Origin of the sequence: Shewanella sp. CAL98-MNA-CIBAN-0140, from assembly GCF_040309905.1 — a bacterium.
In the GTDB taxonomy this organism is placed as follows: domain Bacteria; phylum Pseudomonadota; class Gammaproteobacteria; order Enterobacterales; family Shewanellaceae; genus Shewanella; species Shewanella psychromarinicola.
Map to the genome: position 1 here is coordinate 1 of NZ_JBEOPI010000015.1, position 57,671 is coordinate 57,671.

The 57,671-nt window shown below is 41.3% G+C and carries 42 protein-coding genes; 17 read left to right on the plus strand and 25 right to left on the minus strand.

Annotated features, from left to right (window positions below; genetic code table 11):
• Positions 1-1,022: 1,022 nt before the first annotated feature.
• The 5 genes from AAEY93_RS09515 to AAEY93_RS09535 form a co-directional block, all read right to left on the minus strand.
• Positions 1,023-2,804, minus strand: coding sequence for a M1 family metallopeptidase (locus AAEY93_RS09515; protein WP_351076390.1), 1,782 nt, complete (start codon positions 2,802-2,804; stop codon positions 1,023-1,025).
• 404 nt (positions 2,805-3,208) lie between these two features.
• Complete coding sequence (locus AAEY93_RS09520; protein WP_351076393.1) at positions 3,209-4,180, minus strand: PstS family phosphate ABC transporter substrate-binding protein; 972 nt, start codon at positions 4,178-4,180, stop codon at positions 3,209-3,211.
• 698 nt (positions 4,181-4,878) lie between these two features.
• On the minus strand, positions 4,879-6,174 hold the full coding sequence (phoR, locus tag AAEY93_RS09525) for a phosphate regulon sensor histidine kinase PhoR (RefSeq protein WP_351076396.1): 1,296 nt from the start codon (positions 6,172-6,174) through the stop codon (positions 4,879-4,881).
• 176 nt (positions 6,175-6,350) lie between these two features.
• Complete coding sequence (phoB, locus tag AAEY93_RS09530) at positions 6,351-7,040, minus strand: phosphate regulon transcriptional regulator PhoB (protein ID WP_335689258.1); 690 nt, start codon at positions 7,038-7,040, stop codon at positions 6,351-6,353.
• Between the two features lie 442 nt (positions 7,041-7,482).
• Complete coding sequence (locus AAEY93_RS09535; RefSeq protein ID WP_351076400.1) at positions 7,483-8,427, minus strand: porin; 945 nt, start codon at positions 8,425-8,427, stop codon at positions 7,483-7,485.
• Positions 8,428-8,743: 316 nt separating this feature from the next.
• Here AAEY93_RS09535 and rdgC point away from each other — a divergent pair, with 316 nt between their 5' ends.
• Positions 8,744-9,655 carry a recombination-associated protein RdgC gene (rdgC, locus tag AAEY93_RS09540; protein WP_124014113.1) on the plus strand — a complete coding sequence of 304 codons (912 nt, stop codon included), beginning with the start codon at positions 8,744-8,746 and terminating at the stop codon, positions 9,653-9,655.
• A gap of 18 nt (positions 9,656-9,673) precedes the next feature.
• A complete protein-coding gene (locus tag AAEY93_RS09545) occupies positions 9,674-10,231 on the plus strand; it encodes a glutathione S-transferase family protein (RefSeq protein ID WP_124014114.1) in 558 nt (185 codons plus the stop codon).
• A gap of 409 nt (positions 10,232-10,640) precedes the next feature.
• On the opposite strand, the gene AAEY93_RS09550 is transcribed toward AAEY93_RS09545, so the two are convergent.
• A complete protein-coding gene (locus AAEY93_RS09550; RefSeq protein ID WP_351076405.1) occupies positions 10,641-12,467 on the minus strand; it encodes a M61 family metallopeptidase in 1,827 nt (608 codons plus the stop codon).
• Between the two features lie 340 nt (positions 12,468-12,807).
• On the opposite strand from AAEY93_RS09550, the gene AAEY93_RS09555 reads away from it, so the two are divergent.
• The 5 genes from AAEY93_RS09555 to AAEY93_RS09575 all read left to right on the plus strand — a co-directional run bounded on the left by AAEY93_RS09555 (position 12,808) and on the right by AAEY93_RS09575 (position 19,299).
• Positions 12,808-14,817, plus strand: a complete 2,010-nt coding sequence (locus AAEY93_RS09555) for a tetratricopeptide repeat protein (protein ID WP_351076408.1) — start codon at positions 12,808-12,810, stop codon at positions 14,815-14,817.
• A 251-nt stretch (positions 14,818-15,068) separates the two neighbouring features.
• Positions 15,069-16,625, plus strand: coding sequence for a sensor domain-containing diguanylate cyclase (locus tag AAEY93_RS09560; RefSeq protein WP_351076411.1), 1,557 nt, complete (start codon positions 15,069-15,071; stop codon positions 16,623-16,625).
• Positions 16,626-16,687: 62 nt separating this feature from the next.
• Entirely contained in the window at positions 16,688-18,052 is a 1,365-nt protein-coding gene (ppnN, locus tag AAEY93_RS09565; RefSeq protein ID WP_351076414.1) for a nucleotide 5'-monophosphate nucleosidase PpnN, read from the plus strand.
• Positions 18,045-18,812: a flap endonuclease Xni gene (xni, locus tag AAEY93_RS09570; RefSeq protein ID WP_335689272.1), complete on the plus strand. Its 768-nt coding sequence runs from the start codon at positions 18,045-18,047 to the stop codon at positions 18,810-18,812. Before ppnN ends, xni begins: the two co-directional genes overlap by 8 nt.
• An 85-nt stretch (positions 18,813-18,897) precedes the next feature.
• The gene (locus tag AAEY93_RS09575) at positions 18,898-19,299 is read left to right on the plus strand and encodes a DUF3192 domain-containing protein (RefSeq protein WP_124014119.1); all 402 of its coding nucleotides are present in this window, start codon (positions 18,898-18,900) and stop codon (positions 19,297-19,299) included.
• Positions 19,300-19,430: 131 nt separating this feature from the next.
• Here AAEY93_RS09575 and AAEY93_RS09580 read toward each other — a convergent pair whose 3' ends face one another.
• Positions 19,431-22,307 carry a prolyl oligopeptidase family serine peptidase gene (locus tag AAEY93_RS09580; RefSeq protein ID WP_351076419.1) on the minus strand — a complete coding sequence of 959 codons (2,877 nt, stop codon included), beginning with the start codon at positions 22,305-22,307 and terminating at the stop codon, positions 19,431-19,433.
• Positions 22,308-22,716: 409 nt separating this feature from the next.
• Between AAEY93_RS09580 and AAEY93_RS09585 the strand changes: the two genes are divergently transcribed.
• Positions 22,717-23,727, plus strand: coding sequence for an isocitrate dehydrogenase (locus AAEY93_RS09585; RefSeq protein ID WP_124014121.1), 1,011 nt, complete (start codon positions 22,717-22,719; stop codon positions 23,725-23,727).
• Positions 23,728-23,830: 103 nt separating this feature from the next.
• Here the strand turns inward: AAEY93_RS09585 and rlmM are convergent, their stop codons facing one another.
• The 7 genes from rlmM to pomA all read right to left on the minus strand — a co-directional run bounded on the left by rlmM (position 23,831) and on the right by pomA (position 31,248).
• A complete protein-coding gene (rlmM, locus tag AAEY93_RS09590) occupies positions 23,831-24,919 on the minus strand; it encodes a 23S rRNA (cytidine(2498)-2'-O)-methyltransferase RlmM (RefSeq protein WP_351076422.1) in 1,089 nt (362 codons plus the stop codon).
• A gap of 96 nt (positions 24,920-25,015) precedes the next feature.
• On the minus strand, positions 25,016-25,396 hold the full coding sequence (locus AAEY93_RS09595; protein ID WP_124014123.1) for a DUF423 domain-containing protein: 381 nt from the start codon (positions 25,394-25,396) through the stop codon (positions 25,016-25,018).
• Positions 25,397-25,571: 175 nt separating this feature from the next.
• Positions 25,572-26,282 (minus strand): alpha/beta family hydrolase, encoded by a 711-nt coding sequence (locus tag AAEY93_RS09600; RefSeq protein ID WP_124014124.1) that lies wholly within the window; start codon positions 26,280-26,282, stop codon positions 25,572-25,574.
• On the minus strand, positions 26,263-27,174 hold the full coding sequence (locus AAEY93_RS09605; RefSeq protein ID WP_124014125.1) for a transcriptional regulator GcvA: 912 nt from the start codon (positions 27,172-27,174) through the stop codon (positions 26,263-26,265). The genes AAEY93_RS09600 and AAEY93_RS09605 overlap by 20 nt, the downstream gene beginning before the upstream one ends.
• A gap of 607 nt (positions 27,175-27,781) precedes the next feature.
• On the minus strand, positions 27,782-29,236 hold the full coding sequence (gene thiI, locus AAEY93_RS09610; protein WP_124014126.1) for a tRNA uracil 4-sulfurtransferase ThiI: 1,455 nt from the start codon (positions 29,234-29,236) through the stop codon (positions 27,782-27,784).
• 314 nt (positions 29,237-29,550) lie between these two features.
• Positions 29,551-30,477, minus strand: a complete 927-nt coding sequence (locus AAEY93_RS09615; RefSeq protein ID WP_351076429.1) for a flagellar motor protein MotB — start codon at positions 30,475-30,477, stop codon at positions 29,551-29,553.
• A 3-nt stretch (positions 30,478-30,480) separates the two neighbouring features.
• Complete coding sequence (pomA, locus tag AAEY93_RS09620; RefSeq protein WP_351076432.1) at positions 30,481-31,248, minus strand: flagellar motor protein PomA; 768 nt, start codon at positions 31,246-31,248, stop codon at positions 30,481-30,483.
• 337 nt (positions 31,249-31,585) lie between these two features.
• On the opposite strand from pomA, the gene xseB reads away from it, so the two are divergent.
• The 3 genes from xseB to dxs are packed head-to-tail and all read left to right on the plus strand — an operon-like array spanning position 31,586 to position 34,630.
• On the plus strand, positions 31,586-31,822 hold the full coding sequence (xseB, locus tag AAEY93_RS09625) for an exodeoxyribonuclease VII small subunit (RefSeq protein WP_124014129.1): 237 nt from the start codon (positions 31,586-31,588) through the stop codon (positions 31,820-31,822).
• A 38-nt stretch (positions 31,823-31,860) separates the two neighbouring features.
• Positions 31,861-32,742, plus strand: coding sequence for a (2E,6E)-farnesyl diphosphate synthase (gene ispA / locus AAEY93_RS09630; protein WP_351076436.1), 882 nt, complete (start codon positions 31,861-31,863; stop codon positions 32,740-32,742).
• A gap of 22 nt (positions 32,743-32,764) precedes the next feature.
• The gene (gene dxs, locus AAEY93_RS09635) at positions 32,765-34,630 is read left to right on the plus strand and encodes a 1-deoxy-D-xylulose-5-phosphate synthase (RefSeq protein WP_124014131.1); all 1,866 of its coding nucleotides are present in this window, start codon (positions 32,765-32,767) and stop codon (positions 34,628-34,630) included.
• 140 nt (positions 34,631-34,770) lie between these two features.
• On the opposite strand, the gene grpE is transcribed toward dxs, so the two are convergent.
• Entirely contained in the window at positions 34,771-35,376 is a 606-nt protein-coding gene (grpE, locus tag AAEY93_RS09640) for a nucleotide exchange factor GrpE (RefSeq protein ID WP_124013956.1), read from the minus strand.
• A 163-nt stretch (positions 35,377-35,539) separates the two neighbouring features.
• On the opposite strand from grpE, the gene nadK reads away from it, so the two are divergent.
• From nadK to AAEY93_RS09655, 3 genes are all read left to right on the plus strand, one after another.
• Positions 35,540-36,418: an NAD(+) kinase gene (gene nadK / locus AAEY93_RS09645; protein ID WP_124013957.1), complete on the plus strand. Its 879-nt coding sequence runs from the start codon at positions 35,540-35,542 to the stop codon at positions 36,416-36,418.
• 326 nt (positions 36,419-36,744) lie between these two features.
• On the plus strand, positions 36,745-38,397 hold the full coding sequence (locus AAEY93_RS09650) for an L-lactate permease (protein ID WP_335688855.1): 1,653 nt from the start codon (positions 36,745-36,747) through the stop codon (positions 38,395-38,397).
• Between the two features lie 100 nt (positions 38,398-38,497).
• A complete protein-coding gene (locus AAEY93_RS09655; RefSeq protein WP_351076442.1) occupies positions 38,498-41,305 on the plus strand; it encodes an FAD-binding and (Fe-S)-binding domain-containing protein in 2,808 nt (935 codons plus the stop codon).
• Positions 41,306-41,463: 158 nt separating this feature from the next.
• Here AAEY93_RS09655 and AAEY93_RS09660 read toward each other — a convergent pair whose 3' ends face one another.
• From AAEY93_RS09660 to AAEY93_RS09670, 3 genes are all read right to left on the minus strand, one after another.
• Positions 41,464-42,564 (minus strand): CobW family GTP-binding protein, encoded by a 1,101-nt coding sequence (locus AAEY93_RS09660; RefSeq protein WP_351076445.1) that lies wholly within the window; start codon positions 42,562-42,564, stop codon positions 41,464-41,466.
• Positions 42,561-43,832, minus strand: a complete 1,272-nt coding sequence (locus AAEY93_RS09665) for a DEAD/DEAH box helicase (RefSeq protein ID WP_351076448.1) — start codon at positions 43,830-43,832, stop codon at positions 42,561-42,563. The genes AAEY93_RS09660 and AAEY93_RS09665 overlap by 4 nt, the downstream gene beginning before the upstream one ends.
• A 161-nt stretch (positions 43,833-43,993) precedes the next feature.
• Positions 43,994-47,044 carry an EAL domain-containing protein gene (locus AAEY93_RS09670; protein ID WP_351076451.1) on the minus strand — a complete coding sequence of 1,017 codons (3,051 nt, stop codon included), beginning with the start codon at positions 47,042-47,044 and terminating at the stop codon, positions 43,994-43,996.
• A 349-nt stretch (positions 47,045-47,393) separates the two neighbouring features.
• Here AAEY93_RS09670 and yiaY point away from each other — a divergent pair, with 349 nt between their 5' ends.
• Both yiaY and AAEY93_RS09680 read left to right on the plus strand, forming a co-directional pair.
• Positions 47,394-48,542: an L-threonine dehydrogenase gene (yiaY, locus tag AAEY93_RS09675; protein WP_124013963.1), complete on the plus strand. Its 1,149-nt coding sequence runs from the start codon at positions 47,394-47,396 to the stop codon at positions 48,540-48,542.
• A gap of 207 nt (positions 48,543-48,749) precedes the next feature.
• Positions 48,750-49,115: a cytoplasmic protein gene (locus AAEY93_RS09680; protein ID WP_124013964.1), complete on the plus strand. Its 366-nt coding sequence runs from the start codon at positions 48,750-48,752 to the stop codon at positions 49,113-49,115.
• Positions 49,116-49,245: 130 nt separating this feature from the next.
• On the opposite strand, the gene AAEY93_RS09685 is transcribed toward AAEY93_RS09680, so the two are convergent.
• The 5 genes from AAEY93_RS09685 to AAEY93_RS09705 all read right to left on the minus strand — a co-directional run bounded on the left by AAEY93_RS09685 (position 49,246) and on the right by AAEY93_RS09705 (position 53,060).
• Complete coding sequence (locus tag AAEY93_RS09685) at positions 49,246-49,614, minus strand: acyl-CoA thioesterase (protein WP_124013965.1); 369 nt, start codon at positions 49,612-49,614, stop codon at positions 49,246-49,248.
• A gap of 222 nt (positions 49,615-49,836) precedes the next feature.
• On the minus strand, positions 49,837-50,847 hold the full coding sequence (gene ltaE, locus AAEY93_RS09690) for a low-specificity L-threonine aldolase (protein WP_351076456.1): 1,011 nt from the start codon (positions 50,845-50,847) through the stop codon (positions 49,837-49,839).
• A 46-nt stretch (positions 50,848-50,893) separates the two neighbouring features.
• Positions 50,894-51,487 (minus strand): thiol peroxidase, encoded by a 594-nt coding sequence (gene tpx / locus AAEY93_RS09695; protein ID WP_351076459.1) that lies wholly within the window; start codon positions 51,485-51,487, stop codon positions 50,894-50,896.
• Between the two features lie 66 nt (positions 51,488-51,553).
• Positions 51,554-52,387, minus strand: coding sequence for a mechanosensitive ion channel family protein (locus tag AAEY93_RS09700; RefSeq protein WP_351076462.1), 834 nt, complete (start codon positions 52,385-52,387; stop codon positions 51,554-51,556).
• A 25-nt stretch (positions 52,388-52,412) separates the two neighbouring features.
• Positions 52,413-53,060, minus strand: a complete 648-nt coding sequence (locus AAEY93_RS09705) for an OmpA family protein (RefSeq protein WP_351076466.1) — start codon at positions 53,058-53,060, stop codon at positions 52,413-52,415.
• 532 nt (positions 53,061-53,592) lie between these two features.
• Between AAEY93_RS09705 and AAEY93_RS09710 the strand changes: the two genes are divergently transcribed.
• A complete protein-coding gene (locus tag AAEY93_RS09710) occupies positions 53,593-55,062 on the plus strand; it encodes a peptide MFS transporter (protein ID WP_351076469.1) in 1,470 nt (489 codons plus the stop codon).
• A gap of 459 nt (positions 55,063-55,521) precedes the next feature.
• Here the strand turns inward: AAEY93_RS09710 and AAEY93_RS09715 are convergent, their stop codons facing one another.
• A complete protein-coding gene (locus AAEY93_RS09715; protein ID WP_351076472.1) occupies positions 55,522-56,643 on the minus strand; it encodes a response regulator in 1,122 nt (373 codons plus the stop codon).
• 64 nt (positions 56,644-56,707) lie between these two features.
• On the minus strand, positions 56,708-57,487 hold the full coding sequence (locus tag AAEY93_RS09720) for an MlaA family lipoprotein (protein ID WP_351076475.1): 780 nt from the start codon (positions 57,485-57,487) through the stop codon (positions 56,708-56,710).
• Positions 57,488-57,671: the final 184 nt, after the last annotated feature.

Sequence of the window (57,671 nt, forward strand, 5' to 3'; positions counted from 1 at the left end):
CGATTAACAACGTATTGTTATTAATAATTATTTAATAAGATTAATGCGTATTCCATAAGACTCATGATTATTTTTAGCTCAATAAATTTTGCCCGATAAAATTTATTAAAAAAAATCTCTCTTTCGGTGAACTTTCCTGATGACGCCCAGTCTGATTAATTGTACGGAATAAGATTTAGTTTGAAGTAAGTGCAGCGTCATGAGTTAATCTTCTCCCCCGAAAGTTAATTGAGTAAACTGCTTAGTGATTTATCTTACTTACCTCAAGCTTCAGTTAGGATTGAGTTACTGCTACACCGTTTTATGTTTATTGTTCATCATCATCCCTATTTGGGGAGTGTTAACACGCTAGCGCACCGTTAATCACAACCCACAAAGAACGACTTAGGCAACCACATTGGTTGCCCTTTTTTTAGGTTAATTTTGTGAATTCTCTTTACGTATTGGTATAAACCAAGCCAAAAGTCATCATCGACGGCTACCATAACCAACCGCAAGCCCCATTTGCTCTCGGGAAAAACCAACAGGTTGAATGTAGACATTATGATCTTGGTATAACGATTAACAACGTATTGTTATTAATAATTATTTAATAAGATTAATGCGTATTCCATAAGACTCATGATTATTTTTAGTTCAATATATTTTAGCTATGTACAATTTATTAAAAAAAATCTCTCTTTCGGTGAACTTTCCTGATAACGCCCAGTCTGATTAATTGTACGAGTAAGTATGTACGGAACAAAATGCAGTTTGAAGTAAGTGCAGCGTGATGAGTTAACCTTCTCCCCGGGAGCTAATTGTTCACACTGTTTAGTGGTTTATCCTACTTCCATCAAGCTTCAGTTAGGATTGAGTTACTGCTACACCGTTTATTGTTCATCATCATCCCCATTGGGAAGCATTAACACGCTAGCGCACCGTTAATGGCAACCCGTAAAGAGTTATTTTGGCAGCCAATATGGCTGCCATTTTTTTTCATTTTTTGATGTTAAATTGTTAATACTAAAGCAGTTAACTTGCTAAAGGTTAAGTAAATTGTCTAGCTGCACTTGCAATGAAGGATGATAACCAGGGCGAGCTTTAACATAAATATTGACTAATTCTTGCTGGTAACCGGCTATTTGTAATTCAACAAATAATGGCCTAACAAACTTTCCTCGGCCGATCCGGCATAAGTAGTCTTTTAGCGCAGGCAACACGGGATCAAAATGATTACGAATGGCGACTCGATACCAATCACATGCTATTTCGGCATTGTGGCTGTCTGTTAATATAAAGGTGTCGTCTAAATCTAATAACGTGGCTTGATTAACGAATAACGGTAATTGGCTGAGAAAATACTGCCAGTGGTGAACTCGCCATTCATCTACCGACAACTCACTAGCGGGTGTTCCTTTGACAATAGCCTCAACAGCCAAATCGACTTTATCCAAACTACTTGATATTGGGACAATAAACCATTGGGGTAATCCTTGGCCATACACCCACTCATTGATCTCTGCTAAGGTCAACTTATCGTGATGTTCTACCAGCAATGTTTGCTTTGCATAATCAATAAAAGTTTCGGTGGTGATAGCACTAAAAGAAAAATGTTCCACATATTGGAACAAAAACCGATCAAATGCAGCCCGACCTAAGCGGCGTTCAAGTTCATGAACAAACATCGACGCTTTATCGTAGGTAAACCGATTAAATGCCAGATTAGGATCACGGTCTTGTACATTGGCAGGTAAGGTTTGGCTGGACAAGGGAGTCGATTGTATTTCCTCCTGCAAACGACCGTACTCGATAACCCATTCAAGTTCTGCCTGCTCTTTACCATACACGGCTTCAACAATACGATTGGTAAAGTAAGTGGTAAATCCCTCATTAAGCCATAAGTCTCGCCAAGTCGCATTACTGACTAAATTACCGGTCCATGAATGAGCTAATTCATGAGCAACTGTTGAAACTAAACTCTTATCACCTGCAATTAACGTCGGGGTCATAAATGCTAACATGGGATTTTCCATGCCACCAAAAGGAAAGCTTGGTGGCAATACAATCATGTCAAAGCGACCCCAAGCATAGGGCCCTAATATGGACTCTGCCATTTGGATCATTGACTCGGTATCTTCAAATTCTTTGGTCGCAGCAGCAAGCATACCGGGTTCAGTATAAATACCACTACGAGGTCCAGTGGCTTGAAAACTTAACTCTCCAACGGCAATAGCTAATAAATGGGTTGGGATCGGTTTGTTCATGCAAAATTCAAACACACCATTATCCGGCAAATCAGGGATGTTTTCGGCACTCATTACCGCACGTAAACCATGCGGGGCGGTGATTGTCGCATTAAAGGTGATTCGGGCTTTAGGGGTGTCTTGTAAAGGTATCCAGCTACGAGCATTAATGGGTTGCGATTGGCTAAATAGATACGGTAATTGTTTGCCTAAGGTTTGCTCAGGCGTAAGCCATTGGAGTCCTTGAGCAGTTGTAGAGGTATGATAATGAATAACCACTTCATCTAAATTACCACCCACATCTATGACTAGTTTTTGACCTAATATGGCATTCACATCACTCACTTGATACGGCAACTGATTAGCGTGACTGTCAGTGATACCTTCTATGATCAAATCTCGACAATCCAACACTAATGAAAGTGCAGACATTTTTCGAGTAAATTGCAGCTTAGCAATTCCGCTGAGTTGTTGTAAGTCAAAATCAACCACAAGATTGAGCTCAAGATGATAGACGCATAAAGCATCAGTGTTGGCACTTGAATGATAATCGTGTTCTACATTCCATTTTGCAGTCACAAACAATCCTTACTTGTTAGAAAACAACCTAAACGTTCTAGGATAATAACATTGGTATCATCATAAATATGCTGTCACTCGCCGTGGTAGGTCTTTTACAGCCAAGCTGGTGAATATCACTTTTGAATAAAAAACTCATCTTTTTTGATATTCAAGGGAACTAACTCAAAAATGATGAGTCATATTATATGAACCGAATTTGAAATACTTTTTATTTGTACCAAGTAGCTTATTTTTGTTCATCATCATTCTCCTATTCGATAGTTGTAAAAATCTATCAACAGTATTGCCCTTAGCAATAGCAGCAACCTCTTAGTTAGGTTGCTTTTTTTTATGTTTTTTTAACGTTAAAAAACAAAAAAGGCCTCCAAGAGGCCTTTTTAAGTTTACTGAAAGTGAGTTAATTAAAGCTTAACACCCACTTTACCTAAATCTTTAGCAATAACTGAGATGGGTAATGGAACATAGCCATCTTTTTCAACAATTTGTTGACCCTGCTTAGACAATACGAAACGTAAGAATTCACGGTCCATTGGAGCTAAGTCTCTGTTCGGGTGCTTGTTTACATAAACGTATAAGTAACGTGAAAGTGGGTAAGAACCGTCTGCAGCATTAGCATCAGTTGCTTCGATAAACTTATCACCATTCTTAGAGATTGCAACAGCCTTGACGCCAGCCGTTTTGTAACCGATACCTGAATAACCAATCCCATTCAGTGACTGAGAAACAGACTGAACCACAGAAGCAGAACCAGGTTGCTCATTTACGTTTGGACGGAAATCACCTTTACATAACGCTTTTTCTTTAAAGTAGCCGTATGTACCAGACACTGAGTTACGACCGTAAAGCTGAACGTCTTTCACAGTCCAATTACCATCTAAGCCAGCATCTCCCCAGTTATTAATTTCTTTGGAGCCACACTTATGGGTAGCAGAAAAAATACCGTCAATTTGTTCAATACTTAGACCCGTGATAGGGTTATCTTTGTGTACAAATACGGCTAACGCATCGATAGCAACACGGATCTTAGTCGGCTTATAACCAAAATGCTTTTCAAATGATTCAACTTCATTAGGCTTCATTTCACGGCTCATTGGACCAAACTGAGAAGTACCTTCAGTTAATGCTGGAGGCGCAGTTGAAGATCCAGCAGCTTGAATTTGAATGTTAACGCTAGGATAAATATGTTTAAACTCTTCAGCCCATAATGTCATCATGTTTGCTAATGTATCAGAACCGACAGAAGACAAGTTACCAGAAACACCACTTGTTTTTTCATATGCAGGTAAATTTGGATCAAGAGCAGCCACAGATGCTGCAGAGAATACGCCAGCGGCTGTAAGTGTGATGGCGCCGACAAGTTTTTTCAGTTTCATTATAATGCTCCAGAATTAAGCGTACTAAGTTTTTAAAACGTAGTCAGTATCGACCCCATTGATGACAAGTCTATGACTTTGACGTGACAGTTGTGTGACAATGGTAGTAAAACTGTCTTATTTCGAAAGTTTACAATCAATATCATTTATATCAATACCTTAAAAAAACAAACTATCACAACACCGCGCGATATAATGAAAGTAAAACACAGATCAGAGTGCAAAACAGGTCATTCTTAGTTAAGAAAAACCTAAAACGACAGCATTGTGACATTCATAATCGCATAAATTTTATACGAGTCGTAATAATATGAGTGATCCCATCCGAGTAAGGTAGTGATCAATTCAAACCATCACACTCTAATTAACAGGCTTTATTGTTAACCTCAACGTTGGATAAGAGATGGGATACATAGTTAAAAACGGATTGATTTCAAGTCTGCAATATCAAATTTGCTATGTGTTTTTTGCTAACAAGGCGTATTGACGGGTCAATAGCGGGTCTATTGTAAGTTGATACAACGCAGGTAGCGGAACAAAGGGCTGTTTGATAACCGTTTATTACCCAGAATAGAGGATATTTACCAAACTAAGTGGTTCTGAATGGATTGGGTTGGCACAACACGTTTGAGTTGACCATCATCAGTCAAAAAAAAAACAGCAAAAATGCTGTTTATTTATATCCAAACGACCAGATGCTATTGCCGTACTAACAAATGCGAAGGAATGATAAAGCTGAAAATACTGCCTTTGCCGTACTCACTCGTCACGTTAAGTTCACTGTAATGATGATTTAAAGCATGCTTTGCAATGGCCAACCCCAAACCACTGCCGCCAGTTTTACTCGAACGGGCATTATCGACCCGATAAAAGCGTTCAGTTAATCGGTTGATATACTGTGGAGCAATGCCCACACCGGTATCTTTGACTGAAAACAGTGCTCCTGTGGCCACACTGCGCCACGTCACCGAAATGGTCCCCCCCGGAACGGTATAATGAATCGCATTAGAAATTAAATTTGAACAAGCACTGCGCAATTGCAGTTCATTACCACGAGTATTTAAGCCTGGCTCACAATTAAACACTAAAGTATATTCAGTTCCAGCCAGTGCATAGGCCTCTTCTTTGAGGATATCCATCATCAATGCCATATTGACCGTTTGCGATAAATCGATATCCACGGCATCTTCAATACGCGACAGCGCCAACAACTGCTCAACCATCGACTGCATCCGAGTCGTTTGTTGTTGCATCATTGATAGTGGTTTGTGATTAGGTGAATCAGGTGCTTCCATTGTTTGCATAATTTCTAAATAGCCCTGCAATACCGTTAGCGGGGTTTTAAGCTCATGGGAAACGTTGGCGACAAAATCTTTGCGCATACCTTCTAATTGGTGAATACGAGTGATATCACGAGCAATTAATAACAATTGTCGGTCACCGTAACCTATTACTCGAATTTCAAGTAAACGCTTATCTGAGACAGGAGATGGGATTTCTAATGGTTCGTTGTATTGTGCTTTCTTTAAATAAGTAGAAAAATTAGGATGACGAATGAGGTTATCGATCCTAAGACCATTATCTTGAGGCCAAACAAATCCTAAAATTAACTGCGCCAGTTTGTTGCACCATAAAATATTGTGCTCGGCATCAAGAACCACCGCCGCATCAGGTAAGGCCTCCGCGCCTTGACGAAAACGAGCTAATAAAGTGGCTAATTGGCCCACTCGACGACGATTTTTCCCCTGCAGACGATATATTCCATTAAACACCCCTTCCCAACTTCCACGCCCTTGTGGAGGCGTGAGCTTTTTATCCTTCCATAACCAAAAGTTTAAACGAGTAATTTGGCGATAATGCCACACAAGTAATGCAATCGTTCCTAATAACATAACGATAACAACTTGATCAAATAAGGCTCCAATGAGCATAAATAAAACAAGCAGTAAAGCAAACCGAAAAAATAAACGATATCCAGAGTACGAGATAAACATAGGCTACCTAAATGCGAACGTACCGCCACCAACTCAATTCAGTGCCGTTACTGATTATTAGGGCTAACGAAGAACCACAAGATAGCCTAAATAGACTTTTATGGCTAGACAGCAAAAAAAGCGTTTTTAAAAAGTTCTGCTTATCATGTCAGAACCCTTCGAGACGCCAATACAAATTACATTCTGGTTGAAAATCGGTAGCCTGCACCACGAACAGTCTGGATCAATTTATCATGCCCAGCCTCTTCTACGGCTTTTCGTAAACGTCTAATATGCACATCAACAGTCCGATCTTCAACATACACATTGGTGCCCCAAACGTTATCGAGTAACTGCTCTCGACTATAGACACGTTCTGGATGGGTCATAAAAAAATGCAACAAGCGAAATTCTGTTGGCCCCATGTCGAGCACAGTATCACCGACTGTCACTCGATGACTAACAGGGTCAAGTTGTAATCCTTGCACATCAATGATTTCTTCTAAGCGAGTTGGAGCGCTTCTGCGCAAAACGGCTTTAATTCTTGCAACAAGTTCTTTAGGCGAAAAGGGCTTAGTTATATAGTCATCAGCCCCCACTTCAAGGCCTTTAACTTTATCTTCCTCTTCACCACGGGCTGTCAGCATAATAATCGGTATCTGACGCGTAAACTCATCTTGCTTTAGGCGTTTAGCTAATTGGATGCCACTCCCTCCAGGGAACATCCAATCCAATAAAATTAAGTCTGGGTATGGCTCTTTAAGTAGCTCAATCGCTGAATCAAAATCTTCAGCTGCAACTGTCGTAAAACCATGTTGATCCATCACAAATGTCAGCATCTCACGGATTGCTGATTCATCTTCTACTATTAAAATCCTAGCTGTCATATTGGGTTTCTACGTTAATTTGCCACAAAACTATTATTGGACACTTTTGTTACAGATTTATGATCTAACGGCTAATTCTGACATTAAATACGTCTTTTTGTCACAAAAACTTCATTGCTGTTAATATGATGCAATTTCAACTCAGGATAATAATCGATTATCAAACAGCCTTTTGGCCCGCTAACAGTGTAGCATTCACTTGCAATAGGCAGGCTCTTAGCAGGTAAATAAGCCTTGCTAGCAGACAAATAACAACTGTGATATGAAAGGCTCAAATAGGCTAATTACTTTCATTTATCCCGTGTCTTAATCCAAAGTTGAACTTACTCAAGCAGCCCATTGTTAACGATTTATCCCGTTTATTATCCCAGGTGTAAGTTATGTAACAAAAAAGGGCCTAAGCCCTTTTAAATTACTATCTAAATCAACATGCTCATTCAGATTAAAACTTATGTTCTAAACCAATACCAATATAAGTATCATCTTGATCGTTTGAGTCAAATGAGTTTGCAGTGTAAAAAGCAAATAACTTGGTTGGTTTACCTAACTTGTAGTCTGCACCGACTGACCATGAATCACCTTTGTTTTCCATGTCTTGGTATTGGGCTTTTAAGGTAACATCATTGATACCATAAGCCGTGCTTAATAAGAAACCATCATCTTTGATGCCACTGTCTAGCTTTTCTTGTTGCTGGTACATACCACCAATAACAAGACCTGCAACTTTACCTTGTACCGTGGCACGAGCAGTGTCATAACCTTTTACTTTTGAATCATAGGCAATCGATGCATATATTGGTGTGCTTTTTAGGCCTGCATCACCATACATAACAGCCATACTCACGCCATCCTCACCAGTGGTATTGTCACCAACAACTTGATCCGAATCACCTGATGCTACATAAGTCACACCCGCTTGGAAGTCACCCAACATTGGCGTGTAGTATGTTGCCGTCTGTGCCATGCGGTTTTCACCTTTGAACATGGTCTTTATATCGCCTGCAAGGTCATTAAACTGATCTATTTTACCTTGTGAAATTTTAAAAATAGTATCGTTCCGACCAACAGATACCGCACCAAAATCACCTTTTAAACCCACAAACTGATTACGTGCTTTAAAGTTTTCTTTGGTATCGTCACCGGTGTCTACTTCATACTCGATAGTGTAGAAGGCTTCTAATGAGTGACTTAACTCAAACTCACCCGTCACACCAAAGCGTGAAGCATTACTTTGAATACTCGTTTCTGTTTCATCAGCAACATCATTTGATTGTGCTGTGACATTTAACTTACCGTAAACTTGAAGAGGATCTGCTGCGTACGCACTTGAAGCGACTGAGACTGCTATTGCAGAGGCTAATAGAGTTTTACAAAATACATTCATCATTTCATCCTTTCGACGCTAAATTCGTCATTGTTATTTGGTTGGAACGAGCTGAAGTCTGCCTCGGTAATGTTGCAGAAATATTTCATTGGTCAATTAAATATTAATATTCATCGTAATATCTTCTAAGAAAAAGCCCTAAATATAGCTATAACAGTGGTTTCGGGGTAGTTTAATGAATTGTGACAATTTGATGAATTCTGACTTGAGTGATTGCATTTAGCCTAGCTGACAGCTTTTTTTGGAGGTTTACCGCTTAGCTTCTATCCCGTAGAATTGCACCATTGTATTTTTCTTCTTTAATTAACGAGAGCCTTCTATGTGGTTTAAAAATCTCACCTTGTATCGTTTCAATAAGCCTTTTACAACAGACACTGAAACATTAGAAACGGCCTTAGCTGATTTCACTTTCTCACCTTGTTCAAGCCAAGATATCAGTAAATTTGGTTTTTCAAATGCCCTTGGTAGAAAAGGCCAAGCATTAGTACACAGCGCTGAGAATCGCCATTTAATTTGCGTCACTAAAGAAGAAAAAATTCTTCCAGGCCAAGTGATCAAAGAAGCTTTAGATGAAAAAGTGGCCCAAATTGAAGAGCTAGAAAGCCGCAAAGTCACCAAGAAAGAAAAAGACACCATTAAAGATGAAATCACTACCACGCTTTTACCTCGAGCATTTTCTCGTCGTAGTCAAACTCATGCACTCATCATGCCTGAGCTAGAGATGATTTTAGTCGACAGCTCAAGTGCGACTAAAGCCGAAGAGTTACTCGCATTACTTCGTAAAGCAATAGGCAGCTTACCGGTTATCCCACTAAGCTATGCCACTCCAATCGAGTCAACCTTAACTCAATGGTTACAAGCGGGTGCAGCGCCGGCGCCATTTGAAATGCAAGATGAAGCCGAACTTAAGTCAGATTCAGACGAAGGCGGCATTGTGCGCTTTAAGCAACAAGTACTCCAAGAAGACGAAGTACTTGCCCACATTGCAACAGGTAAACAAGTGCATAAATTAGCCTTACATTTTGGCCAGTCGATTGCCTTTTTAATGCAGTCTGATGCCAGCATTAAACGACTTAAGTTTTCTGAAGAATTTAGAGCCGGTAATGATGAAGTCGGTACCGAAGATCCACTGGCTCGTTTAGATGCTGACTTTTCCTTAATGGGCAGCGAATTAGTGGCCTTCATCAATGCGGTTAATCAAGCATTTGGTCCTTTAGAACAGAGTGTTTAACCCCCGTAGGGATGCCCGATGAAACTTTATGGTAGCTTCACGTCTCCTTATGTACGCCATTGCAGAATTGCCTTATTGGAGTCGAGATTAGATTGTCAATTTATTGAAACAGATCAAGTCAGTAGCGCAAAGCTATCGCCAACTAAACGGGTGCCATTTTTACACGATGAAGAGTTATCATTAACTGATTCCAGCGCAATATTGCGCTACATCCGTCAAAAGTCATCAAAAACCTGTCTTGACACTGTGATAGAACTTGATCAATTTTGCATGATAAATACTGCGCTAGACAGTTCAATTAACTTATTTTTTCTGTCTCGTGATGGCGTTGATATTGAGCGTGTTGATTACACCATAAGACAAGCACAACGCATTAAAACATCATTAGCAGAGTTTGAAAAACTTGAGCTACCGTTGCACGGACCGTTTAATGATGTGCAATTGCGATTGGGTTGTTTTTTAAGTTGGGCGGTTTTCCGCCAACGGATTAATATCGAAGATTATCCTAAATTAACACTTTTTTTAGCGGCAATAGAAAAAGAGCCATTTTTTATCGAAACAGCTCCGCCTGCGTAATCGTCACATAAAAATGCCCTGTTCTCAGGGCATTTTATTTATCATAACGGCTCGCATCTCAATACTGAATGAGATATACAACCAAGCCACTTCAACATGCTCGTTTCAAAGCCCCGTAGGATAACGGAACAAGGCAGTGATTGAAGAGAATCAATATCACTATTCCTAGAGCGCTGCTAGGACGCTACGCGGCTAGATTCTATAAAAGCGGACAACACAGCGAAGCTGTCACTACCGCTTGAGGTAGCAAGCAGTGACGAGCAAAAGGGCGATAACAAGCCAAGAGCTTAGGCGCGAGACCGCTTTATCCGTGAGCGCAGCGTTCGCTTGTTATCGTTTCTGAAGCGTCACGTCTCCACATGCTGGATCCTGCATTTCAAGGTCGTTTGGGTATATGCAAATCAACATTTTAGTCAGTGGATTTAATCCAATCGCCTTTGTCATCAAAAGGCCAATCAACACCTAGCCAAGCTTGATAGAATGCTTTCTGAGCATCGGAGACCTCAGCCACAGCTTCAATCGACAACTCGCCTTTAGGTTGTTCCGTCAGCTGTAGACTCACCTCTTTTAAACGATCATCACTAAATAAACTCAGCTTAATCTTATCGCCGACATTAAAATCGTTAAGGCGTTGAGTAAATCCATCCGCAGTCACTTTTAATCCATTCACCGCCACTATTTCATCACCTGCAGCAATACCGGCATTCCATGCTGGGCCATGTTTTAACACGTTAGCAATCGTCAAGTCACCGTGTAAGTCAGACAGGGTCATTCCCGCATCGATAACGGTTTTAGGGGCTTTACTATAAGTGGTGATTAACCCTGCATGGGCGAGTAATTCATCAAACGGCAAACTAAACGGTTGATTAACAAATTCTTGCCACCAGGGTTGATAATCTTTACCAGATAGCGTTTTCAAAATTGATTGCACATCTGCAACCTTGTAGCCCATTGGCACTTTATATTGCTGATAAAGTGCTTTATGAACATCACGGTAAGAATGTTCAAGTTGGGTATCACTCAGCAAGCTAAAATCGAGCGCCATTGAAGCCAAATAACCTTCAGAGTATATATTGACACTGTGGTTGACCGCATAGTCGCCCCAAGTACTGCTCCATTGACCTAAACTGGCTTCTGCAACAGATTGGATTTCACGGCCAGGATTATGCTGATTAAGCACAATACGTTTACTTAAATCGTCAAAAAACTCTTTGGCTGTCATCACGCCAGCCCGCAACAATAATTGATTTTGGAAATAACTGGTGGAGCCTTCAACCATCCACAGTAAATCCGTCATGTTTTCTGACTGGTAATCATAAGGCACCAGCCCTTGAGGGCGATAGGATTTTACATTCCAAGAGTGAATAAACTCGTGAGAGGCGGTACTGATAAAACGTAAATAATCTTGGCGCTCACGAAAGTTAAATCGTGGTAGCTGGATAACGGTAGAATTGAGGTGCTCTGTTGCGCCACTTGCACCGCTGGTTGCATGCACCATGTAAACATAGCGTTTAAACGGATAATCAGCCCAAATAGTCGAGGCCTGGCCGCTTATTTTACGTAAATCGGTAAGAATTTGAGTCGTGTCATAATTACCCTCACCCCAAAATACCACTTCATATTGACGCTCGTCAGCCTCGAAACTAAAATGCTGGTTTATTCCAGTTTCAATTGGCGAGTCAACTAATACATCATAATTGGGCGCTTTAAATGAATGTGACGTACTGCCTTTATCCATGCCGGAATAACTCTGCCAACCTGTAGGCACTGCCATATTAACCGTAACGGGTTGCTGACTAAATGCTGGGCTATACATAAATACTCCACTGCCATCTAAAAAGGCATGACTATTATCAATGTGACGCAAACGGTCACCAAGCTCATTGGCATGTAGTTGATAAGTCACTTTAACGGCTGTGGGTTTGATTAATGCTATTTGCCATTCTCCGCTGGCGGTGCGCTTCCAAGGTAATGACTGACCTTTGCTGTCGGTCGCATTAAACAATCTTATGCCATCAGCAATGGGTAATACTTGATAACGACCCATTCGCCATACTGGTAAATTAACGGTTAACACTTTTAAGTCAGTTTGAGGAAATGAAACACTCACCTGAGCTAAATGGTGCGCGGGTTGATTAATATCGATATGGTAATCGACATCAGCAATTGCTGGCGTTGTCCAGCTCATCGAAAAAATGGCACTGCTGGTAAAAATTGCAAGAGAAGTAGGTTTCACTCTAGGTTCCTTCTGGTATGATTCTATTGTTTTTATTTTAAATTCCAAACAATTATAACGATCTAGACTCATTAACACAGTGGTAAATTACAACTTGATTGTAAAAACCCATAAGCTACCTCAACCTAATAGAGGTTGGCTTTGCATTTTGTGTACAATCAAGTCCACGTTAACTATAAAGGTCTCTATTACTATGCTGCGATGTTTTACTCTTGTCATATTATGTTCGATACTATTTAGTTCAGCGGTTTGTGCAAGAGATATTGAACAGCAAGAAATATTGTTCAAAGAAAATCCACAGAAGCTTTATACCAAACTAATAAGGGCAACCGAGTTTCCTTTGAAATTTTCGAATAGAGCGGAGTTCGAACAAGTCGCTGGTGAACTAAGTTACCAACCAAATGAACTTCATCGCGACTTAGAACTACTTGCTCGGTTGAATTTAGAAGCAAAACTTAACTCACCAACTAAATATCAAGATGCCGAATTGCTCATAACACAATTAGACGCCATCGCATCAACAACACTTGAAAAAGCGTTAATGGTTATGCTTAAAGCACGGATTAAGGGGCGTAAAAACCAAGAATATAATCAGGTGTTAGTTGAATATAATGATGCTTTGAATATGGTTAACACCGATGTAAGCCTAGAAAGCACGCTGTTCAAATTGACACTTCATGATCAATTGAGCATGCTACACTCATTGTTACTTCAACCAACACCCGCGTTATCTCACTTAAATCGTTACCGCCAAATCGCTTATCAATTACACAATAATTACTTAATATCAGATGCAGAAACGCAATTCGGTCGTTATTACAATCTTAATGGGGATCAGGCAAAGTCATTACAGCATTATAGTGAAGCATTTCGGTTAGCTAACAACTTAGATTATCCGGGAATTAAAGCCCATACACAGCTCAATCTTGCCCGAACATACCGTGATTTAGAACAATGGGATGATGCACTAAAATATGCCCATAATGCAGCAGAAATACTTCAAGCGATAGGCCAAGATGTTTACTTAGCCGAAACAATGACTGTCATCGCAATGATTTACGCAGGCCAAGATCAATGGAATAAAACCATCGATTATTATTTAAATGTCCAGCAAGTCAATGAGCGGATTGGAAACGAAATTGCAATAGGTCTCACATATCACAATTTAGGTGAAGCCTATTTTAAATTAAATAATTCCCAAGCCGCATTGAACGTAATGCAACGTGCAAATGATATATTTAGGGCACGAAAAATAGAGCATTACTTAGTCTATAACGAGCTACTATTTGCTCAAATATGTACCAGCGAAGGCATGTGGCCTGAAGCTATTGAGCACGCAAGTAAAGCCATTGAGTTGGCTAAAAAGAAACATTTAACTAAAGTTCAAACTGAAGCATTAGGTTATTTATCTACAGCATATCGCAAAACCAACAACCTCAATGCAGCACTTGAAACTGTCGATGTCATTGTTGAATTGATCAATAAATCACAAGAAAAAGAACAACAAACCAATGATTTTCCTGAACTCACTGAACAAAAATTAAAATTCGAACTGGGTTTATTGAGTAGTAAATTAGAACAGCAAACCGCTAAAAATAAATACAATCAATTTATCATTTTAGGGTTGATTATTGTGTTTAGTATTACGCTCATACTAATGGTTTTTTTCTACAGAAAATTTCAACACCGCAATATCTTGTACCATAACGCCCAACGTTTGAACACAATAGATCCTATAACACAAGCACAAGGTTACAGGGCGTTTATTCAACGGATCAACACCTTAAAACACCAAGAGCCTAAAGCATTAGCGCTAGTGAACATTAATGAATTGAACAATATTGATATTCAACTTGGACACACTGAATCAGTTGTATTGATGCAGCACTTTAATAGTCAGTTCAGTAAGCACCTAGACACTGAAGTGTTTATCATCCGTCCCGGGTTGATTGGATGTTATTTCGATAAGCAGTATGACGCAGAAATCATCTTAAATGCCGTAATAAAGAGCCTTAAACAATTACAAACAACTCAATTTACCATTCCTAACTTTGCTCGTAAATCAACAGAGCAATATGCCAGCATTGGCCACATTAGTTTACCATTACTCGACAACCCTGATGTTAACATCAGTGCAGAATTGCAATTTGAAGCGCTGCAATACGCACTTGCTGCGGCTATGGAAATAACGGAGCAACCCGCATATATTTCACTGCGACCACTTAACTTTGCTCCCGCGGCTATTTTTATGCGGCCACTTTATTTAAATCTGACTCAAGCACTTAACCGGGGCATCATTCGTGCAGAAAGTAATCGTAATACCCAAGAGATCAACTGGCCGAAGCACTAATTGTTTTATAAACTAATAATTATAGATAATTAAACTGTTTTGTGCGGTAATTGGATTTGCTGCACAACATTATTGATATAACATTACTATAATACTAACCGATTAAATGTTAGCCGATTAAATATCAACCAATTAAGTGCTTAACGTTAATTAATAACAAACCCAATAAAAATCCCAATTGATGTCCACATTGATGTCCCAGACATGGCAATCAATGCCTTTAGATGACAAATGAGAGTAGGCACTGCAAAATGAAAGAGTCAAATACCGCGATAACTCAAATTTCGTTAATGAAGCAAAAGCTGCATGCAGCTAAACTTGCTATCGAAGAGATTAATATCGATCGCAATGACAAATTGAAAACACTAATTCAATTTATTTCTCAACTCAGTCTTGCTTGCAAAGGACAAAATTTAGAACTCGACAACAAACTGGCAAAATTGCGTCATCATATGCACAATTTTGAACAAATAGACGAAGCGCTACCAGAACTCGTCGACATTGAACGGTTATTGAAATCTCAATATAGCCATACTATGACTCGTTTAGAAGATAGCCGTAATGGACTCAATCGAGTGATCCGTCAGATCCAACGAATTAATGCCGCGCCAGACAAACTAAAAAAAGAAATCACCTATTTTAAACAAGAACTAAGCAAACCGTTCTATACCGTATGGGAATACATCCCCAAAGTAGAAAAACTTATTTTTTTCTATGAAGAAATTTTAAAACATGAATTTGCCGATGCCGACGATTACCAAATTTTGCCTCAGCATATCCAGCTAGCCAAAGAGCTTGCCGCTAAGATCGCTGAAATTGAATTTAGAAAAGATCAACGAGACCAAATTCTAGTCATAAAAGAAGTGTTGCTTGGTGAGCTCAGTTTAAGCAACTTGCTCGATTCTTACCAATCGATATTGAGTTTACTGTTAGAGAATATCGCTCGCGAAAAAAGTGCATCACAAGACTTTTTATTTGCCCTCAATGATGCCCTGATAATCGTGCGCGATGTGGTCAATAATACCTACAATAACAACCAACGCAGTGAGCAGCTTAAAGGCCAATTAAATAAAGAGATAAATTTACGCGTCAATACCGCTGATGAGTTAATTATTGATGCCGATAGTCTTAACGAATTAAAGATCCAACTGACGGTGCAGTTATCTTCGCTTCGTGATGCACTCTCTCGTAAAGAAGCGCTGGAACAACGTGAACAAACACTCTTACGCAAGTCAATTGAATCGATGCGTAAAGAACTCAATTCAATGAGCCAAGAATCTAATAATTATAAAGAAAAGCTATTTGAACATCAAAAGCTCAACCTCCTTGACCCGCTTACCCAATTGGCAAATCGTAGCGCGTTAGAAGATCGCATGGAGCAAGAATACCGTAACCATGTCCGCTTTAAAACGCCACTATGGATAGCGATTACAGACATAGATCACTTCAAAGTTATTAACGATAACTTTGGTCACAGCACTGGCGATAAAACCCTGCAAGTCATCGCAATGGCCTTAAAAAATTCATTACGTGATAGTGAGTTTGTGGCTCGTTATGGTGGCGAAGAATTTGTATTTTTATTGCCTGATATTACTGATGAACATATCTCTCAATTATTGAATCGCGTGAGAGAAAAAATTAAAAATATTCCGTTTAAGTTTAAAAATCAGAGAATTACAGTTACATTATCTATAGGTGCGGCACAAGTTATGGAAAATGAAACGCTTGAAGAAGCTTTCGAAAGAGCCGATGCGGCATTATACCAAGCAAAAAACAACGGCAGAGACCGAGTCGTTATTGATATCTAGCCCATTCCAAGACTTTTCTCTTTGGACTCGGCATCAAACACTCGAGTCCAAAGGAGTTGCTTATGATCGTAAAAATCAGTCCACGTGGTAGCTTAGATCAACTTTCTCAATTAGAAGTCGAACGCTTAAAACAAGGCGCAAAAAGCGACTTGTATCAGTTATATCGAAATTGCTCGCTAGCAGTATTAGCCTCGGGGATCATAAGCGACAATTCTGAAGAACTGTTTCGTCGCTATGAATCCTTTAGTATTAATATTTTACAGCGAGAAAGAGGCATACTGATTGAACTCATCAATCCCCCTATTCAAGCCTTTGTCGACGGTGAAATTATTACGGGTATTCAAGAACACTTGTTTGCCGTGCTGCGCGACATTATTTACATCAGCAATAAATACGATAATTTAAAACACATTGACTTAAGTAATGCGAGCCACATTACCAACGTCGTATTTGACATACTGCGAAATGCTCAAGCGATATCGCCAATGAAAGATCCTAATGTGGTGGTATGCTGGGGAGGACACAGCATCAACGCAGTCGAATATCAATATACCCGAGATGTCGGTTACCAACTTGGGTTACGCAGATTAGATATTTGTACGGGTTGCGGACCCGGCGCAATGGAAGGTCCAATGAAAGGCGCGGCAATTGCTCATGCCAAGCAACGCGTTCACAATGCTCGCTATATCGGCTTAACAGAACCCAGCATTATTGCCGCTGAGCCACCCAATCAAATTGTCAATGAATTAGTTATTTTACCCGACATAGAAAAACGTCTAGAAGCCTTTGTGCGTTTAGGTCACGGTATCGTTATTTTCCCAGGCGGCGCGGGTACCGCTGAAGAGTTACTCTATTTCCTTGGTATCTTATTAAATGATCACAATAGCAATATGTCATTCCCACTGGTGCTAACAGGACCGGCAGAAAGTGCTGATTACTTCACGGTAATTGATGAATTTATTGGGACAACATTAGGCACCGAAGCACAAAGCAAGTATCAAATCATTATTGATGACCCTATCAAAGTGGCACAAATAATGAAAGAAAGTATGCAAGATGTAAAAAGCTATCGAAAAGACAAAGGTGATGCTTACCAATATCAATGGTCGCTAAAAATTGAACCCGAATTTCAATTACCCTTTGAACCAACCCATGAAGTTATGGCAAATTTAAACCTCAACTTTCAGGACAATAAAGCTGAACTTGCCGCAAACTTACGCAAAGCGTTTTCAGGTATTGTCGCCGGCAATGTAAAAGGCGCTACCATTAAGTTGATCGAACAGTTTGGTCCCTTTAACATTAAAGGTGATGCTAAACTTATGCTCATGATGGATAAGCTATTAAACGCTTTTGTTAAACAACAACGAATGAAACTGCCAGGAAGCGCTTACGTGCCCTGCTACAACATAATAAAAACCAATGAATAAATTACTTATTATTGACGGGCTCAATCTAGTACGCCGTATTCATGCGGTGCTACCTGATGAAAACGATATTACTAGCGTACAAGAACGGGTTTTAGCGGCATCTAAAAAAATGCTGTTGCAGCATCAACCAACCCATTGCATTGTGGTCTGGGATGGCAGTGAGCCCTCTTGGCGTAAAACGCTGTATAGCGATTACAAAAAAGGCCGAAAGCCCATGCCAACGGCATTAAGTGATGGCTTGGCTAACATCAAAACCACACTGGCAGAACACGACATCCACTCTTTTGATGCCCAATCTGAAGCCGACGATGTTATCGCCACCATCGCGATGAAAATGATCAGCAACAATGGTGAAGTGGTCATTGTTTCAACCGACAAAGGCTTTAGCCAGCTACCCACAAAAAATCTCACCTTATGGGATCACTTCAACCAGCATGTTTTTGATGTTCAACAATATGAAAAAAAACTCGGCATAGAGCAATACCAAATGCTCGACTTTATTGCGCTAGCGGGCGACAGTGGCAATAAAATTCCGGGTATTATGGGGATAGGACCAAAATCAGCAGCCGACTTACTCAATAAATTCAGAACACTAGCTAATTTATATCGTTCTTTAGACAATCTTGGCGCCAAGCAGGCACATAAATTAGCCGAAGGAAAAGAGATAGCGCGAATTAGCTATAAATTGGCGCAGCTGCAATGCGATATGCCACTAAATATTAATTTGAAACAATTTAGAACCAATTTAAGACCAAACTAGTAACAAACAATGTAATAATGTGACAATGAGATAATAAGAAATACAGACAGCAAACGTATTCATACCATAACGGATTAAACACATTATGAACTCAAAAGTGACTTATATCATCGGTGGAATATTCACTGCCTATTTACTGTTTGTTGCTGTGGTGATTTTTGTTTACGAACCGCAACCAGAAGACAGGGCATGGGATGATCGTGAAGCTTTCAATTTACAAAAAATGAGTGATATCCACTTTGGTCAAAGCCTTGATGAGATCCGAACGTTATTAGGCAGTGCTGATTTTGTCGAAGCAAAAACCGGCTTTGATGGACAATATCAAGTGATGTATTACCGTACTCACCATATAAAATCAGATGGCGAAACCACTAAAGAAGAATGCACGCCATTGTTATTTAGAGATAATCTTCTGATAGCATGGGGACAAGATACACAAGAACAATACTTTTCAGTGCCGATAACCGATCAAGTATCTCCGCAATAACACCCCCTTCTATCGACAGTGAACGCCCCACAGAGCCACTAAGTGTCGATCAATAGGCTTACGATAAAACGCCCTATCGGTATCAGCATAGGGCGCAGAAATCTCATTTAAAACAATCAAATTACGCTGTTTTAATCTGCTTTTTTATACTCCCGATAGGCTTCACCCTGGCGTAACCAATCTGGGGCTGGTGCCCCTTTTAAATAATGGTCAAAGTACTGTTTCATTTTAATGCTGTAATCAAGCTTATTGGGATACTTTTTCAAATGGTGTGGCTCATCTTCATATTGTAAAAATACCACATCCTTCCCTGCACGACGCATTGCTAGATACAACTCAATCCCCTGCTCCCAAGGCACTGCATCATCTTTATCACCAAACATGATCATCATTGGGGTTTGAATGCGATCAACATAGAAAATGGGCGAGTTTTCAATGTATTTCTGTGGCGCCTTAAACAGACTCTCTCCGATCCGGCTTTGACCTGTTTCATATTGGAATTGCCTGGCTAAACCTGACCCAAGACGAATACCACTGTAAGCACTGGTCATATTCGACACCGGAGCACCTGTCACTACCGCTTTAAAGATATTGGTTTGGGTTACCGCATATGCACTCTGATAGCCGCCCCAAGAATGCCCTTGAATACCAACAGCATTGGGATCGGCAACCCCCATCGCTATCAACTTTTGCACGCCTGCCGTCAGCGCTTTTACTGATGAAATTCCTGGATAGCCAATCTCAAAACGAATATCCGGTAGAAAAATAGCGTAACCATTATCAGCATACCAAGCAAAGTTAGGCCGGTGGTTGAGCTTCATGTCAGGAAAGGCATGTAATCTGTCACTCATAAAACGGTAAAAATAGACTAAGGTTGGATACTGTTTACCGGCTTGATAATTGGTTGGTTTAATTAATACCCCATCGGTGTTAATGCCGTCACCATCTCGCCAATGCACTAATTCAGCATTGCCCCATTTAAACGCGTCACGCTGCTTGTCCAGCTCGGTAAGCTGCAGCGCATTCTGTGGCGAGGTAATATCTGCAATATATAAATCTGGATACAAATCATAACGCTGCTTTGAAAACACCACTGCAGCGGCTTTATTGGCTCTAGCAAGCAAGGTTAATTTAGCCTTGCTTTGAGTTAAGCGGCTCACGCCAGCCACACCTATCTTGGCACTGAAAAAGCCGTCCGCTTTTGTTTGATGACTATAGCCTTGTAATAGCACTGTTTCAGCATCATTGACTACCGCGGGTAACGGTTTCTCTTGGGCTAAACCAACCAGTCTAAATTGAGTTTTCTGTTTTCGCCCCTCGCCCTTGGTCAACATAAACCCATTGTGCGCTGCGGTATTAAACTGCCATATATCATATTTATCATATACCGTAATAGCACTGTCATCGGCCAACCAAGGGCCAAAACCGTAACCGGGTGCCGCACTGGGATAATCATGATCTTCATTCGCAAAAGGGGTCGCAATATTCGCGGTTAAATTAACCCTGCGCGTTAACGCTATATCAAAAAGATAGACATTACCTTGTTGATAATAAGCTAAAAACTTAGCATGAGGTGACAACGTCGGCATAGCATCACTAGGTTGCTGAGTTAATACGAGGATTTTTTGGCCTGTTTTGACATCAACCAAATACACATCACGATAAAAGCCTGCCCAGGTAACCATTTTCTGATAGGGCACATCGGAGCTGGCCAATAAGTAACGTGCTTGCTCGCCATAAGTGACATCAGGAACCGCTTGGTCGGCTAATTGAATTAACTTATTTGAATCTAGGTGTAAAACCGCTAAATAGGTGCGTTTTAACTCTTGCTCATATTCTTTAACTGCTTGGGGCTTAATTTTGGCATCATCACCATGCCAAATACGTAACTGTTTTTTAGCGGTAATAATGTCTGGATTAAACACATCACTTGGATTTTCAAAATCAGCTAATGCAGCTTGTTGTGCAACCTTTGGCACTCGTCCCACAAACAAACGTTGGCCATCTTTTGAAAACAGTAAGCTGGCATGCTGGTTATAAGTCCACCCTTCAGACTGAGCAAACTGGCGTTGTTTATCGTGTTGTACATCCAGTAACAACATATTGTACTCACGGCCATAGCGTATTGAACTCGCCATGCCTTTCGTTACTGCAACATATTGGCCATCATCACTGATGGCTAATGCTTCAATATGTTCATCAGTACTACTGTAAAGCTGACGCTGTGTTTGGCTATATAATGTCACTAACACCACTTGATGCTGCTGATTTTCAACTTTATTCACCACAGCAACGAAATGATGTCCTGCTTTATCAAAAGCAAATTGAGTCACATCCGATAGTTGTGTTTGTTGGTTAGTAGCCAAATTAATTAAGCGAATATCTGCCCCTTTATCGGCCTCCTCAATTTCAGCTTGCGTACTATCATGTTCTGTTTCACTGGTGTTTTTCGTTTCTGAAGCCGTCGTTTCTGAAGCTGTCTGCGCTAACTCTGCGGATCCAGCAGTAGTTGATTTAGACACTTTTGATTCAGGATCTGTCGACTCAGGATCAGTTGACTCTGGCTTGCTAACCTTAAACTTCACCACTAAAAAACGGCCATCATCGCTAAATGAAGCGGAATCGACCTTGTCAAATCGTTGCTGATTGCCATTTTTGGTATTGAGTAATACCACTTCATGGGGTAAATCGTCTTTCTCTTTGGTTTCTCGGTCAAATAAAGTCGCTTCGATTGTCGCCAATACAAATAGACCATCGGCACTGACGTTAACGTCCGTGCCATTGACAATTTCATATTGTTTGCGATTATCACTAAAACGAATTAATGCACGACTATCGCCCCTATCAGGTGTAGCCTGTACCGCAATCACTTTGCCATTATCAGAAATAACCGGCTGTTGTAAGGTTTCAAAATGCATAATGTCATCAAGGGACAGAGCACGTTGCGGGGCCGCATGGGCACTAAATGACAGACAGACTGCCAATGGAATTAAATTGAATAATTTCACAGTTTTCCTCTAATGGTTCCCGTAATAGATCGCAGTAATGGATTATCTATAATCTTAACCAGCAATAAATAATAAACACCAAGCATTACATTCGACCAAAGTCGTCTATATAAAATATGTTTACCGAATAAGCTAATGCTCGCCAATAAAATATAGAATCGCCGACATGTTTTCAAACTTAGATGGTTTACAAGTAAACGATTTGTAATAAAAGTTCATAGTAAATCAATCAGATTAGGATTGACTTAAAAATAACGGAAATAATGTGATAATACTCACTATTTTCTGTAAATAAACATTAAAAGTCGTTAAAATACGCCGCAGAAAAACGACGGTTTTTATCGTCACCTAGCCGTGTCATGTATGCGGTCTAACAATTGCAGTAACCACAACCGTGGAAGGACTATTCATGTCAAAACGTACAATAACCGTGATCCCAGGTGATGGGATTGGACCAAGCATTATCGATTCAGCATTAAAAATCCTCGACAAAGCAGGATGTAACTTTGAATATGAATTTGCAGATGCTGGGTTAACGGCGTTAGAAAAGCACGGTGAACTTATACCCCAACGTACTTTAGACCTTATCGAAAAAAATCGTATTACGCTTAAAGGTCCGTTAACCACACCTGTCGGTGAAGGGTTTTCCTCTATCAATGTGAGCTTGCGTAAACAGTTCAGTCTTTATGCTAACGTGCGCCCGGTGATTTCATTTAAGGGGACTCAAGCGCGTTATGAAAACATTGATATTATTACCGTCCGTGAAAATACCGAAGGTATGTACTCTGGTTTAGGTCAAAAAATATCTGATGATGGTCAAACTGCAGAAGCGACCAGTATCATTACTCGTCATGGCGCAGAACAGATCACTACGTTTGCTTTTGAGCTTGCACGCAAAGAAAATCGCAAAAAAGTGACCATAGTTCACAAAGCTAACATCATGAAATCAACTTCTGGTTTGTTCTTAAAAGTGGCACGTGAAGTGAGTCTGCGTTATCCAGACATCACCACAGAAGAAATGATTGTTGATGCCACTTGCATGAAACTGGTTATGAATCCTGAAAACTTTGATGTTATCGTAACGACTAACCTATTTGGTGACATTTTATCTGACTTATGTGCCGGTCTTGTGGGCGGTTTAGGAATGGCTCCAGGGGCAAACATAGGTCGCAATGCTGCTATTTTTGAAGCGGTACATGGTAGTGCACCCGATATTGCAGGTAAAAATTTAGCGAACCCTACCTCAGTTATTTTAGCGTCGATTCAAATGCTAGAATACTTAGGCATGTCAGATAAAGCTGAGATGATCCGCAGTGCTGTAGCTGCTGTTATTGAAGAAGGTGACCGTACCACTCGCGATTTAGGTGGCACTCACGGTACAACCGACTTCACTCAAGCAGTGCTTGATCGTTTAGCATAATTCTTTATGATTAGGTTAATGACTTATTTATCTTATAAGTCATGACTAAAAAGCCCCATATGCATGACATATGGGGCTTTTTGTTAGATGTGCGCTAGCAAGGTTATGCGTAGCTCACGCCCTTTTCAGGGAAAATCCATAAATGAACCGTTACTTCATCACGATCATGATAAAGATGCTTACACTGTATTTTAAAATCGATTTCATTTTCAGTTAAAATGGTGCCTATCGTTTCTAAAATAACGCTGACTTCTTTATAGCGGCTCTTCATGGGTAATTTAAGATTAAAAATCGCTTCTTTAAACCAACCATTAATCGCCCATGCTTCCATCAGTTCTGCAACCCGAGCCGGTTTTTCAACCATATCGCATACCAACCAATAAATATTTTTACGTGGTGGTTCAAAACGAAAACCGTCAGCACGGTAATGCTTTACTTGGCCCGAATCCATTAATTTAGGATCCATCGGACCGTTATCGACTGCAGCAACCATCATTCCGCGGCGGACCAATTGATAAGTCCACCCTCCAGGGCAAGCGCCTAAATCAACTGCATTTAAGCCACTGCGACAACGTGTTTCTTGCTCTTCTTTCGTTAAGAACACGCCAAATGCTTCATCCAATTTCAGGCTTGAGCGACTCGGAGCATCTGCAGCCATTCTTAAGCGAGGGATCCCCATAAAATGAGGTGAACTATTATGGCTTAACGAATAACCTGTGTACGCTTTACCCGGTGCAATAAAACACACATGAATAATCGGACGACGGCCATTTTCAGTACTCAGTAGCGCGCCGCTCTTTTTTAAACTTTGGCGTAACGGTACCGTCAATTTCCGACAGAATGCGGATAATTCTTTGGCTTCATTGGTGTCAGGCGTTTCAACACGCAACTCACCACACTTCGACAAATCGGCTAGTGAGGCGACTATCGGTCCCACACGATCTTGCTCAGGTAAATCAATCAATAACTCGCCCGCAGCAAACATTTGCCGAGCAAATATCAATGATCCAAGTTCCAATTCCTTAGCTAAAGTATCGGCACCATTTTTGTCAAAACATTGAAATATCACATAAGCATCGTTGATATTGGTTTTAACGAAACCATCAACATTTAACTCAGCGGCACGTTGTTGAATTTCTGCTGCACAGTCTTTTTCATAGCCTGAGCGGCAAAATAGGAATAGGTTTTTCATTTGGAGCCTTAGCGTAAGGATATTCGCATAATAGCGAGACAATAATCACGCTATTATACTCAAAAATGCTCGAGGAGGGAGAATTTAGCCAAGCCATTATTCTACTGATTTTGTATGCCAAATCGCCGCGGCAAATAACAACCAACCCACGAGGAAACATAAACCACCTATTGGCGTTATTGGGCCAATCCATTTAGCACCAGTAAAGGCATAAAGGTATAATGAACCAGAAAACAATATGATCCCAGCAATGAAACTGTAAGCGGCCCAATTAATCAATTTTGACGGGATCCAATGGGCGGAAAATGCCAATGCAATCAGTCCGAAGGTATGATAAAACTGGTAATCGACTCCTAACTTAAAAATACTCACTAATTCCGGTGGTGCGATAGTTTTAAGCCCATGAGCAGCAAAAGCACCCAGTGCTACCGCCATAAAACCACTTAATGTGGCAAATAATAATAGACCTTTATTCATTTTACTTAACCTCATACAACATAAATCGACAATGCATCATACTATTGAAGCAAGCTGATTTTCGTGACTTAAACCATCACCGTTAGTATTCATGTAGTGTTAATATTGATGCCGGGGTTGATCAAGCTATCAGCAAAGTAGACACCGCATATGCGTAAAACATAGCGTTACAGCATTAACCTACTCGGGTAATAAACTGACTAATATTCTCGATGGCATGATTAAGATTGCCCTCAAGGGTATAACCAGAAGATTTTCGCGGTTGCAAACTATGATCGCCATCACTAATCCAACAGACTTCTGCATGTTCACCCAAAGCCCAATTGGGTACTTGTTGAAGATCGCCAAATTTATCTCGCTCACCTTGAACAATTAACATCGGGTGAGAATTGTGTTGAATCGGCGCAAGTCGTGGCTCGCCACCTTTTAGCGGAATAAAAGGGTATCCCAAACACACTACTGCAGTAATTTTATTGACGACATCGGCAATAAGTGGCTGCTGTAGTTGATGATCTGTGCTGGCCAATATCGCCGACATACGACCGCCCATTGACTTACCCATCAGGATAATCCGCTGGCAATTGATCAGGCCAAGCGCCATCTTCTGCTCAATATCCATGAGAACTTGTTCATAGTGCGCGAGTAATTTAGGCGCTCGATCAGGCGGACGACGTTTACCATCTTGCATATTGGCTTGCATATACAAGAAATTAAAGCGGTATACTTGATAGCCTTGAGCGATTAACTTATCGGTCATCGAAGTCATATATTGATGATGCATATTAGCCCCAGCACCATGAGCAAAAACAATCAAAGTGTCACTTTTAGGACCTTGTAACAGATAATCATGGGCTAACAAAGGCGTATTATCCGCTAAGCAACTCACTTCGCGACTCCTCTGCAAACATATCCAACATCCATTCTCTAAAGGCTGAAATTTTACCTATCTCAGAATGGTTTTGTTGACACACTAAGTAATAAGCCTCTTTGCTCACCAACACCTCAGAAAACGGGCACACTAAGCGCCCAGCCTTGATATCAGGTCTGGCAAGTACGCTATAACCTAATGCCACACCTTGGCCATGCACTGCTGCTTGAAGCACTAATGAGGAATGGCTAAATATAGGCCCTTGATTGACATTAATATCGCTCACGCCACACTGTCTAAACCATGCCTGCCAATCTTGACGGTTTGAATCATGTAACAAGGTATGGAATTTTAAATCACTGGGTTGAGCTAACGGTTTAGCACTATTGAGTAATAATGGCGAACAGACAGGGATCAACACTTCGTTACGCAGTTTATCGGCGCGTAATCCAGGCCAATTACCTTGGCCGTAATAAATGGCAACATCTACATCGTCGGTTAACGAATTAGCATTACTATCAACGGCTTTAATACGCACATCAATATCAGGATTTTTTTCGCTAAACTTAGCTAAACGTGGTACTAACCATTGAATAGCAAAACTTGGAGACATACTGACCGTTAACGATCCTACCGCACTACGGGCAAGCAGACGATTAGTCGCCTCCCCTAGCTCAATAAAAATATCTTTAATGTCCAGAAAATAACTTTGGCCTTCTTCTGTTAACAATAAGGATCTATTTTTACGTCTAAACAGCTTTAGCCCTAAAAAATCTTCTAATGCTTTAATCTGATGACTCACTGCAGCCTGAGTGACAAACAACTCTTCTGCGGCGCGGGTAAAGCTCAAATGTCTTGCTGCAGCTTCAAATGCTTTAACAGCATTCAAAGGCGGTAATCGTTTAGACATAGTGATCAACCCCTCATTTTTAATTAGTTTTTCTAATGATTATCGTTATTTTTATGTCGTTTGTAAAGCACACTGTGTTTGGGTAAATTAGCATCATTGACAACATCACTAGGGTCGCTGCGCTGCTAGAGCGGACTTCGTCCTGCTAGGATCGCTGCGCTTCTAGGACGTGACTTCGTCATTGCTAGGTTCGCTTCGCTGCTAGAGCGGACTTTGTCCTGCTAGGATCGCTGCGCTTCTAGGGACAGCTTCGCTGCTAAGATTGAGTCGCTGCGCGACTAGGATATTGGCTTGTCATCTAGCACTGCTTGGCTGTTGATTGTATAGCCTCTAGCCGCGTAGCGTCCTAGCAGCGTAGCGCTCTAGGCTCTTAAATTGTCATCTAAATTTTCGCAGCCGCAGGCGCCCTATTTCTAGCATCTAGCAGCGAAGCGTCTTCGAAGGTGATAACCGTTTATTAGCCAGCATTTAGGTACATTAACTTACCGATTTAAATAACGCCGACATGGTCGTATCGCCCGCATAAAAAAACCGCATTCAATGCGGTTTTTTATGCGGGCGATTAGGGTGGATACGGTCATAATCGACAGCATCACTCACACAAAGTCTAAGGACGATACACTTTTACGTTCGTATAGCCCTTCTCAACAAGGTATAAGGCCTGCAGTTTACTCATTACCCCACGATCACAATATAATAGATACGTTTTAGAGCTATCTAAATCAGCAAATTGGGTCGCTAATTTAAAGAATGGGATCGCTTTAATCATCACATTATCAATTGATAATGGATCTTTTTCTTCTTCTTCAGGTGCACGAACGTCAATAATGATTTCGCCTGACGCCACATCTTTAACTGTTTCGGTTTCAGTCACTTGTTGATCCATCTCCGCTTCAATATCACGAACATCCATCACCACTGCAGACTCAATGATGCGATCAATCAAGTCTTCAGAAAACTTAAGCTCTTCAGCTTCAATCTTAGACAATACCGCTTTAACCGTCGGCTTTTGTGAAATAACACCACAATACTCAGGAATAGACTTAGCAAATTCTTCAGTACCAATCACACGGCTCTGATTAATAATGTCTTGTTTGTCCATTGCGATAAGTGGGCGTAAAATCAATAACTCAGTACTGCGGTCAATCACATTCAAGTTGGTCAGCGTTTGACTCGATACCTGACCTAAGCTTTCTCCCGTGACTAACGCTTGAATACCGAATTTATCCGCAATACGCGTTGCAGCACGCATCATCATACGCTTAAGTACAACCCCCATCTGACCGTTATCAATACGTTCAAGGATCTCTTCAACCACAGGCTCGAATGGCACTGACACAAAACGTACTTTGTGCGACTCACCATACTTTTTCCACAAGTGATAAGCCACTTGCTTAACACCAATTTCGTGTTGAGCGCCACCTAAATTAAAGAAACAATAATGGGTACGCGCACCTTTCTTAATAAACTGAAAACTCGACACGCCAGAATCAAAACCGCCCGAAATAAGCGACAAGACATCTTCTTGGGTCGCCATAGGGAAACCGCCTAGTCCTTCAATACGACGCTCGACCATGTAAAGCTTATCTTGATTGATTTCAAGATTAACGGTCACATCAGGGTTTTTAAGCTTTACCCCAAGCGCCTCTGTGTGCTGGTTTAATCCGCCACCCACATAACGCTCAACATCGATTGAATTAAAATCATGATTACCAGAACGTTTTACGCGAACACAAAATGTTTTACCTGCAATTTCATCACGATACCTTGGTAAAGCCTGCTGATAAATATGATCTATCGAATCAAAACTGTACTCACTCACTTGCACAACGTGAGCAATACCTGGAATGCAAGCTAAACGCTCTGCAAAAGCATCACATAATTCCGGTTTATCGGCAGGTACATTAACTAAAATACGATCATATAAACGTTGTACTTTGGCATCGTCATCCACTTTTTTAAGTACATTACGGATATTGGTTTCGAGCATTTTGGTAAAGCGCATTCTTACCGACTTGCTCTTCATCATAATTTCAGGGTACAGCTTTACAATAAACTTCATGAGGCGTCCGCAGGTATCACCACCACAATAGCTCAGCATTCGGCATTGCTAGATAAAAAGATGGTAACACTTTGATAATAAATAAAAAAAACAGCAAAAACTTCTCTACTTGATTAACATAGGTAATCCAGCATATAACAAAGCGTAAGCAATAATTCGCGGATTATACCAAATGATGCCTATTAACCAAACATATTCACTTTTTTATCTGTTATTTCTCAGCAAAACCGCTGTTACAGCACATTTCTAATACAAAAAAGCGCAATCTCTGTAACCTGCAGAGATTGCGCTTATGGCTATCCTTTGATGACGAGCTATTGAGTCACTATAATTTCATTCGATTGTTTCGCTTTACCTTGTTCAATGGCAATTTCAACACGCCGATTTCGAGCCCTATTCTCTTTAGAATCATTGGGCACCAAAGGTCGATTAGAAGCCTCCCCAACCACTTTCATCCTTGATTCATCAAAACCAGTGACTGTTCTTAATTCATGAGCCACCGAAACAGCACGTTGACTTGATAGCGCCCAGTTTGAACTATAAAGCTCATTACTGATATCAGCACCGTCAGTATGACCCGATACCGTAACAATCCCAGGAACATCTTTTAATAACTCACCAATTGAACGCACAATCGGTTTAAACTTAGGTTGTAAAAAGCCAGATCCAGAAGTAAATGAGCCTTTCTCACGAATACGAATTATAATTTGCTGACCTAAAGATTCAATTTCAATGGCACCATCAACAATTTCTTCGTTGAGTTTCTCAGCCATTTTTTTCACTTGATCGTTAATATTTTCTTGTGCAGATGCGGCCGCTTTTTTAATGGCTTCAGCTTCTTGCTGGGCCGTAGCAGCGGCATTACCACCACGCTGTTCACCACTTTGCTTTTGAGTACCCCCCGCACTGTCCTCTTCACCGGCCTGATATTCAATGGTCGGTTGAGTCATTTCATTGGTTTGTTGATTAATGATCTCAATTGGCGTGGGATCGGGTCTACCAGGGCGAAATTCAAGCGCGATAACCGATGTCCCCTTAGGAATGTCTTTTACTTCAACTTTGTTCTGTACCCCAAATGCATACTTCATTGAGCCGGCGATTTGTTTAAACTTCATCACGTCCATTTCAGAGAACGCTAACAGCAACACGAAGAAACACATCAGCAAGGACATTAGGTCAGCAAAGGTGGCCAGCCATTTTGGGGCACCCGCAGGAGGACAATCACACTTGGCCTTAGCCATGAGTTACTCTCCGTCCGTTGTATCGATTTCACGGGATTTTTCAGTCAAGTAATTTTTCAAGAAGCCTTCAATCACCCGGGGGTTTTGTCCATCTTGAATCGCTAATACCGCGTCCATAATTAAATTTCGGTTAAGCAATTCTTCATTCATCCGCAATGATAATTTATCCGCCATTGGGATGGCGATCATGTTGGCAATTACCGCACCATAAAGAGTGGTTAACAATGCAACCGCCATTGAGGGCCCTATCGATTTTGGATCATCCATATTAGATAACATCGCCACCAAACCAACCAGCGTACCAATCATTCCCATCGCGGGGGCTACATCACCCATGGCTTTAAAAATACTAATCCCAGTATTGTGGCGATCTTCGGTCAACGCAATATCTTTTTCAAGCGCGTTACGCACCACTTCACCATCATGACCATCAACTAACATATCGATAGCTTTTTGCATAAAACTGTTGGTAATGACCGCCTCTTCTAATGCTAAAAATCCGCCTTTACGGGCAGCATCAGCCATAGTGACAGACTGCTCAATCAAATCCTCAGGTTTATCTAATTTAAACATGAAGGCTTTCATACCAATCTTTATCGAACCCAAAAATTGCTTTAGGTTAAATTTCATCATCACTACAAATAAAGAGCCTGCTACAACAATCAAAATTGACGGTACATCGATAAATAATCCGAGACCACCACTGGTGATCATCGCGCCAATAATAAATGCAAAAGCACCGATAATACCTATTAGGGTAGCTAAATCCACAACCTCTCCTCAATCGCAGTCATCACGCTGCTTATTTGTGCGATTTTATCGCGCTGTTCGTACAAATTAAATAACTCGAACATTCTGGCATCTATTGATGCAAATCACATTGCCCATCGTTATGTATTACAGTAAAAAATTCAATACTAATTTACGCTATCTATTTCAAACCCTAACGTCTTATCGGTCAAACTTGGCGCAAGTTTAGCCTGTTTTGCACATTCTAAACAAAATTCAATAACAAAGCGTGCTGTTGAGCAAATAACCAGCGACTGTATTTGACCGATACGCTGGGCTGATATACCTTGTCTCACGCTGAATGAAAGGAATAATAATCGTGGCTAAAAAACCAGAAAATCTCAGTTTTGAACAATCATTAACTGAGCTTGAAACCATTGTTGCTCATTTAGAGCAAGGTGAAGTGTCGCTCGATGACGCGCTTAAACAATTTGAGCGAGGCATTAAGTTAGTCCGTCAAAGCCAAGGAAAGCTTGAACAAGCACAGCAAAAAGTCTCTATCTTATTAAATGAAGATGATGCTGAATTAGCACCGTTCACTATAGAAAGTGAATAATCGTCAACATAGTGTTATTGAATAATAGGTCTTGATACGTGTTAGCTAAAGCGATAACAAAATACCAAAAGCGCGTTAATACTATTCTTAACGCGCATTTAAGCCAGCTTGATGGTGCTGCACCAGACTTAAAGGCGGCAATGCTTCATGGTGCATTATTAGGCGGCAAACGCATTAGGCCATTTTTGGTCTACAGTGTGGGTGACATGCTTGGCGTCAATATTAATGCACTTGATAAAGCCGCCGCAGCCATTGAGTGTATTCATGCTTACTCGTTAATACACGATGACTTACCGGCCATGGACAATGATGCACTCCGACGCGGTCAACCCACGGTTCATATTGCATTTAATGAAGCTAACGCCATTTTAGCTGGTGACGCGCTGCAAACATTGGCCTTTGAAATAATCACCGCACCGTGTAACGATTTACGACCTGAACAACAATTGGCCATGGTCAGGGCATTAGCAAAAGCCTCTGGATATCGAGGAATGTGCGGTGGGCAAGCGATTGATCTGAGTGCCACCGATCACCGTATAGATTTAGACCGATTAACCGAATTACATAATAAAAAAACCGGCGCGTTAATCAGTTGTGCCGTCGAACTTGCTTTAATTGCGGCAGATTTACCCGATGAGCACTATCAACTGATGATGAAATACGCCCAAAGCCTTGGATTGGCCTTTCAAGTGCAAGACGATATCTTAGATATTACCGCAAGCACCGAAGAGTTAGGCAAACCTCAAGGCAGTGATGAACAATCCAACAAAAGCACTTTTCCTAAACTATTAGGTCTCGATGGTGCCAAAGCCTGTGCAGAACAACTAATACAAGATGCACTATCAGCGCTGACTAAATTACCATATAATAGTCAGTTAATTGCAGACTTCGCCCACTATATTATTGAGCGAAGATTATAATAAAGAGTCAGAAAATCTCGCTATGATTTTTGATATTTCTAAATTTCCAGTACTAGCGAAAGCTAATACACCAGAAGAATTAAGGAAGTTACCTCAAGGTTTACTTCCACAAGTCTCTGATGAATTGAGACAATTCTTACTTCAGTCCGTTGGTATTTCAAGCGGACATTTTGCTTCTGGCTTAGGCACAGTTGAATTAACTGTGGCACTTCATTATGTCTACAACACCCCATTTGATCGGTTAGTGTGGGATGTAGGACATCAAGCTTACCCACATAAAATCCTCACTGATCGCCGCGAACAAATGCACACCATTCGACAAAAAAATGGTCTGCATCCATTCCCATGGCGTGAGGAAAGCCCATATGACACCTTTAGTGTCGGTCACTCAGGCACGTCTATCAGTGCAGCATTGGGGATGGCGATAGCCGCAGAAAAAGAAGCGGTTGGGAGAAAAGTTGTGGCCGTTATTGGCGATGGTGCCATGACAGGCGGTATGGTATTTGAAGCCATGAATCATGCGGGCGATTTACACAATGATATGCTTGTGGTGCTCAATGATAATGAAATGTCGATTTCTGAAAATGTTGGCGCACTCAACAATCACCTTGCCCAGCTTATGTCAGGTCGTTTTTACACCACCATTAGAGAAAACAGTAAAAAAGTGCTTAAAGGCCTGCCTGTCATTAAAGAAATGGCTAAACGCACTGAAGAACATCTTAAAGGCATGGTGGTGCCCGCAACATTATTTGAAGAGTTAGGGTTCAATTATATCGGCCCAATTGATGGTCACGATGTCGATTCGCTCGTTGAAACTATGCGCAATATGCGCAACCTCAAAGGCCCACAAATGTTGCATATCATGACCAAAAAGGGTCGTGGTTATGAGCCTGCGGAAAAAGATCCGATTGGCTGGCACGCGGTGCCTAAATTCGATCCAAGCCAATTTAAAAAACCCACAACTAAACCAGGTTTACCGACATTCTCGGAAGTGTTCGGTAAATGGTTATGCGACATGGCGGAACAAGACGACAAGTTAGTCGCGATTACACCGGCTATGCGTGAAGGTTCTGGGATGGTTGAATTTTCACAACGATTCCCAAAACAATATTTCGATGCGGCTATTGCTGAACAGCATGCAGTAACGTTATCTGCAGGGTTTGCCTGCGAAGGGTTAAAACCTGTAGTGGCGATTTACTCAACTTTTTTACAACGCGGATATGACCAGTTTATCCACGACGTGGCTTTGCAACGCTTGCCTGTATTGTTTGCCATCGATCGTGGTGGCATTGTTGGCGCTGATGGCCCTACACATCAAGGTGCGTTCGATTTAAGCTTTATGCGCTGTGTTCCCAATATGATCATTATGGCGCCATCAGATGAAAACGAATGCCGTCAAATGCTCTATACCGGTTATTGTTATCAAGATGGCCCTACCGCAGTGCGGTACCCTCGAGGTTTTGCGACCGGTGCAGAACAAGTTGAACATATGACGAAAATACCTATCGGTAAAGGGGTCTTAACGCGTCAAGGGCAAAAAATTGCCATTGTAAACTTTGGCACCACACTTGCCGCAGCGACAGACGCAGCAGAAAAACTGGATGCGACCGTCGCCGATATGCGCTTTGTTAAGCCACTTGATTTAAGCTTGCTTGAACAGCTCGCAAATAGCCATGATGTTATCATTACCGTTGAAGAAAACGCCATTATGGGCGGCGCAGGTTCTGGAGTGCTTGAAGCATTACACAAAATGCGTATCGTAAAGCCTGTACTACAAATTGGTTTGCCAGATGAGTTTATTCAACACGGCGCACCAGATGAAATTACTGCAGAACTGCAACTTGATGCTGCAGGGATTTTAGCGCAGATCCAAGCGTTTATAGCTTAATGCTTTTGTGATGATGACTGATAGTTGATGCCAATAAAAAAGGACTGAAATTCAGTCCTTTTTTGTGTCTATTGCACTAGTGTTTATTCATCTAGTGCTAATGGTTCTCGTCTCTAGCAGAAAATGTTGACGTCAACGCGTTAAGCTTCAACATCCACACTTGCGCCGCCTTGAGATACCATCACCATAGCAGGACGTAATAAACGATCATTTAATAAGTAACCTTTCTGCATTACCATCATGACAGTGTTAGCAGGATACTCAGCACTGGGCTGCATACCAATAGCTTGATGATGTTCAGGGTTAAATGCTTGACCTTGTGGATTAACCTGAGTCACACCAAACTTCTCAACTGAGGTTAAAAAGCCTTTCATGGTCAGATCGACACCTTCATAAATCGCTTTGGTCGCCTCATCTTCAGGATTAGTGCCCTGTAAGGCACGTTCCATATTATCGATGACAGGTAACAGTTCGTTAGCAAACTTTTCCAAGGCAAACTTACGTGCTTGCTCGACATCTTTTGCCGCGCGAGTACGAATATTCTGTGTTTCAGCCGCCGCGCGCACTTCAACATCTTTACGTTCAGCTAACGCAGTTTCAGACTCAGCCAATAGTTGCTCTAATTCTTCAATGCGAAAATTTGCTTGGGTTAATTCATCTATCAAACTTGCGTCATCAGCCACGACTTCAGGTGTTTCCACGTCTTCCACTTGATCTTGCGATGTGTTGTTCGATTCGTTGCTCATTTTCACTCCAGCTAAAAAATGCGTAATTTGGTATTCTACGACAATAAATAAAGTGTCCATTTACTGAGAAATTAACAGCAAAACTCACACTTATAATAAGTTTGAGTATATTATGGGGATCAATTCTTATGTTTCAAGGCCTAAAGGCATAACAAACGCGAATATGACTAAAATGTTCAAGACAATCGGACTCATCGGTAAACCACATCATCAAGGGACTAACCTAACCATAACTCGATTGCATCATTGGTTAAGCATGCAGGGTTTTAAGGTTATCGTTGAAGGACGAATATCTGCAGAGCTAGACCCTGATGTTTGTTCAATGGACCTACTTGAAATGGGTGAGCATTGTGATTTAGCCATCGTGGTTGGCGGTGATGGTAACATGCTAGGTGCTGCCAGGGTATTGGCTCGTTTCAATGTTGCAGTGATTGGCGTAAACCGCGGCAATTTAGGCTTTTTAACCGATTTACCTCCCGATAACTTCGAAGAAGCCTTGTCTAAAGTATTGGGTGGAGAATTTGAAACTGAACATCGTTTTTTACTTGAGGCTGAAGTTCACCGCCACGGTAAAATAACCTCCAGCAATACCGCGGTGAATGAAGCAGTGCTTCACCCTGGTAAAATTGCTCATATGATCCAGTTTGAAGTTTATATCGATGAGCAATTTATGTATAGCCAGCGCGCTGATGGGATGATTGTCTCCACGCCAACAGGTTCTACGGCTTATTCTTTGTCAGCTGGCGGGTCAATTTTAACCCCTAATCTTCAGGCGCTTATTTTAGTGCCTATGTTTCCTCATACCTTATCTTGTCGACCCATTGTCGTCGATGCATGTAGCATCATTAAATTAGTGGTATCGCCTGATAATGGGGAAAATCTCGAAGTCAGTTGTGATGGCCATGTCCATTTAGCGGTATTACCTGGTGATGAAATCTTTATTCGCCGCTCGAACGAACGCCTAAGACTCATCCATCCCAAAGGACACAATTACTTCCATGTGTTACGTAACAAATTAGGTTGGGGAAGTAAACTTTTCTAACATTTGACTCCCGTCACAACACTTTCTCTTATCTAGTGAGCTTCTTCACATTAACAACCACTAATTAATTATATTGTAAACCCAATCGATGACTCGTTTGGTTTTACCGTATTTGAACTTTTGTGCCCTCAAAAGATGTGACCTTGAACACTCGCATGCAACCCTATACATGACAAGCCTCACAATTTCGTCGGCCAACAAACTTTCTCGTATGTTAAATGATCTCGATCAACACATTTAACACTTAAATAACGTCTATTACGCCCTAGTTAGCGAAATGCTAACAAATAATAACAACTTATACCCACTTATAGGCAGAGGTATGCATGACAATATTACAGTTACTAGCAAGCTTAACGCCCATTATTAGCGTAATGGTCTTTTTAGTTCTAATGCGCTTGCCAGCGTCCAAAGCAATGCCCATATCTATGGTTGTTACGGGCCTTGCAGCATTGTTTATTTGGCAAATGGATACGCAACTTCTTGCGGCATCCGTGGTCGAAGGTCTTCTCGCAGCATTAACACCGCTTACCATCATTTTTGGCGCAGTGTTTTTGTTAAATACGCTTAAATATTCTGGTGCTATGGACACCATCCGCGCAGGTTTTACTAACATCAGCGCTGATTCCCGTGTTCAGGTAATCATTATTTGCTGGTTGTTTGGCTCGTTTATTGAAGGCTCAGCTGGCTTCGGTACTCCGGCAGCAATCGGTGCACCACTACTGGTATTATTAGGTGTACCACCTATTGGCGCAGCAGTTGTCGCGTTAATTGGTGACTCTACATCCGTATCGTTTGGGGCGATTGGTTTACCGGTATTGTTTGGTATGGATCAAGGTCTAACTGAGGGCGGCGTTAACATGGCTGCTGCTCAAATTGCTGAACATGGTGGTACCTTTGCAGGTTATGCACAGTATATCGCTCAACATATGATCACCATTGACTTAATTACCGGTTCATTAATTCCGTTAGTGATGGTTTGTGTATTGACCGGCTTCTTCGGTCGTAATAAATCCATCATGGAAGGCTTACAAGTTTGGAAATTTGCCTTATTTGCTGGTTTTGCCTTTACCATACCAGCATGGTTAATTAACTATGTTGCCGGTCCTGAGTTCCCTTCTGTTATTGGTGCACTTGTGGGTATGGCGTTAGTTATTCCTGTCGCTAGAAAAGGCTGGTTACTACCATCAAAACCTTGGTGTGACTTTAGCGAAAATGACAATAAATCAGATGAAGATACAGCACTTAACCAAACACCGGTAAAATTCACACAACTTGCCGCTTGGTCTCCATACATCATTATGGCGGCGTTGTTAGTCTTATCTCGTGTTATTGCTCCATTTAAGAGCTGGTTACTAAGCTTTAACATTAGTTGGACTGGTTTATTAGGTACAGAGCTTAAAGCAGGCTTTGCCACGCTATATGCTCCAGGTGCCTTCTTTATTATTGTATGCTTAATTGGTTTCGTATTATTCAAAATGAAACCTACCGCCATGAAGCAATCAATCACAGTGTCTTGCAAATCAATGCTACCGACTATTATTTCATTAGGTGCATCTGTACCTATGGTGAAAATATTCTTAAATTCAGGTGAGAATGGCGCAGGTCTAGCGTCAATGCCGGTTGCATTAGCAGACTTACTTGCCAACAGCATGGGCTCAGTTTGGGCTTGGGTTTCACCTATTGTGGGTATCTTTGGTGCATTCTTGTCGGGTTCTGCTACGTTCTCAAACATGATGTTCTCAGGCCTACAGTATACTGTTGCCGATAATATCGGGATGAAACATGCAATGGCCCTAGCCTTACAAGGTATTGGTGCTAATGCGGGCAACATGATGTGTGTCATGAACGTCGTTGCTGCGGCAACTGTGGTGGGAATGGCAGGACGAGAGTCTGAAATTATTCGTAAAACAATGCCTATCGCACTAGGTTATGCCTTAGTGGCAGGCACTATTGCTTTTTTCTGGGGTGGATTTTAATTCACAATAAAGTTGCTTCTATTCTAACGATAGCAATACAACAACAACAGCAGCAGGCATGCAGTGCCTGCTATTCATTCGAGTGTTAAGAGAGCATGTTATGACTATTAATTATAAAGAAGTGATGGATACGTTAACGTCACAACTAGGCAAACACGCCGTATCTAATGATCCTGTGCGTCGTTTTGCTTGGTCAACTGATGCCAGTTACTTTCGTATCGTACCTGAAATTGTGGTACACGCAGATACTCCGGAACAAGTTAAAATAACCCTTAACATCGCCAGAATACATAATGTGCCAGTGACCTTTCGCGCTGCGGGTACGAGTTTATCGGGCCAGGCAATTGGTGAAGGCATTTTACTTATTTTGGGCCATGATGGTTTTAGAAACATTGATATCAGTGAAGATAGAACCTCAATAACCCTTGGGGCTGCGGTGTATGGTTCTGACGCGAATTTGGCGTTAAAACCCTTTAATAAAAAGATTGGTCCCGACCCGGCCACATTAGCCTCGGCGCAAATTGCAGGTATAGTGGCGAACAATGCCTCTGGCATGTGTTGTGGTACGGCGCAAAACAGTTATCAAACCATTAAGTCGGCTAAATTAATATTTGCCGATGGGACTGAACTCGATACGGGTTGCCCAGAGTCTAAAGCGGCGTTTAGCCAGTCACATGCTACGTTAATTACCGCATTAACTAGTCTAGCGCAATTAACTCAACAGAATCCAACCCTGTCTGCCCGCATCCGTAAAAAGTTCTCAATTAAGAACACCACGGGTTACAGTATTAATGCCCTCACAGACTTCAGTGATCCCTTTGAGCTGATTAATCACTTGATTGTCGGTTCAGAAGGCACGCTCGCTTTTGTTAATGAAGTGACTTATCACACGGTTGAAGAAGCCAAGTTTAAAGCTTCTGCCATGGCAGTATTCTTCAGCATGGATGATGCCGCAAGCGCAATACCACTGATTATAGGCGATAGTGTAGCCGCAGCAGAATTGCTCGACTGGGCATCAATTAAATCGGTTACCGGTAAAACGGGCATGCCTGAGTGGCTAAGTAGTTTACCAGAAGGCTCAGCTATTTTATTAATCGAGTCTCGTGCTAACGATCCAGAGACCTTAGTACAATACACTAAAGATGTGATTAAAAAAATCGCCCACATTGACACCGAACGTCCCACTGAATTCACCAATGATGCAGCTGTTTATGGCAAATATTGGGCAATGCGTTCTGGTTTGTTCCCAATTATTGGCGGCGCAAGACCTAAGGGCACATCGGTCATTATTGAAGATGTTGCATTCGAAGTAAAACACTTAGCCAGTGCTGCGGCAGACTTAACTGCACTATTCCATAAACACAATTACCCAGAAGGGGTGATTTATGGCCATGCATTAGCCGGTAACTTCCACTTTATGATCACGCCGACATTTGCCTCACAAAACGATATCAATCGTTTCCAAGACTTCATGCAAGATGTCGCTGAAATGGTGGTCAATAAGTACGATGGTTCGATGAAAGCCGAACATGGTACAGGCCGGGCCGTAGCTCCCTTTGTTGAAATGGAATGGGGCAGCGACGCTTACACCTTAATGAAGCAAATCAAGCAGATTTTCGACCCAAGTAAATTGTTAAACCCTGGGGTTCTTCTCAATGATGACAAGCTAGTACACGTTAAAAATATTAAGCCTTGTCCAGTCGTTGATGACTTTGTTGATAAATGTATTGAGTGTGGTTTTTGTGAAAAGACCTGTCCGACAACAGCCCTGAACTTCTCGCCTCGTCAGCGTATTGCTGTTCTGCGTGAAATTGAACGTTTAGAGCAATCGGGTGATAAAAAAGCCGCCGCAGAAATGCGTGCCAGTGCCAAATATGATGTGGTTGATACCTGTGCAGCCTGTCAGCTATGTACTATAGCCTGCCCAGTTGACAACAGCATGGGTAATTTGGTGCGTAAACTGCGCACACCTTACATCACCACCACAGAACAAAAAGTGCTCGACTTCCAAGCCAATCATTTTGGTGCGGTAAACCAAGTGATCAGCACAGGTTTTGATATTTTAGGCATTCTGCATAAAGTGACGGGTGATAGCATCACCGGCTCATTAATGAAAGCAGGTCGTTTAATTACTAAAGAAGTGCCTTATTGGAATCCAGACTTCCCTAAAGGTGGCAAAGTGGCTAAGCCATCCAAGCATATACCGGGACAGCCAAGCGTGCTGTACTTCCCTTCTTGTGGCGGCAGAACATTTGGCCCAACACCGAAAGATCCTGATAACCGCACGCTATCTGAAGTGGTTATCACCTTGCTTGAACGTGCTGGCTACAATGTGATCGTCCCAGACAATACCCGTCATATATGTTGCGGTCAGATGTGGGAATCAAAAGGTGATTTCAAAAATGCCGATGCTAAGCGCGATGAACTCATCGAAGCACTGAGTAAACAGTCAGACAATGGCAAAGTCCCTGTGGTCATTGATGGAACGTCTTGTACCTATCGCACATTAACCGGTAATCCTAAAGTACAAATTACCGATTTAGTCGAGTTTATGCACGACAAGATGTTACCTAACATGACTATCACTAAAATACCTAGAAACATCACCTTACATCAGGGTTGTAGTGTCCGTAAGATGAAGCTAGAGCCGTATCAGCAAGCCATTGCTGACGCCTGTGCTCAAGGTGTGCAATTACCTGCAGAGATCACCTGTTGTGGTTATGCGGGTGAAAAAGGCTTGTACAAGCCAGAAATTAACGCCAGCGCATTGCGCAACATTAAAAAGCTTATTCCTGCGGATATTAAAGAAGGTTACTACTCCAACCGTATGTGTGAAGTCGGCTTAACCCAACACAGTGGTATTTCTTACCGCCATTTAGCCTATTTACTAGAAGAATGTACTCGTTAAACTAACGGACAATCACAGTAAATAGCGTAAACAATAAGGGCATTGATATCATATCAATGCCCTTATTTTATTGAATACTGCCAACGATTTATTGAATACGGATAACTAAACGCTTACCTGTAACTAAAATCATTACAAAAACGAAGTTATAGCAAAAACTAAACCAATAAACACCCCAGCAATTGTTGTTGCAAAAGCTTATCATCGAGTGGCATATCACTAATAATTTCAACCCGTGTATCTAGCGCATCATCAAGTTCATCGAGCTTTAACTTATTATCCACCATATTCACGCTCAACACCCCATCGCGGGTAATAACAATGGCTTTTAACCTCAGCACCTTATCCAATTTAACCGTGTCTACCCACGCCATAAATCGTTCAAACTGGAAACAATGCGCCGCAGAGAATATCCAACCACTGCTGTAACAGCCCTCGCCTTGATTAGTTTTATGAATAAACCCGGCCGGTGAAAACTCAGGGGTATCGATATCACTCAGCGGTGGTGCGCTAGAAAGCCATGTCTGGGTAAGCGATTTTTGACGCAGTAGTCGTTGAGAAGTATTAAGCGGTTGATATTTTGTCGGCGTATTTAAGCGCAATAATATCTGCTGGATCAGCTCAACATCGGTAAAGTGATTATCGACCGTAATAAGCGGTGTCTGTTGCAAGTGTAATTGGCTGAGGAACTGCTGTAATTGCAGATGATCAGTTTCGGTATAATCTTGTGCTTTATTGGCCAGCAGCACATCAGCCATTGTTAATTGCTGAGTAAACGTATCATGCTGTTGATAGCGCGGATCACTGACTTTTCGGGCATCAACTAGGCACACACTAGTCTGTAGTGTAATAACATGCTGATAATATTCAGATGTTAACAGCTTAGCGATTTCGGCAGGATGCCCGAGCCCAGTGGGTTCTATCAACAATCTGTCTGGTTTAGTATGCTGAATAAGCTGATTTATCGCGACTTGTGTTGGCAAGCCAGACACACAACATAGGCAACCACCTGGCACTTCCTTTATAACGACACCCGCCTTCTTTGTTGGTGTCATCCCCGACTCAGTAGCAAGATTATCACCACCAGCCACAGTCGCATTTAACAACCCGCCATCTATGCCTATTTCGCCAAATTCATTAACCAACACAGCCCACACTTCACCTTTAGGCTTATGAGCTAATAGTTGGCCAATGAGCGTGGTTTTACCCACACCCAAAAAGCCGGTAATAATATTAGTGTTAATCGGTTTGGTGATCATTTTTTCGCTTTAGCGTATTTGCCCTTTCGAGTAGGCTTAGCATCGGCTTGCGACGGTTTGCCTCGTTTGTACTTAAGCACCTTTTTGGGCTTTTCTGGCGCTACATCTCGATACCTTGCAGGTAATGGCGCCCCTTCTTCATACCCTGTTGGCACCAAAGTCGGTAATGATTGCTCAATGAGTTGCTCAATTGCGGTAAGTAATTCTAGCTCTTGTGGGCTCACCAGCGAAATCGCTTCACCGCCAAGTCCAGCGCGGCCTGTACGCCCAACGCGGTGAACATAATCTTCGCACTCTTCAGGTAATTCAAAGTTAATGACCCTTGGTAGCGCTTGGATATCAAGCCCTCGAGCGGCCAAATCAGTGGCAATCAACACCCGTAACTGCCCCGCTTTAAATTCTTCTAACGCACGGTTGCGTGCTCCTTGGCTTTTATCACCATGAAATACCGATGACTTAATACCGTCTAGGCTTAATTCACGGTGTAAATGATCTGCCGTTTCTTTACGGCTGGTAAACACCATCACTTGCTGCCAATTATGTTTGCCAATTAATTCTGATAATAACTCAGCTTTACGGCGGGTATCCACTTTATACACTTGCTGAGCAACATTGGCGGCTGTAGTTTGGGTTTCAACATGCACATATTCAGGATCGTTTAGCATTTTAGCTGCAAGCATTTTAACTAGTTCAGAATAGGTCGCAGAAAACATCATTGTTTGATGTTGTCTGGCAATTAAACGCTTCACTTTTTCAATATCTTTAACAAAACCAAGGTCAAGCATCCGGTCAGCTTCATCAATCACTAGATGGGTCACTGATGATAAATCCAGTTCATGTTGGCCAATAATATCGAACAATCGTCCTGGTGTTGCCACCAACACATCCACGCCTTGCTCTAATGCCTTACGCTGGGGATTGATACTCGCGCCGCCATAAACGGCTAAGCTGGTCAGGTTGATAAACTGGCTGTATTTAACTAAATTATGTTCAATCTGAATCGCTAACTCACGTGTCGGCGTCATGATTAATGCACGTAAACGGTGCGATGGCGATAAGTCCAAATGATCTTGTGCCATTAAATGGCTTAACAAAGGTAACGCAAAAGCAGCTGTTTTTCCGGTACCGGTTTCGGCACTGGCCAACACATCTCGGCCATCTAGCGCTAGTGGGATCACCGCTTGTTGGACAGGAGTAGCAGTTTGATACCCAGATTGGTTAACCGCATCTAGTAATAATGGCGGTAACCCTAGCGACGTAAATGACATAACAGACTCAATAAAACAAATAAAAATAGGCCACTATTATATACTAATCTAAACACCATTAACTATTACATTAGTGATGGCACTAGTATGACATTAGCCATAACATCACAGCAGTCACGCAGATTTTGAACTAATAACCGCACTAACGGGATATCAGCTGACTAACTGGCAATGAGGCCACTTTTTACCACCAGATACTTTTGCTCAAAATCGTGTCGACATAATGCATTCGAAAATAAATATCCTTGGGCATAATCGCAATCTGCCAACACCAATAAACGTCGTTGTTGTTCAGTTTCAACGCCTTTGGCAATCACTTTCATCCCGAGTTTATGGGCCATCACGATAATCGCTTCGCACAAACACAGATCATTACTTTCTGCAGTCACATTACGCACAAAACGTTGATCAATTTTAAGGTAATCAATCTTGATTTTTTTTAAATAGGAAAGCGATGAATAACCCGTTCCGAAATCGTCGAGCGACATTTGCATACCCGCATCACTGCAAGCTAATAACCTAGCCTCGACATTTGGCTCAGTTTCAAGTAATAGACTTTCAGGAATTTCGATACAAATATTATTGGTAGACATTGCGAGTGTCGACATGTGTTTAAGCCAATCTTTAACCCCGGTCGACCCGTCTCTAAACTGAACAGGCGACAGATTAATACTGATCTGAATATCACAATTAAATTGTGTCTTCCATTGAGCCGCTAACTCACTGACTTGATAAAATACCCAATTACCAATATCGATTATCATGCCGGTGTCTTCGGCAATAGAGATAAAATCTGCAGGCAAAATTAACCCCATGGTCGGGTGCTTCCAACGTAATAATGCTTCAGCCTTGATGACCTGCTGACTGCTTAAATCCACAATAGGCTGATAATACAACTCAAATTGCTGTTGGGTAATCGCAACCTTGAGATCTTGGATCAGCATCATCCGCTTTTGTGCATTATCTTGCATTGTGGAGGTAAAATAATTAAATCGATTACGGCCATGCGTTTTGGCCGAATACATCGCTTGATCGGCATTTTTTAACAATGCTTCTGTGGTCTTTGCATCGTCAGGAAATAAGGTGATACCAATACTGCCACTAATGTAAGCGGTTTGATCACCCAAGAAATAAGGCTCTGCAAGTCGGTTAAGTATTTGCTGTGCAACACGGTCCACACCATGAGTATCCTCAAGGGCCGTCAACACAATGGTAAATTCATCACCACCAAGGCGGGCGACGATATCGGTCTCTCGTACGCATTTTTTTAGACGATCTGCTGTTTCAAGTAACAACACATCACCCATGTCATGGCCCAAGGTGTCGTTAATCTCTTTAAAGAAATCCAAATCTAAAAACATCAATGCAAAATGATTATGCTGCCGATCAGAACTCAACACCTGTTGATTTAAAAATGTTAATAACATCCTACGATTAGGCAAACCGGTGAGTGCATCATAATTGGCTTGGCGCCATATCAACTCCTCAGTTTGCTTTTTCTCGGTAATATCAAAAAATAACGCCACGTATCGCGCAGCCTGTGATTTTGTTCGGACGATCGAATTAATGGTTAATAAAATAAGGTAATTTTCACCATTTTTACGCCGCATCCACACTTCACCATGCCAATGCCCCTGTTGCTTAAGCTGTTTGGTTAACTGTCGATAAAAACGTTTGGGCTGCAGGTCGGTGGCAAACATACGTAAATGTTGGTTTTGTATGTCTTCTTGAGTAAAGCCTGTGATAAAAGAAAATGCAGGATTTGAATCAATGAGAATACCCTTAGCAGTAAACACACTCATGGCTTCACTGGAGTTTTGATAAACTGAGGTAGCAATACTTAGCGAATCTTCAACTTGCTTAATATCAGTAATGTCACTATGAGTCCCACACACTCTAAGCGGGTTACCTTTATCATCAACATCCACGACGCGGCCAGTTTGCAAAATCCAACGACTGCCACCGTGTAAATCAGTTAATTGATATTCAACACGCTGGCTAATGCAGCGGCCTTTTATAATGTCATTAATACTGCGAAGAAACTTAAATTTATACTTTGGCTGTATTGCATTTATCCACAATTGAGGATGCAGATTAAGCTCCTCCATTGAACAACCTAAAATATCAGCACTGTATCGATTGGTGCTAAATCGATTGGCGATGACATCCCAGTCCCACACCCCTAACTCACTGCTATCAAGTACGAGTGCAAGTTGCTCTTTACTTTGCAATAAAGCCTGCTCTGCTTGTTTTTGTTTAGTGATATCGAGAAAACCAGCAATCACCAGAAAGGTATTGTCTTGAACATGACGACGGCATGCTATGGTCACATGGGTATATACAATAGATCCATCTTTGGCAATAAAACGCTTATCAATTTCGTATTCATCAAGTTCGCCTTTGACCATTTTATCAAATAACAATAAATCTTTATTCAGATCATCAGGGTGAGTTAACGCTGGCCAGGTTAATGATTTTAATTCTTTCTCTGTGTAACCAAACATCCGGCATAAATAAGGATTAACTTTTAACCAATATTTGGTTTTAGTGGTAATAGAAATACCAATATTACCAATATCAAACTGATCTTTAAAAAGAAAGTCTTCTTGAAGTTTGGCTTGTATATCGCGTCCACGAAAGACTATTTGGCCAAGTAGATGACCAATCACCATGGTCAATAAAGGTAACACCACCAATATCGGCAGTGATACAACACTGATGGTTTGTAACGCTTGTTCATAGGGCAATAAAAATAGCCATTGAAGCAATATTGCATGCACAACAAAACCAAAAAGATAAAACTCAAGATAGCCAATTTGATCTAATTTATGCAGCCGAAATCGACGCCAAATCAAGCCTAATATCGCGCTGCTGATCAACATCAATATACCAATCCATACCGCTACACCACCTAAGTGATAACGATATAGCGCCATAATTAGGGTTGCGATGACGGTAGGAATAGCACCAAAGAATAATCCACTTAAACAGAGCACGACCCAGCGGGCATCAAACAACATATCAGGTTGACGAACCAGCGGGTCCATCATGATAATGACACCAATAACACCGATAAGTGCACCCACAAAAAATGTCCATAGGACAGGGATCGCCTTACGTTGATCCGTAGGTGAGAGTGAGTAAACATAAACTAACGCGAGCAATAGCGCGGCATTTTCTAAAATTAACAAAAAAACATTTAGATTAAACATCTATACATTTCCCTGATTCATCCTTAACAAGTAAAAATCGCATCCTAGCGGTCGCTGTGCTTTTTGCTTTTATAGAATCAGCCACGAAGCGTCCTAGCAGCAAAGCGTCCTGCTTGAATAGCATCCAAAACCACGCCAATACAAGAGTTAATTGCCTACCAATATACCTCCTAAATCAAAACAACATCAAGCAAGATCACAGTTCCTTTAAAAGTGTCGTATTTGTAATAGAATTGGCCATTTGTTGTTATTCATTGAATGCTAACTGGCTCCACGTCACATAATCGCTATCGGAATATAGGTACGTTTACCACAGAGAAAATTCAATTTCATATAGAGGATAATCAACATGGCGACTAAATTCTTTATTCCAAGCGTCAACATTCTTGGTCAAGGCAGCGTAGATGAAGCAATTAAAGACATTAATGCATTTGGCTTTACTAAAGCATTAATTGTCACCGACAAACCATTGGTAAAAATAGGTCTAGTTAAAAAAGTTGCCGATAAACTCAATGCCAACGGCATTGAAGTGGTTATTTTTGATGGCGTACAACCTAACCCAACAACAGGTAATGTTGCAGCAGGTCTTGATCTATTAGAAAGTAATCAGTGTGATGTAATTATTTCATTGGGTGGCGGTTCACCGCATGATTGCGCCAAAGGGATCGCACTCGTCGCCACCAACGGCGGCAATATTAAAGATTATGAAGGTGTGGATGTATCAACTAAAGCACAAATGCCGTTAGTCGCGATTAACACCACCGCGGGCACAGCAAGTGAAATGACCCGTTTTTGTATTATTACCGATGAAGCAAGGCACATTAAAATGGCCATTGTCGATAAAAATACCACGCCTATCCTTTCCGTAAACGATCCTGAACTCATGCTTGAAAAGCCTGCATCACTCACCGCTGCGACAGGAATGGATGCACTGACTCATGCAATTGAAGCCTATGTCTCTATTGCCGCAAATCCCATCACCGATGCTTGCGCAATCAAAGCAATCGAGCTTATCCAAGCCAATTTAATTAATGCCGTTCACCAGGGAGATGACATCCAAGCAAGAGAAAACATGGCTTATGCGCAATTTCTCGCGGGTATGGCTTTTAATAACGCGAGTCTTGGCTATGTGCACGCAATGGCGCATCAACTTGGTGGTTTCTATGATTTACCACACGGTGTATGTAATGCATTATTGCTTCCCCACGTACAAAGCTATAATGCCCAAGTGGTGCCAGCACGCCTAGCTGACGTAGCTAAGGCAATGGGTGTCGACACAACGGCAATGTCAGACGAGCAAGGCGCTAAAGCGGCAATAGACGCGATTAAGCAACTAGCTAAAGTCGTTAACATTCCAGAAAATTTAACCCAATTAGGCGTAAAAGCAGAAGATATTCCAACCTTAGCAGACAACGCACTCAAGGATGCTTGTGGTTTTACCAACCCTAAACAGGCAACACACGCAGAAATCTGCCAAATTTTCACTAACGCGTTATGATATCTTTGATAAAAAAGCCTAAAGCCCGTATTTAATTGCGGGTTTTTTTTGCCTAGCGTTTAATGCAAAAAACCAACAATGACAACAGCTTATTTTTAATTTAGTAAAAAGTGATGCTTAGATCTAAGTTCTTGAAATAAGGATTGACCAATATAAAAAATAAGGTCTATGATGAAAACACTTAGATAGCGAATAGGTAGGTAAGCAATGACAGCAATTACTCATATATATAATTACACCGTTCGATGCCCGCATTATAAAGAAAACGAACAACCTGCAACATGGCTCAACCATATCGAAGTAAACCAATCTTGTGAAATTGCACTAGACCGTATCACTAAATGGCACAATATCTCCGGCACTAAATCATTCGAACTAAAAGATTTTGTTGTTAGAAAAGCCGATAATGAAGAAGCTTATTTTGCTATGCAAAGTAGCCGCCTTAAGCACGATGGTCATGCCCTTGTCACCTTTAAAATCATTTTAGACGATTGCTGCCAAAATGCCTCTCCTAATGAAATTATGGAGCATTTAATCGATGATTATCAACAACGTATATCAAAAATCGAATAATATAGCGAGTGTATTTCCCGTTAACATTAAGGAGCTATTATAGCTCCTTATTTTTATGCTTTTTTGCTGGTTCAACTTAACAGTCCTTGTCACCATTCTCTCTCGCCTATCATAGCAACAGTCAACGCAATTAAGCGGCATTAGCACGCGCACCATGCGGAATGGGTAAGCCCTTTTCATTCACGTTAACAAACACTATCTTATCGATAAAGGCAATCGGCGCATGATTCACTTTATTACGTATTTTACAACGAACCGTCACAGAACTTTGCCCTAGGCTCACCAACTCAAATCCAAACTCAATGATGTCACCGGTTTGTGCCGACGCCATAAAGTTAATTTCAGATATCACTTTGGTAATGGGAAATTTACTGCGCATTTGGCAACTGGCAAAAATAGTGGCTTCTTCGTTTAACCAGCTTAATAGTTGACCACAACATAAACTCTGACCACTATTGAGATGAACAGGCATAACGATATGACGTGAGAAATATTTCATGGTGACCTCATTATCTGACTCATTAATTTTGCGGCGCTAGGTATATACCTCTAAATTATTAGCAATGATCAAGCCAAGTATATTAGCCTTTAATAATCATATAGATAAAATAAACATCCAATAAAAACACCACTTGAACGCCCAAAACAAATGCACCTTTGCACCAAAAAAGTAAAGGCCACACTCAGTGCGGCCTTTGATAAAGTGATTTACTTTCGATGATTAACCAACAACCTGCTTAACCGTATTCACAAAAAAACTGATGTCGTTGGCGGTAATATCTTTATGAGTCACTAAACGTAATTGACGACTAGGGCTAATAATAATGCCTTTGTCTGCCAATGTAGCCGCAAACACTTTAGGGTCAATATGTTCTGCTAATGTGGCGAATACCATATTGGTCTGCACTGAGCTAACATCGACAGTAAATTCACTCATTTCGGCCAATAATAAAGCCAAAGTGTTGGCATTGTGGTGGTCATCGGCCAAGCGGTCGACCTGCTCAGTTATCGCTAACTTAGCTGCCGCAGCGATAATACCTGCTTGGCGCATTCCACCACCAAGCATTTTACGCCACCGTGTAGCTTTACCAATTAGCCGCTCATCGCCTAACAGAATCGAACCTATCGGCGCGCACAGGCCTTTTGATAAACAAATTGATACTGAGTCAAAGTATTGGGTAATATCGGCAATGGCAATGCCCTGTGCAACCGCAGCATTAGCAACCCGAGCACCGTCTAAATGGATTTTAAGACCACGATTAAACGCAAGGCTTTGTGCTTGGGCTAAATAATCTTGGCTTAATACCTTACCGCCAATCGTATTTTCTAAACTCAATAACCGAGTTCGAGCAAAATGCACATCATCAGGCTTAATCGCAGCTTCAATATCACTCAGTAAAATGCTGCCATTGGCTTGGTTGTTCAATGGTTGAGGTTGAATACTGCCTAATACTGCCGCCCCGCCACCTTCAAACTTATAGTTATGGGCTTGTTGGCCACAAAGGTACTCATCGCCGCGCTCACAATGGGACATTAACGCCAGTAAATTAGCTTGGGTGCCAGAACTCACAAACAAGGCCCCATCAAAACCAAACATCTCTGCAGCCATATCTTGTAAGCTATTGACGGTCGGGTCATCACCATAAACATCATCACCGACCTCAGCTCTAGACATGGCTAAACGCATGGCTTCTGTCGGTTGGGTAACCGTATCACTTCGAAAATCAATCATGCTGCATCTTTATCCTCATTACTCAATATTCGCTGAAACGACGCCACTACTTCGCCGCTGATGATATTTCGGTTAATGCCGCTAAAGCAGCATCATAGTTAGGATGATCACTGACTTCACTCACTAACTCTTGATACTTCAGCATCCCTTGGGCATCAATAATAAAAATAGAGCGCGCTAGCAAACCACGATCTTTGATCAACAAACCGTACTTTTCACCAAAGTCACGCCAGACAGAATCTGATAAGACTTTAATTTTATCAACATTTTCGGTTTGGCAAAACCGTTTCTGCGCAAATGGCAAATCCTCGCTAATGGTTAACATCACCACATCAGCATTATATTTAGTAAACTCTTTATTAAACCGCTTGGTTTGTAATGCACACACCCCAGTATCTAAGCTAGGTACTGCGCTAATCAGCACCGTTTTACCTTTAAAGTCACTCAAACTAACTGGATTAAACTTTTCATCTACCACAGTAAATGATGGCGCTGCCATATTGATGCTCGGCATTTTACCTTCTAAAGCAACGGGATTTCCCCCCATGGTAATCATGGTTTTTTCGCCTGCAAAACTGTGTGTACTTATAACAGATGAGGATAATAATGTGATCGCTGCAAAGGTTGAAAATAGCTTCATAAAAAACTCCTTGTATAAAAAAACCAGCATTTGCTGGTTTCTTAAAATATTAACTTGCCTGCAATATTATTTTGCTGGAACTTCTTTCACATGTAAATCCATTTGTGGGAATGGAATTTCAATGTCTGCTGCATCTAAGGCATTCTTGATTTGCTCAAGTAATTGAAAACGTGCAGTCCAATAGTCTGGTGTGTTAACCCACGGGCGCACGACAAAGTTAATTGAACTATCAGCCAGTTCAGCAAGACCGATAAAGTAACCAGGATCTGTTAATACAAACTCATTGTTATCTAGAATATCCGCTATTACTTTCTTAGTGTTCGCGATATTAGCAGTATAAGATACGCCTATCGTTAAATCGATACGACGCTTTTCTAGAGCAGAATAGTTAGTGATAGTGCCGTTCATGATGGCTGAGTTAGGTGCAATAATCATTTTGTTGTCAGCGGTACGTAAACGGGTTGAAAAAATAGTAATCTCATCAACAGTACCCGCAGTACCAGCCGCTTCGATATAGTCACCCACGCGACATGGACGGAAAAGCACCATCAACACGCCTGACGCAAAGTTAGAAAGCGAACCTTGTAATGCTAAACCAACCGCTAAACCTGCAGCACCGATAACCGCAACCAATGACGCGGTTTGCACCCCAACTTGGCCAAGTGTAGCGACAATAGTAAATACAAATACCAAGGTCCACGCTAAGTTGGCCACAAAGGAAACCACTGTTGCATCCACTTTACGGTTGTTAAGTAATTTGATGGTTAACCGTTTTGCGACACCGGAAAAATATTTACCGATAAGAAAAATAACAATGGCAGCGAGAGCCTTAAGACCATAGGTCATAAGAAACTCTGGTGCCTGTTGAATTAAACTGTCCAAACCTGCTAGTTGTTCCATTTTATATCCTTTTAAAATAGTAAAATTACTCTGCCAAAATAATAAACTCTACCCGCCGATTACGCTGCCGACCTTCTATCGTGGTGTTATCGGCTACCGGCTTGTAGTTACTCCGCCCAATAATCTCAATCGACCTTGGTTGAAATTGGTACTCATTGACCAGCAAGTCTTTAATCGTAGCTGCACGTTTTAAAGACAAGGCCTCGTTAACCACATCACTGCCAACATTATCAGTATGACCATCTAAACGAATGAGTACTTCTGGGTGTTGCTCAATGTATTGCTGCACCCTAACTAATGTTGGTCGCTGAGTTAACAACACCGCTGATTTGTCAAAATCAAAATACACAGGTTGGAGTATAGACCCAAAACAATCTACTGCTACAGAAACGTCTCGCTGTTGACGACATTGCTCAGCAATAAGTGCCGCATTATTGGTTATTGTTGCGCCTAATTCTGCTTCATCAAACTCATCATCATCTTCGGCATCTTCATCAACAATCAAAAACTCACTATCAATACAACCATTTGCCATAACAACACTGTTAGTTGGAGTATCATTACAAGCATCTTTTTTATCTGGTACACCGTCAAAATCGGTATCAACCCAAGCTTGGGCTGTGCAGATAAAACACCCCATTAAGATCAATGTCACCGTTCGAATGATAGCCATAAACACCTCTTCGACACGACATCGAAATCTGTTAATAATTCATATTTTAACTCTTTATTGCATAAATTAAAAGACAACACTTTATAATCAATACCTTGCGGAAAATAGCTTCTGTAGGGTGTTATTAAAGCATGATATTGATATCGGCTCGATGCCAATAAATCTTATTAAACCCGAACTTACTAGTCAACAAAAACAACACAAACCATTAACGCGCCTCTAGGTTACTTGATTGCTTTGACACAATTTATAACAAGCTTAACCTCTCTGTTCCCCGCATTAACATTGACTTTATCGCCTTGGAAAGGGTATACAAGGTTAGCTTTTTGATGTTTGGTTAGCATTTGACATCAAACAGACATTATTTATTATAAAAAATAGACAATAAAGTTGCTCAGTATTGCATCATCTTGTTTAAATGCCCGTTATTTCGGGCTTTAACTGATTTAGCAATCATAGACAACTCTCACAACAATTATTTCTGTGACGATATTTCCTCACAGGCAATCGCAAGCTTAAGGTGGAAGACTTAATGAGTGACGCAAAACCTCAAGGTACACTGTTTGGACACCCTAAAGGGTTGTTCTTACTCTTTACAACAGAACTATGGGAACGTTTTAGTTACTACGCTATGCGCGCCATTTTGGTACTTTATCTTGTTGATAGAGTACAAACTGATGGTGGTCATGGCCTCGGCTGGTCACAAGCTGATGCTATTTCGCTGTACGGAACATTCACCGGCTTAGTATTTCTTACGCCGCTTATCGGTGGCTGGTTAGCGGATGCCTATTTAGGCCAACGAAAAGCCATTTACATTGGTGGCTTCTTAATGGCTGCAGGCCAATTCATTTTGGGTACACCTCATGCGTGGGTGCCAGGAATGGATATTGAAATGTTTTATCTAGGTTTAGGAGTACTTATTTTAGGTAACGGCCTATTTAAGCCAAACATTTCAACTATGGTGGGTGATCTATACGCTCCAGGCGATCATCGCCGCGATGGTGCATTCACCATTTTCTATATGGGCATCAACGTAGGTGCATTCTTGTCGGGTATTATTGTCGGGTTTGTAGTAGCCGCTTACGATGGTAACTTCCAAGCAGGCTTTATTTGCGCCGGTATCGGTATGATTTTAGCACTAATAATCCAATACCTTTTCGCCCAAAAACTCTTGGGTGACATTGGCACGGTTCCCGCAGCTAAAGCTGAAAAACTCAAGAATGAAGCTAAAGGTGAAGTCCGCAAAGAACCGTTAACAAAAATTGAACGTGACCGCATTAAAGTTATTATGGTAATGGGCTTATTTACCATCATATTTTGGGCTGGCTTCGAGCAAGCTGGCGGCTTAATGAACCTATTCACTAACGATTTCACCGATCGTATGATTGGCTCTTGGGAAGTTCCGACCACTTGGTTCCAATCACTTAATGCGATGTTCATTGTTATTTTTGCTCCAGTGATAGCCGCTATTTGGATCCGTCTTGGTAAAAATGAACCTAACTCTCCAGTCAAATTTGCTTTAGGTTTGGTTTTACTTGGTATCGGTTTCTTATTCATGATTGGCGCGGTGTTAGAAATGGGCGGCGATGCTTCAGCTAAATCAAGCATGTGGTGGTTAGTAGGAGCTTACTTCTTCCATACCATGGGTGAGTTATGTTTATCCCCTATTGGTTTGTCTATGGTGACTAAACTTGCTCCACTGCGTATCGCATCATTAATGATGGGTACTTGGTTCCTCTTTATTGCAGCGGCAAATAAACTTGGTGGTGTTATTGGTTCATTAATCGGCCATGGCGGCGAAGTGGAAGAGCAGCTAGCAAACGCGATGGCAATTTTTGCTGGGATCGGTATTACAGCGGTAATATCTGCAGTCATTTTATATTTCATGTCAAACAAACTTGTTGATTGGATGCATGGTGCAGAAACCAAAAATGAAACTGAAGAACAAGCTTTAGAAGAAGAAATTGGCGTCACGGCTGACCACGAAGCCATTAGACGTTAATCCGTTTTGATGTAAAAGCTATTCTCACTAAAAATCCCCTCCAAGTTCACTTGTGAGGGGATTTTTTATTGATAAACTAGGACGCTTTAAAAGCAACAGCCTAGAGCGCTACGCTGCTAGGACGCTACGCGGCTAGAGGCTATACAATCAATAGCAACAGCCTAGAGCGCTGCGCTGCTAGGACGCTTCGCGGCTAGAGGCTATAAAATCAATAGCAACAGCCTAGAACGCTACGCTGCTAGAGGCTATAAAATCTTAGCAGCGAAGCTGTCCTTAGCAGGACGTAGTCCGCCCTAGAAGCGAAGCGCACTATCCGCGTAGCGGCCTAGGATCTTAACAGCGAAGCTGTCCCTAGCAGGACGAAGTCCGTTCTAGAAGCGAAGCGCACTATCCGCGTAGCGGCCTAGGATCTTAGCAGCGTAGCGGCCTAGGATGAAAGTGGCTTGGGTATATCCCACATTACTTACAAGCCAACTGAATAAAGCCACCCGCCTTGATATCTGATTGATAAACTAGGCCCGTATAATGGTTCTCAAGCAGTTTTTGTTTATGCTCATAATAATTGGTACCGATACAAATTTGTTCATCCCGTAATAAGGTACGAATTTGCATACTCGGCTTACTCCAAAGCGCACTACCAAGAGGTTCGGATTCGGGCAATGCCAAAGGCATTAGGTTATTACCATTGCGTAAATAACACCTTAATCCTTTACCTGATTGTCCTATTGATAATAAATAGCGAGTCAAATCGATGCACACATAAATAATATCCGTACTAATATGCAACCCAGATTTCACCATACGATCATTAAGATAAGACAGCATACTATTGGGCTCGATTAAGGTATTACTTAACCCATTTCTAAACAGCTTAAGTTTTTGATTAATAAAGCTGCGCAATAATACACAGCCAAAAGCAGCACTATTATCCTCAGGAGAAAAATGCGCCATATACATCACTAAGTGATGATCGCCCACCATAGTCGAATCGATAAAGTAAGCACTAACATCATTATTTTTAAACAGACTGTAATTAATATCCGCTTTAGGATAATAAATATGCGACGCAGGAAATAATTGCTGCTGAACACTTTTGGCAGCATGGGAATTTTGCTCAAGGAGGTATAAATTATCAGTGAGCTCTTGGTAAGATAATTCATTCATTTCTTGTAAATGCGATTGCCCTGATGCATTCATCGGCGTAGCGGCTGAATGCATCGCTTGAACGATTGCTTGTTCAATAATGAATAAGTCAGCAATAGGTTTAGTCAGATAGTCACTGGCACCAAGGCGCAATGCATCTACAACATCAGACATCACATCATTACCAGAAATAACAATAGCGGGTATAGCAGGATTAATAACTTGCATTTGCTTAAGCATAGACAAACCATCAAGGCCTGGCATGCTTAAGTCAGCAATAACAATATCAAAGATAGCATGGGAAAAAAGGGTTATGCCTTCATTTCCATCACATGCTTGTTGAACCCGAGCACCTTGCTGCTGCAAAAAATCAGCAACGACATGGCGAAATATCGGGTCATCTTCAACAAAGAGGATCTTGACATCAGTTAGTGCCATACAACAACCTCACAGACATACAACACCCCGCAGACATAACTGTCGAGGAGCCTGTATGCCTCGACTATTCAAGTTCATCTAAATACTCATCAAGTAACTCATCATCTGCTTGACTTGATGGAACATCACCATCAAAAACTTTGTAATCCATATGCTGTAAATAAGCATTTTTTACAAAAGCATAAGGATCAAGAGCATTGTCTAATAATCTTTCTTGATCAATGGCTTTAGAGCGGGCATCCAAACCTTTTAAGCCCCATTTTAGTACTGACTGCCACATCGTTAATTCCGATAAAGGAAAGTATAGACCATCCACCCAATCAGAGGCGATTTCTCTTGTCACGATTGGGCCATAAAATGGCGCCATAAAATAAGGACCATTTGGCGTACCATAATAACCTAACACTTCGTTGAAATCGTCTTGTTTGCGATGCATCCCCATCATGTCAGCAACATCCACTAAACCCAGTAAGCCTATGGTGGTATTAACCGTAAAACGCCCGCCAGCATTAGCTGCCCACTTCCACTTACCTTGGAGGGTATTATTCACTAGAGAGCTAGGCTCTTCTAAGTTATAAACAAAATTATTGACCCCTGTTCTTACTGGGCTTGGAACATAATCTTTATAACTATGAGCGACTGGGCGGATAATATATCTGTCTAAAAGCAGATAGTTAAAATCCCACATTGTGCGGTTAATCCCTTCAAATGGATCGAGAGGATCATTGTATTTGAACTCAACCGCAGCGAGTGTTGATGTGTCAACTTGAGGTGCTTCGGCTTCGGCATACACAGGCATGCTAACAGCAACGATCACCTGAAGTAATATCCATTTATACTTCATATAACTCTCTTTAAAATAACAAAAGGTCTCACTCAACAAACTGCCATTTCTGTCTTTTTATTAAAGCAATTTTTGTTCAAGTCGATATAATTTAGCAAGCAAGTGTTAGGCTGATATCTTACAATATTTAACAGTCAGTCCTTGCTTATACGTATCTGTTGCCAGCAATCGTTCATTATCATGG

Excerpts from the sequence above, each read along its gene's own strand:
- AAEY93_RS09585 (WP_124014121.1), top strand. The coding sequence starts at position 22,717 with ATGTCAAAACGTACAATAACCGTGATCCCAGGTGATGGGATTGGACCA.
- dxs (WP_124014131.1), top strand. The coding sequence starts at position 32,765 with ATGATTTTTGATATTTCTAAATTTCCAGTACTAGCGAAAGCTAATACA.
- AAEY93_RS09705 (WP_351076466.1), bottom strand. The coding sequence starts at position 53,060 with ATGGCTATCATTCGAACGGTGACATTGATCTTAATGGGGTGTTTTATC.
- AAEY93_RS09660 (WP_351076445.1), bottom strand. The coding sequence starts at position 42,564 with ATGATCACCAAACCGATTAACACTAATATTATTACCGGCTTTTTGGGT.
- AAEY93_RS09520 (WP_351076393.1), bottom strand. The coding sequence starts at position 4,180 with ATGAAACTGAAAAAACTTGTCGGCGCCATCACACTTACAGCCGCTGGC.
- AAEY93_RS09575 (WP_124014119.1), top strand. The coding sequence starts at position 18,898 with ATGAACTCAAAAGTGACTTATATCATCGGTGGAATATTCACTGCCTAT.
- phoR (WP_351076396.1), bottom strand. The coding sequence starts at position 6,174 with ATGTTTATCTCGTACTCTGGATATCGTTTATTTTTTCGGTTTGCTTTA.
- AAEY93_RS09715 (WP_351076472.1), bottom strand. The coding sequence starts at position 56,643 with ATGGCACTAACTGATGTCAAGATCCTCTTTGTTGAAGATGACCCGATA.
- AAEY93_RS09560 (WP_351076411.1), top strand. The coding sequence starts at position 15,069 with ATGAAAGAGTCAAATACCGCGATAACTCAAATTTCGTTAATGAAGCAA.
- rlmM (WP_351076422.1), bottom strand. The coding sequence starts at position 24,919 with ATGAAAAACCTATTCCTATTTTGCCGCTCAGGCTATGAAAAAGACTGT.
- ppnN (WP_351076414.1), top strand. The coding sequence starts at position 16,688 with ATGATCGTAAAAATCAGTCCACGTGGTAGCTTAGATCAACTTTCTCAA.
- AAEY93_RS09685 (WP_124013965.1), bottom strand. The coding sequence starts at position 49,614 with ATGAAATATTTCTCACGTCATATCGTTATGCCTGTTCATCTCAATAGT.
- AAEY93_RS09710 (WP_351076469.1), top strand. The coding sequence starts at position 53,593 with ATGAGTGACGCAAAACCTCAAGGTACACTGTTTGGACACCCTAAAGGG.
- yiaY (WP_124013963.1), top strand. The coding sequence starts at position 47,394 with ATGGCGACTAAATTCTTTATTCCAAGCGTCAACATTCTTGGTCAAGGC.
- phoB (WP_335689258.1), bottom strand. The coding sequence starts at position 7,040 with ATGACAGCTAGGATTTTAATAGTAGAAGATGAATCAGCAATCCGTGAG.
- AAEY93_RS09615 (WP_351076429.1), bottom strand. The coding sequence starts at position 30,477 with ATGGCTAAGGCCAAGTGTGATTGTCCTCCTGCGGGTGCCCCAAAATGG.
- AAEY93_RS09680 (WP_124013964.1), top strand. The coding sequence starts at position 48,750 with ATGACAGCAATTACTCATATATATAATTACACCGTTCGATGCCCGCAT.
- AAEY93_RS09720 (WP_351076475.1), bottom strand. The coding sequence starts at position 57,487 with ATGAAGTATAAATGGATATTACTTCAGGTGATCGTTGCTGTTAGCATG.
- AAEY93_RS09605 (WP_124014125.1), bottom strand. The coding sequence starts at position 27,174 with ATGTCTAAACGATTACCGCCTTTGAATGCTGTTAAAGCATTTGAAGCT.
- grpE (WP_124013956.1), bottom strand. The coding sequence starts at position 35,376 with ATGAGCAACGAATCGAACAACACATCGCAAGATCAAGTGGAAGACGTG.
- ltaE (WP_351076456.1), bottom strand. The coding sequence starts at position 50,847 with ATGATTGATTTTCGAAGTGATACGGTTACCCAACCGACAGAAGCCATG.
- AAEY93_RS09595 (WP_124014123.1), bottom strand. The coding sequence starts at position 25,396 with ATGAATAAAGGTCTATTATTATTTGCCACATTAAGTGGTTTTATGGCG.
- AAEY93_RS09535 (WP_351076400.1), bottom strand. The coding sequence starts at position 8,427 with ATGATGAATGTATTTTGTAAAACTCTATTAGCCTCTGCAATAGCAGTC.
- AAEY93_RS09545 (WP_124014114.1), top strand. The coding sequence starts at position 9,674 with ATGAAACTTTATGGTAGCTTCACGTCTCCTTATGTACGCCATTGCAGA.
- AAEY93_RS09700 (WP_351076462.1), bottom strand. The coding sequence starts at position 52,387 with ATGGAACAACTAGCAGGTTTGGACAGTTTAATTCAACAGGCACCAGAG.
- AAEY93_RS09655 (WP_351076442.1), top strand. The coding sequence starts at position 38,498 with ATGACTATTAATTATAAAGAAGTGATGGATACGTTAACGTCACAACTA.
- thiI (WP_124014126.1), bottom strand. The coding sequence starts at position 29,236 with ATGAAGTTTATTGTAAAGCTGTACCCTGAAATTATGATGAAGAGCAAG.
- tpx (WP_351076459.1), bottom strand. The coding sequence starts at position 51,487 with ATGAAGCTATTTTCAACCTTTGCAGCGATCACATTATTATCCTCATCT.
- xni (WP_335689272.1), top strand. The coding sequence starts at position 18,045 with ATGAATAAATTACTTATTATTGACGGGCTCAATCTAGTACGCCGTATT.
- AAEY93_RS09670 (WP_351076451.1), bottom strand. The coding sequence starts at position 47,044 with ATGTTTAATCTAAATGTTTTTTTGTTAATTTTAGAAAATGCCGCGCTA.
- rdgC (WP_124014113.1), top strand. The coding sequence starts at position 8,744 with ATGTGGTTTAAAAATCTCACCTTGTATCGTTTCAATAAGCCTTTTACA.
- AAEY93_RS09650 (WP_335688855.1), top strand. The coding sequence starts at position 36,745 with ATGACAATATTACAGTTACTAGCAAGCTTAACGCCCATTATTAGCGTA.
- nadK (WP_124013957.1), top strand. The coding sequence starts at position 35,540 with ATGACTAAAATGTTCAAGACAATCGGACTCATCGGTAAACCACATCAT.
- AAEY93_RS09665 (WP_351076448.1), bottom strand. The coding sequence starts at position 43,832 with ATGTCATTTACGTCGCTAGGGTTACCGCCATTATTACTAGATGCGGTT.